General features: G+C 41.9%; 44 protein-coding genes and 1 pseudogene. 18 read left to right on the plus strand and 27 right to left on the minus strand.

Annotation, left to right across the window (positions count from 1 at the left end):
- From WKF69_RS03680 to WKF69_RS03700, 5 genes are all read right to left on the minus strand, one after another.
- On the minus strand, positions 1 to 1,062 hold a 1,062-nt coding region (locus WKF69_RS03680; protein ID WP_340379558.1), incomplete at its 3' end, for a mechanosensitive ion channel domain-containing protein.
- Positions 1,063 to 1,207: 145 nt separating this feature from the next.
- The gene (gene rplS / locus WKF69_RS03685) at positions 1,208 to 1,555 is read right to left on the minus strand and encodes a 50S ribosomal protein L19 (protein ID WP_340379559.1); all 348 of its coding nucleotides are present in this window, start codon (positions 1,553 to 1,555) and stop codon (positions 1,208 to 1,210) included.
- Between the two features lie 283 nt (positions 1,556 to 1,838).
- The gene (gene trmD, locus WKF69_RS03690; protein WP_340379560.1) at positions 1,839 to 2,513 is read right to left on the minus strand and encodes a tRNA (guanosine(37)-N1)-methyltransferase TrmD; all 675 of its coding nucleotides are present in this window, start codon (positions 2,511 to 2,513) and stop codon (positions 1,839 to 1,841) included.
- A gap of 82 nt (positions 2,514 to 2,595) precedes the next feature.
- The gene (gene rimM / locus WKF69_RS03695; protein WP_340379561.1) at positions 2,596 to 3,123 is read right to left on the minus strand and encodes a ribosome maturation factor RimM; all 528 of its coding nucleotides are present in this window, start codon (positions 3,121 to 3,123) and stop codon (positions 2,596 to 2,598) included.
- 94 nt (positions 3,124 to 3,217) lie between these two features.
- Positions 3,218 to 4,033, minus strand: a complete 816-nt coding sequence (locus WKF69_RS03700; RefSeq protein ID WP_340379562.1) for a 30S ribosomal protein S16 — start codon at positions 4,031 to 4,033, stop codon at positions 3,218 to 3,220.
- A gap of 104 nt (positions 4,034 to 4,137) precedes the next feature.
- Between WKF69_RS03700 and WKF69_RS03705 the strand changes: the two genes are divergently transcribed.
- Positions 4,138 to 4,671, plus strand: coding sequence for a 5'(3')-deoxyribonucleotidase (locus WKF69_RS03705; protein WP_340379563.1), 534 nt, complete (start codon positions 4,138 to 4,140; stop codon positions 4,669 to 4,671).
- 675 nt (positions 4,672 to 5,346) lie between these two features.
- On the plus strand, positions 5,347 to 5,682 hold the full coding sequence (locus tag WKF69_RS03710; protein ID WP_340379564.1) for a heavy metal-binding domain-containing protein: 336 nt from the start codon (positions 5,347 to 5,349) through the stop codon (positions 5,680 to 5,682).
- Between the two features lie 51 nt (positions 5,683 to 5,733).
- Here the strand turns inward: WKF69_RS03710 and lpcA are convergent, their stop codons facing one another.
- From lpcA to WKF69_RS03735, 5 genes are read right to left on the minus strand one after another with little or no spacing between them, the layout of a single operon-like run.
- Positions 5,734 to 6,309, minus strand: coding sequence for a D-sedoheptulose 7-phosphate isomerase (gene lpcA / locus WKF69_RS03715; RefSeq protein ID WP_340379565.1), 576 nt, complete (start codon positions 6,307 to 6,309; stop codon positions 5,734 to 5,736).
- Positions 6,310 to 6,318: 9 nt separating this feature from the next.
- Positions 6,319 to 8,118 carry a M2 family metallopeptidase gene (locus WKF69_RS03720; RefSeq protein ID WP_340379566.1) on the minus strand — a complete coding sequence of 600 codons (1,800 nt, stop codon included), beginning with the start codon at positions 8,116 to 8,118 and terminating at the stop codon, positions 6,319 to 6,321.
- An 11-nt stretch (positions 8,119 to 8,129) separates the two neighbouring features.
- Positions 8,130 to 9,113: a 6-phosphofructokinase gene (pfkA, locus tag WKF69_RS03725; protein WP_340379567.1), complete on the minus strand. Its 984-nt coding sequence runs from the start codon at positions 9,111 to 9,113 to the stop codon at positions 8,130 to 8,132.
- A 5-nt stretch (positions 9,114 to 9,118) separates the two neighbouring features.
- Positions 9,119 to 11,155 (minus strand): cytochrome c biogenesis protein CcdA, encoded by a 2,037-nt coding sequence (locus WKF69_RS03730; protein ID WP_340379568.1) that lies wholly within the window; start codon positions 11,153 to 11,155, stop codon positions 9,119 to 9,121.
- Position 11,156: 1 nt separating this feature from the next.
- On the minus strand, positions 11,157 to 11,927 hold the full coding sequence (locus WKF69_RS03735; RefSeq protein ID WP_340379569.1) for a biotin--[acetyl-CoA-carboxylase] ligase: 771 nt from the start codon (positions 11,925 to 11,927) through the stop codon (positions 11,157 to 11,159).
- Positions 11,928 to 11,969: 42 nt separating this feature from the next.
- Between WKF69_RS03735 and rsfS the strand changes: the two genes are divergently transcribed.
- The 3 genes from rsfS to WKF69_RS03750 all read left to right on the plus strand — a co-directional run bounded on the left by rsfS (position 11,970) and on the right by WKF69_RS03750 (position 15,184).
- Positions 11,970 to 12,344 (plus strand): ribosome silencing factor, encoded by a 375-nt coding sequence (rsfS, locus tag WKF69_RS03740; protein WP_340379570.1) that lies wholly within the window; start codon positions 11,970 to 11,972, stop codon positions 12,342 to 12,344.
- A 50-nt stretch (positions 12,345 to 12,394) separates the two neighbouring features.
- Entirely contained in the window at positions 12,395 to 14,485 is a 2,091-nt protein-coding gene (gene ftsH / locus WKF69_RS03745; RefSeq protein WP_340379571.1) for an ATP-dependent zinc metalloprotease FtsH, read from the plus strand.
- Between the two features lie 63 nt (positions 14,486 to 14,548).
- Entirely contained in the window at positions 14,549 to 15,184 is a 636-nt protein-coding gene (locus WKF69_RS03750) for a lactate utilization protein (protein WP_340379572.1), read from the plus strand.
- A 151-nt stretch (positions 15,185 to 15,335) separates the two neighbouring features.
- Here the strand turns inward: WKF69_RS03750 and WKF69_RS03755 are convergent, their stop codons facing one another.
- Positions 15,336 to 15,689, minus strand: coding sequence for a hypothetical protein (locus WKF69_RS03755; RefSeq protein WP_340379573.1), 354 nt, complete (start codon positions 15,687 to 15,689; stop codon positions 15,336 to 15,338).
- 273 nt (positions 15,690 to 15,962) lie between these two features.
- On the opposite strand from WKF69_RS03755, the gene WKF69_RS03760 reads away from it, so the two are divergent.
- The 6 genes from WKF69_RS03760 to WKF69_RS03785 all read left to right on the plus strand — a co-directional run bounded on the left by WKF69_RS03760 (position 15,963) and on the right by WKF69_RS03785 (position 20,786).
- Positions 15,963 to 16,346, plus strand: a complete 384-nt coding sequence (locus WKF69_RS03760) for a hypothetical protein (protein ID WP_340379574.1) — start codon at positions 15,963 to 15,965, stop codon at positions 16,344 to 16,346.
- Entirely contained in the window at positions 16,346 to 16,990 is a 645-nt protein-coding gene (locus WKF69_RS03765) for a hypothetical protein (RefSeq protein ID WP_340379575.1), read from the plus strand. Before WKF69_RS03760 ends, WKF69_RS03765 begins: the two co-directional genes overlap by 1 nt.
- Complete coding sequence (locus tag WKF69_RS03770) at positions 16,960 to 17,721, plus strand: sensor histidine kinase (RefSeq protein WP_340379576.1); 762 nt, start codon at positions 16,960 to 16,962, stop codon at positions 17,719 to 17,721. Before WKF69_RS03765 ends, WKF69_RS03770 begins: the two co-directional genes overlap by 31 nt.
- 7 nt (positions 17,722 to 17,728) lie before the next feature.
- Positions 17,729 to 18,376, plus strand: coding sequence for a response regulator transcription factor (locus tag WKF69_RS03775; protein ID WP_340379577.1), 648 nt, complete (start codon positions 17,729 to 17,731; stop codon positions 18,374 to 18,376).
- A 62-nt stretch (positions 18,377 to 18,438) separates the two neighbouring features.
- Positions 18,439 to 19,509 carry a PA0069 family radical SAM protein gene (locus tag WKF69_RS03780; protein WP_340379578.1) on the plus strand — a complete coding sequence of 357 codons (1,071 nt, stop codon included), beginning with the start codon at positions 18,439 to 18,441 and terminating at the stop codon, positions 19,507 to 19,509.
- A 200-nt stretch (positions 19,510 to 19,709) separates the two neighbouring features.
- Complete coding sequence (locus WKF69_RS03785) at positions 19,710 to 20,786, plus strand: ketoacyl-ACP synthase III (protein WP_340379579.1); 1,077 nt, start codon at positions 19,710 to 19,712, stop codon at positions 20,784 to 20,786.
- A 98-nt stretch (positions 20,787 to 20,884) separates the two neighbouring features.
- Here WKF69_RS03785 and WKF69_RS03790 read toward each other — a convergent pair whose 3' ends face one another.
- From WKF69_RS03790 to WKF69_RS03810, 5 genes are read right to left on the minus strand one after another with little or no spacing between them, the layout of a single operon-like run.
- Positions 20,885 to 21,631: a C4-type zinc ribbon domain-containing protein gene (locus WKF69_RS03790; protein ID WP_340379580.1), complete on the minus strand. Its 747-nt coding sequence runs from the start codon at positions 21,629 to 21,631 to the stop codon at positions 20,885 to 20,887.
- Positions 21,631 to 22,728, minus strand: coding sequence for a Nif3-like dinuclear metal center hexameric protein (locus WKF69_RS03795; protein ID WP_340379581.1), 1,098 nt, complete (start codon positions 22,726 to 22,728; stop codon positions 21,631 to 21,633). The genes WKF69_RS03790 and WKF69_RS03795 overlap by 1 nt, the downstream gene beginning before the upstream one ends.
- Positions 22,725 to 23,084 (minus strand): TM2 domain-containing protein, encoded by a 360-nt coding sequence (locus WKF69_RS03800; protein ID WP_340379582.1) that lies wholly within the window; start codon positions 23,082 to 23,084, stop codon positions 22,725 to 22,727. Before WKF69_RS03800 ends, WKF69_RS03795 begins: the two co-directional genes overlap by 4 nt.
- Entirely contained in the window at positions 23,062 to 23,382 is a 321-nt protein-coding gene (locus tag WKF69_RS03805) for a DUF2752 domain-containing protein (RefSeq protein WP_340379583.1), read from the minus strand. Before WKF69_RS03805 ends, WKF69_RS03800 begins: the two co-directional genes overlap by 23 nt.
- Entirely contained in the window at positions 23,382 to 23,798 is a 417-nt protein-coding gene (locus WKF69_RS03810) for a DUF4199 family protein (protein ID WP_340379585.1), read from the minus strand. The genes WKF69_RS03805 and WKF69_RS03810 overlap by 1 nt, the downstream gene beginning before the upstream one ends.
- Before the next feature lie 230 nt (positions 23,799 to 24,028).
- On the opposite strand from WKF69_RS03810, the gene mfd reads away from it, so the two are divergent.
- Positions 24,029 to 27,388, plus strand: coding sequence for a transcription-repair coupling factor (mfd, locus tag WKF69_RS03815; RefSeq protein ID WP_340379587.1), 3,360 nt, complete (start codon positions 24,029 to 24,031; stop codon positions 27,386 to 27,388).
- Here mfd and WKF69_RS03820 read toward each other — a convergent pair.
- Genes WKF69_RS03820 through WKF69_RS03835 form a run of 4 tightly spaced genes read right to left on the minus strand, consistent with a single transcriptional unit; the run spans position 27,378 to position 30,444 of the window.
- On the minus strand, positions 27,378 to 28,454 hold the full coding sequence (locus WKF69_RS03820) for an energy transducer TonB (protein ID WP_340379589.1): 1,077 nt from the start codon (positions 28,452 to 28,454) through the stop codon (positions 27,378 to 27,380). The two genes, mfd and WKF69_RS03820, sit on opposite strands and share 11 nt — an antisense overlap.
- Before the next feature lie 58 nt (positions 28,455 to 28,512).
- On the minus strand, positions 28,513 to 29,319 hold the full coding sequence (locus WKF69_RS03825) for a phosphatidate cytidylyltransferase (RefSeq protein WP_340379591.1): 807 nt from the start codon (positions 29,317 to 29,319) through the stop codon (positions 28,513 to 28,515).
- Complete coding sequence (locus WKF69_RS03830) at positions 29,319 to 29,522, minus strand: DUF2007 domain-containing protein (protein WP_340379593.1); 204 nt, start codon at positions 29,520 to 29,522, stop codon at positions 29,319 to 29,321. Before WKF69_RS03830 ends, WKF69_RS03825 begins: the two co-directional genes overlap by 1 nt.
- On the minus strand, positions 29,503 to 30,444 hold the full coding sequence (locus WKF69_RS03835) for a CPBP family intramembrane glutamic endopeptidase (protein WP_340379595.1): 942 nt from the start codon (positions 30,442 to 30,444) through the stop codon (positions 29,503 to 29,505). The genes WKF69_RS03830 and WKF69_RS03835 overlap by 20 nt, the downstream gene beginning before the upstream one ends.
- Before the next feature lie 62 nt (positions 30,445 to 30,506).
- Here WKF69_RS03835 and dusB point away from each other — a divergent pair, with 62 nt between their 5' ends.
- Positions 30,507 to 31,499 (plus strand): tRNA dihydrouridine synthase DusB, encoded by a 993-nt coding sequence (gene dusB, locus WKF69_RS03840; RefSeq protein WP_340379597.1) that lies wholly within the window; start codon positions 30,507 to 30,509, stop codon positions 31,497 to 31,499.
- Between the two features lie 45 nt (positions 31,500 to 31,544).
- Positions 31,545 to 31,931, plus strand: coding sequence for a Co2+/Mg2+ efflux protein ApaG (gene apaG / locus WKF69_RS03845; protein WP_340379599.1), 387 nt, complete (start codon positions 31,545 to 31,547; stop codon positions 31,929 to 31,931).
- Positions 31,932 to 31,946: 15 nt separating this feature from the next.
- On the opposite strand, the gene WKF69_RS03850 is transcribed toward apaG, so the two are convergent.
- Entirely contained in the window at positions 31,947 to 33,029 is a 1,083-nt protein-coding gene (locus WKF69_RS03850) for a hypothetical protein (protein ID WP_340379600.1), read from the minus strand.
- A 121-nt stretch (positions 33,030 to 33,150) separates the two neighbouring features.
- Positions 33,151 to 33,837, minus strand: coding sequence for a zinc metallopeptidase (locus tag WKF69_RS03855; RefSeq protein ID WP_340379602.1), 687 nt, complete (start codon positions 33,835 to 33,837; stop codon positions 33,151 to 33,153).
- A gap of 76 nt (positions 33,838 to 33,913) precedes the next feature.
- Here WKF69_RS03855 and WKF69_RS03860 point away from each other — a divergent pair, with 76 nt between their 5' ends.
- Entirely contained in the window at positions 33,914 to 35,050 is a 1,137-nt protein-coding gene (locus WKF69_RS03860; RefSeq protein ID WP_340379604.1) for an FAD-binding oxidoreductase, read from the plus strand.
- 41 nt (positions 35,051 to 35,091) lie between these two features.
- Positions 35,092 to 36,423 carry a DNA recombination protein RmuC gene (gene rmuC / locus WKF69_RS03865; protein ID WP_340379605.1) on the plus strand — a complete coding sequence of 444 codons (1,332 nt, stop codon included), beginning with the start codon at positions 35,092 to 35,094 and terminating at the stop codon, positions 36,421 to 36,423.
- Positions 36,424 to 36,629: 206 nt separating this feature from the next.
- Here rmuC and thiL read toward each other — a convergent pair whose 3' ends face one another.
- The 4 genes from thiL to nadA form a co-directional block, all read right to left on the minus strand.
- A complete protein-coding gene (gene thiL / locus WKF69_RS03870; protein ID WP_340379612.1) occupies positions 36,630 to 37,679 on the minus strand; it encodes a thiamine-phosphate kinase in 1,050 nt (349 codons plus the stop codon).
- Between the two features lie 56 nt (positions 37,680 to 37,735).
- Positions 37,736 to 38,380 carry a L,D-transpeptidase family protein gene (locus WKF69_RS03875; protein ID WP_340379614.1) on the minus strand — a complete coding sequence of 215 codons (645 nt, stop codon included), beginning with the start codon at positions 38,378 to 38,380 and terminating at the stop codon, positions 37,736 to 37,738.
- A 62-nt stretch (positions 38,381 to 38,442) separates the two neighbouring features.
- Positions 38,443 to 39,690 (minus strand): dicarboxylate/amino acid:cation symporter, encoded by a 1,248-nt coding sequence (locus tag WKF69_RS03880; RefSeq protein ID WP_340379616.1) that lies wholly within the window; start codon positions 39,688 to 39,690, stop codon positions 38,443 to 38,445.
- Positions 39,690 to 40,682 carry a quinolinate synthase NadA gene (gene nadA / locus WKF69_RS03885; RefSeq protein WP_340379618.1) on the minus strand — a complete coding sequence of 331 codons (993 nt, stop codon included), beginning with the start codon at positions 40,680 to 40,682 and terminating at the stop codon, positions 39,690 to 39,692. The genes WKF69_RS03880 and nadA overlap by 1 nt, the downstream gene beginning before the upstream one ends.
- Positions 40,683 to 41,090: 408 nt before the next feature.
- Between nadA and nadB the strand changes: the two genes are divergently transcribed.
- Positions 41,091 to 42,680, plus strand: a complete 1,590-nt coding sequence (nadB, locus tag WKF69_RS03890; protein WP_340379620.1) for an L-aspartate oxidase — start codon at positions 41,091 to 41,093, stop codon at positions 42,678 to 42,680.
- Positions 42,681 to 42,689: 9 nt separating this feature from the next.
- Positions 42,690 to 43,205 (plus strand): gamma carbonic anhydrase family protein, encoded by a 516-nt coding sequence (locus WKF69_RS03895; RefSeq protein WP_340379622.1) that lies wholly within the window; start codon positions 42,690 to 42,692, stop codon positions 43,203 to 43,205.
- Here the strand turns inward: WKF69_RS03895 and WKF69_RS03900 are convergent.
- Positions 43,192 to 43,921, minus strand: a pseudogene (locus tag WKF69_RS03900) (hypothetical protein); the annotation flags it as partial. The gene WKF69_RS03895 and the pseudogene WKF69_RS03900 sit on opposite strands and share 14 nt — an antisense overlap.

Raw genomic sequence — 43,921 nt, forward strand, 5'->3', positions numbered from 1 at the left:
TTTTATGATCTGGTAATTTATCTCTTCTTTAATCCTGGCTAAATCTGCCTCTTCCGAATTATTGATAAAGTATTGAACCTGGATATTTAAGGCCGACTCTGCAAGGGTATCAAATGTTACTACGGTTTCGCCGCTGATCAAAGGGCGGGAGTTAATAAATTTCTTAATCTCTTCAGCGATCTTCATCATCACATCTGAAGGTGTATCGTACTTCAGACCTATATTAAACTTCATCCGGTGTGAATTTCTGAGGCTAAGATTTTCAAGTGGACTATCTACCATTTTTTTGTTGGGGATAACTACCAGAGTTTTATCAACCGTGCGCAGCAAAGTGCTTCTGAAGCCAACCTTTTCGATTGTGCCTTCATACTTATCAATCCGTACAGTATCGCCCACAACGAAGGGCCTATCTGCGAAAATGGTAAACGATCCCAACAGGTTCTGTAAGGTATCCTGCGCCGCAAGTGCAACCGCAATACCGCCAATCCCCAAGCCAGCAATAATGGTTGCGACATTAAGATTGAACACAGTACCTAACACCACAAACACTGCAAAAATTATTGTGACGATCTTTGACAGCTCCTTTATAAACGGAACCATCTGGTCATCCGATTTTGACTCGGTAAGAGAAGCTTTGTAAAGGAAGATGTGCGCTATGAAATCGATTATTCTAAACAGGATTCTGAAAAACGATATAATGAACAGAAGTAAAAATAATTTGTCAATTACCTGGATAAGCTTGATCTCATAGACAACCGGCACCTTGCCAGCCCAAGAAGTCCTTCGGAAAATCACTTCATTGAGTGGGTAGTCGAGCTGGTTGATCGCCAGATAAATGGTTATGGATAGGATCAGCAGCTCAATTGGTCTAAGGAGTAAACCCACAAAAACATTTGAATCAGTTCCAGTATGGACACTCTTGAACATTTTGTAAAGTAACCGGCTCAGGAGTCTCGAGAAAATACGCTTGAATAACAATCCGAATAACAGGATGCCTGCAAATAGCAGGTAGTTTCTGACACTATTTCCAAGAACGATATTATTTAAGAAGCCGGTTTCCATAAAGACAATTAGCAAATGAGGTAATTAGTAAATAAGCAAATCCAGGGCAGATACTTATTCACGGTGCTGTAAATACTATGCTAAACCAGTAAAAAATAAAAAACCTCCCCGATATAATCGGGGAGGCTAAATCTGTATGATTAAATTATACTCTTTTAGATTTAATACGAGCTGCTTTACCAGTTAACTCGCGTAAGTAGAATAGTTTCGCTCTGCGAACTTTTCCGTGATTGTTAACATCAATTTTATCGATGTTAGGAGAATTAACAGGGAAGATACGCTCTACACCTACTCCATTTGACATTTTGCGTACAGTGAACGTTTCGTTAACACCTACACTATTGCGCTGGATAACCACACCCTGATAAATCTGGATACGTTCTTTATTTCCTTCGCGAATTTTATAGTGAACGCTAACCGTATCACCGGCCTTGAATGAGGGAACTTCTTTTTTACCTGCTACCTGCTCTTCAACAAATTTTACTAAATCCATGGTTTTAAGCTCTTAAAGTCGATTTTTAGCCCGTAAAAATCGGATTGCAATATTACGAATAATTATTAACATTTAAAAAGAAGTGGGGATATTTTTAGGAGTTGTACGTAATACGTTGTACGTAATACGTTTTTGGTCGTGTACTTAGAAAACCCAATTCGATTGAAATCCTCCTAACTGCCGCTCATAGCAGATATTTTTCTAGAAAAAATACTGATCATTAAATTGAAGTTTAAATGTTGTTGAGTCTTTCGCAAACGTAAAACGTATTACGTACAACGTATTACTTCAAAAGATCCGGTCTTCTCTTCTGCGTTCTTTCCAGCGCCTGATCATGCCTCCACTCATTGATCTTTGCTTCATTGCCGCTTAATAGTATATCCGGCACTTTGTGGCCGTTCCAGTCAGCAGGTCTTGTATATACCGGGGCGTCCAGAAGCTCCCCTTGGAACGAATCCGACAAGGCAGAAGTTTCATCATTTAACACACCAGGCAAAAGCCGTACTATGCTGTCGACAAGCACTGCAGCAGGCAATTCACCGCCAGAGAGAACGTAATCACCTATCGAAATCTCCCGTGTTACAAAAACATCGCGGATCCGCTGATCAATCCCTTTGTAGTGTCCGCAAAGAATAATGATGTTCTTCCTACCAGAAAGCTCATTCGCCATTGTCTGGTTTAAAGTCGCTCCATCTGGTGTCATAAAGATCACCTCATCGTATTCCCTCTCCGCTTTTAGTCTTTCTATACAGCTGGCAAAAGGTTGGATAGTCATTACCATTCCGCTTCCTCCGCCGTATTGATAATCATCCACAGACTTTTGCCTGTGCGTGGAGTAATCCCTCAAATTATGCACAACGATCTCCGAAAGTCCCTTCGATTGGGCGCGCTGTAAAATGGAGTGGGCAAAGGGGCTTTCAAGCAAGCCGGGGAGAACGGTTATAATGTCGAAACGCATGGGAGTTGTAAGTTATACCTGCCTACCGTCAGGCAGGGGATGTAAGTTATAAGTCTGGACGGAGAAAAATTGTGCTAGAGTTTTATTCTCCCACGTAAAGATCGATCAAACCTTCCGGAAGATCAACCTTTAAGATACCATTCTTTTCATCAATCTCTACTATTAGGTCATCATTCAAAGGAAACATCACCTCATTAAATTTATACGGCACTACAGCAATATATTGCTGCGGATATTCATGGATCTCTATAATCTCTCCCAGCTCACCAACGGTCTTGTCGTGTACGATAAACCCTTTAAGATCTGTAATGAGAAACTCATCATCATCCCGTACCGGTTTCAATTTCTCAGGTAAATAAAGCTTTTTTCGAATAAGTGTTTGAGCCTTTTCGATAGTATCAATATCATCGAAATAGAAATTGCCTGTTTGATTGTTTTGGAGCTTATATGAGGAAATGAAATAAGGAACAAGCTTCCCGTTTATTTCAGCGAAGACCGATTCGAGAACAAGGTCCCCGGGTTCTTCATATTCGAAATAGATCTGAATCTCACCTTTCAAACCTTTGGTTTTAGTAATATAACCAATGTAAAAACAATCTTCGATCTTCATGCCTGTAAAACAGTAACGCCATTACAATGAGCCTATTCTAACCGGGGTTAGTGTCGACGCATTTGCAATGGCGTTAATTAAACTTTTAAAAGAATTATGCTTTTTCTTCGTCAGCAGCTTCTTCTGTTGCGTCGGCAGCAGGTGCTTCTTCTTCCACAGCAGGAGTTTCAGCAACTTCTTCAGTAGCAGGTGCTTCTTCAGCAGATGCTTCTTCAGCTGGAGTTTCAGCAACTTCCTCAGTAGCAGGTGCTTCTTCAGCTGGAGTTTCAGCAACTTCTTCAGTAGCAGGTGCTTCTTCAGCAACAGGCTCTTCAGCAAGTGCCTCTTCAGCAGCAGCTTCTGCTACAGGGGCTTCTTCAATTTCTTCAGCTGCCGGTGCTTGAGTTTCCTCAGCAGTAGTTTCTTCAACTTCGTTAGCTTCTGTTTCTTCAGCAACTTCTTCTTCAGCAGGCGGAGTGTTTTTTGCTGCAACTGCAGCTGCAATTTCCTCTTTCTTCTTAGCTTCAGCGGCTAAAACAGTTTTCTTAGTTTCTTCTTTAGATTTAGTCAGGCTATCTTTTTTGCCAGCTATTTTACCTTCTTTGCTGTCTAACCATTCAGCAAATTTAGTTTCAGCTTGTTCAGCAGTTAAAGCGCCTTTTTTAACGCCACCTTCAAGATGTTTTTTGTACATCACACCTTTGTAAGAAAGAATAGCGCGACAAGTATCTGTAGGCTGAGCTCCTTTGTTAACCCAATCCAACGCTTTGTCGAAATTGATGTCAATAGTAGCCGGGTTTGTGTTTGGATTATAAGAACCGATGCGTTCTATGAATTTACCATCTCTTGGAGCACGTGCGTCTGCTACCACCACATGATAGAAAGGTTTTCCCTTTTTACCAAATCTTTGCAATCTGATTTTAGTTGCCATTTTTCAAGTTTTATGTATTCAACATATTCCCGGAGTCTATTCTGCGGGGTTGCAAAGATACAAATAAATCGGATTTAAAAAACTCAATTTGCTATTTTTGAGCCATGTCTGAGAGAAAACCGCGCATTGCAGTGGATATGGACGAAGTTATAGCCGATCCACTTGCTAAATTTATCAAACTTTATAACCGGGATTACGATGTTCCGCTGGATCTGAAGATCGAACCAGGAAATGAGATCGCCATGCATGTTCCTGAACACGCGCGACTGAAAATACGCGAATACATTAATGAGAAAGGTTTTTTTCGCGATCTTGATGTAATTCCCGATAGTATAGAAGTCATGAAAGAGCTCCAGAAAAAATATGAAGTGTTCATCGTATCGGCGGCAATGGAATTTCCTAATTCATTACAGGATAAACACGAGTGGCTGGCCGATCATTTTCCATTCATTGGCTGGCAGCACATTATGTTTTGCGGATACAAGATTGTAAATACGGACATAATGATAGACGACCGGATCAAGAACTTTGTGGATTATGATGGGAGAAAGCTTTTATTCACATCGCCTCACAACATGCTGCTGACTGATTACGAGAGGGTGGATACGTGGAGGGACGTAGCGGATAAGTTGTTATAGTGGGGATTTTAGTGATATACAGGAAAGAGGCTCATATTTGTCTGCACGATTAGAAGTGCTATTGAAGCTTAAGAAGAACTTCTGGCGGCTTAAGGCTTAAATTGATAAGATGTTTGATTCTCATTATGATTTTTGGGAAAGCAAGACTTGTGCTTTTTCGGTTAATTCAGTCCGGCTCTCCGCTTTAGTTTTTGCCGGGAAATATTGTTTATCCGTTGAATTCTCTTTCGGCAAAAAGCTGCCGCTTCGATCCGGCTTATTTTACTTAGGCCGGAAGTGCTTTGGAACCGCCAGCTGCACAACTAAGATAATAATATCTCAGGTACTGAAATCCAGCAAACATTAATAGCTGCACTACCCCTGCCATCTAAACGGGATCGAAGCGGCAGCCTTTTGCCCAAGGTCAATATTATTATATAGTTCAAATTATAAGGGCAAAAGCTACAGCGCAGAGCCCGGCTGCAGCTTCCGATTATTACTGACCCTGCTTTTCCAAAAAATAATATTGTCGAAAGTTAATCAACAAAGAGATTCACCCGACTTTTGAAGACCTCACACCACATTTCCCTCCAATCTATACCCGATCTGCCAAGCAGACTATTGAATTCCAAATCCAGGCCTGTAACTTTTCCTTCTTCGTATAATCTAACAACAAACCATTTAACCTCTATTGCCATGATCGTAACAACCACTAATAACATCGAAGGAAAAAATGTAGTAAAATATCTTGGGATAGTTTCGGGCGAAGCTATTATAGGTGCCAATATTGTTAAAGATTTTTTCGCCGGCATTCGGGACATCGTAGGCGGGCGCTCAGGATCATATGAAGAAGGTCTTCGCGAAGCAAAAGATATTGCACTGCGTGAAATGCAGGAACAGGCTTTCCGGATTGGAGCTACTGCTGTTCTTGCTGTGGATCTTGACTATGAAGCCCTTGGAAGCAACGGCAGTATGCTGATGGTTAGTGCATCCGGAACTGCGGTTGTTTTGGAAGACGTGGTACCTGTCTGACCTGTCATTTAAACCGACAAAACACACACTTACATAGAGCTTGCCATATCGTCAACGTGTAGCAAGCTTTCTCTCGACATAATCGATAAGGCTATGAATCACCTTAATGTGTATTTCCTGAGCCCTATCTGCGTATTCAGAGGCGGGGGCACGAATCTCCGCATCACATAAAGAAGCCATCTGCCCGCCATCTTTTCCTGTAAGTCCAATTACCAGCATGCCTCTCTTTTGTGCTGCATTGATCGCATTCAGAATATTTGCAGAATTCCCACTGGTACTTATTGCAAAAAGAATATCGCCCTTTTTACCTATGGCTTCAACCATTCTGGAAAAAACAAACTCGTAACCATAGTCATTAGCCACACAAGAGATATATGCGGGATCGGAGATTGATATCGCCGGATAAGCCGGCCGGTCATTCCTGTATTTTCCGGAAAGCTCTTCCGCAAAATGCATTGCATCGCACATCGAACCCCCGTTTCCACAGGAGATTATCTGATTTCCATTTTTAATAGCCTTAACGAGAATCTGGCCGGTCGCTTCAATATTTTTAAAAGAAGCCGGGTTGCTGATAAATTGCGCCAATACATCCTGTGCCTCTGTGAAATGTTTTTGAATGTTGTCCATGGGCCGCTATCAGAATCTTTCAGCAAGAGTATATGTTCTGCCGTTATTTTGGTCCTTCAGCCATTTCATAAGCGGCTCAAAATAGTCCAGCATTGGCTTTGCACTCAGATCTGAACCGGTTTTATCCCTTAAGACTGCCTTCCAGTCTTTACTAGCCCCTGGTGTCATTATTTCCTTCAGGAATTTTCCTACCTCTTTATTACCGTAGTAGTTTGTTGCACGCGGATCTTCCTTCAGAATTTTCTTTGCGATGTGATCATGAAGCTGGAACAGAATTACGAACGACAAAGCATAATCATAATATTGTGCCGCATCGTTGTTGATGTGTGTTTTTGAGGCAGCATCTGCGAAGTTTTCGCCGCGGACTGTAGGGGGGACAATACCCTGGTATTTCTTGGCAAGCTCCCACCACTTAGCGTTGATCTGGTCCGCTGGAAGGTTATCCGCATACAGCGCTTTTTCAAACTCCGGCATGGTACCAGCAGAGAATGGGATAAAGACGGCATAATTTAAGGCTTCTTTTAAGAGTGCCTGAATGTCGTCAGACTGAGCTCCAGCAGGAATAATGCCCTTGTTTTCAAGAAAAGGCTTCTGAACAGACGCAAGTCCCATTAAGCTTCCCATAGCCTCATGATAGGCGCGGTTTGCACCTTTACGAAGTAATGGCGGAACGTCTTTATTGGTGTAACTCATGTAATAATAAATGTGTCCAAGTTCATGATTGGCTGTTTCATACCATTCAGCATTTGGCTCAACGCTCATAAGGCTGCGAACATCTGCATTGAGGTCCATGTGCCAGGCTGAAGCATGATTATTCTTTTTGTAATTGGCGCCGGCTGGTGCCGGATATAAACTTGATTTCTGCCAGAAAGAAGCTGGCAGGGCATTGAATCCCAAACTTTTATAAAAGTCCTCACCGTCTTTAACAATATATTCTGCAGATTTCGTCTTTAACACGGAATCGAGGTTCATACCTTTTACAGTAACCATCGAACTCCAATCCTGTCCCCAACGATTTGGAAGCCAATGCGCAGGTAAATATTCAGGAACCTCTTTGACATTATACTTTTTAGCCAGCTCATAGCGGGCATAAGTATGCAGCTCGCGATACAGTGGCCGAAGCTCCAAATTGATCTTTTGGATGAGATCCATCATCTCCCCGGTCGACATTCCATAATCGGAGACCTGGTAATCAAAATAGTTTTTGTAGCCAAGAGCCTGAACGGTTTCATTGCGAAGTCTACGCAGATTAAGAAGCCCGGGCTTCAATCCGATCCCCACTTCCTTGCTCGCTTCCCAAATTTTTAACCTTTTTGCCAGATCAGTTTCGTCCTTAAGGGCGTTATCAATCTCATTAGCTGAAACAGACTTTCCATCTACCTGAAAGTCGAATCCAAAGAGTTTTTCTGTCTGAGCATTCTCCGCTTTAATCCGCTCTTTTACGACATCAGCTACGGTTTGAGGATTGTTGGCTGCAAAGTAAAGGATCTTATCAAGTTGTTTTTCCTGAAGATCGTTCAGGCTTGTCCGGTCTTTAAGAAATCCCTGAGCTTTCTCGATGTTTTCCTTACTTCCCGTAAACACGGCGTAGGCCTCTCCTGTGCTTTCAACCAGCTTTGCATTGGTAGTATCACCCTCTACAATCCTGGTATTCGCAGCCCATTGGGCCTCTGCTGAAGCTGTAGAAAGCTTCACGTAATCTGCGGTATAGGCATCAATGAACGCCTGTGCTTCAGCGTTATTAACAGGTTTACTGGTATTACATGAAATAATTACCAACACAGCAAAAAGGAAAACGACGTTTTTCATACGATGAAAGTTTAAAGTGACAGAATCTCAACTATCTTTAACAACTCCTTATTTACATCAACATTGTGTTTTATGGCCCGTCCGAAAGGGGTAAAATGAATTTTACCATTTACAATACCTGCCATTTCGCCCGTTTTTCCTTCCATTAAAGATTCGACTGCTGCCACGCCCAATCTTGAAGCCAGAACCCGGTCCATACATGTTGGTGCTCCACCGCGCTGAATATGCCCAAGAACCGATACCCGGGTATCAATTAAGGGGAACTTTTCTTTTACATTCCTAGCTATCTCAAAAGCTCCGCCAGCGTCATCGCCTTCAGCTACAATAATTATCTTTGACGACTTATCTTTTCTGCTGACTTCCAAACGGGCGAGCAGCGCTTTGATATCGGTTTTTGTTTCGGGAATAAGGATAGCTTCAGCACCTGTACCAATACCACTTCGCAACGCTATCAAACCCGAATCTCTACCCATTACCTCAACAATAAATAACCTGTCATGTGATTCTGCAGTGTCGCGAATTTTATCTACCGCATCAATAACGGTGTTTATCGCTGTGTCATATCCTATTGTGAAGTCAGTACCGAGCAGGTCATTATCAATAGTTCCCGGCAATCCGATAACCGGAATTTTGTACTCTTCATAAAATATTTTGGCCCCAGTAAAGGTTCCGTCTCCTCCAATAGCAACAAGGGCGTCTATTTCCTGTGACTTTAATTGGCCGTAAGCCTTTTTTCTGCCCTCTTTTGTTCTGAATTCGTCACTCCGGGCTGTTTTTAATACTGTACCGCCGCGTTGAATAATATTGGCAACCGATTTTCTTTCCATACTTAGAAAATCACCGCCTATCATCCCATCATAACCTCGCAAAATGCCGGTCACCTTTATATCATAGTACAATGCTGTACGAACAACGGCACGAATTGCCGCGTTCATTCCGGGGGAATCGCCTCCGGATGTAAAAACTCCAAGATTTTTAATCGTTCTGTTAGTCATGTTTATTATTTGCGGCCAAAAGCAAGTATGCCGCTGTTTAAAAAATCAATGTAATTATTAATGTCAAGATTAAAAGCCTGAGGCGTTACCAATGGCTTTCCGTCATGCCCGGATATCACATAATAAGGCTGCGAATTAGTTCCATATGTTGAAGCCTGAAAATCACTCCACTTCTGACCAATAGATTTAATATTCTTTCCGCTGAAAGATGAATTGTATTTTTCATTCTCTGCCAGCTCAGTCTTATCGTCGACGTACAAAGATATCAAAACGTAATCTTCTTTAAGTTTCTTTAAAACCTCTTTGTCCGCCCAAACGCTTGCTTCCATTTTTCGGCAATTTACGCAGCTCCATCCTGTGAAATCAATTAAGATGGGCTTGTTAACACTTTTTGCGTAGGCGAGGCCCTCCTCATAGTCGTAAAAGGCATCTAAGCCATGCGGGGCATGAAACAGTCCGGCGTATTTCTTTCCTGATGTTTCTGTTTCAACTGCAGCTGATGTTTTATTGGAATAAAGGTCGAAATCCTGAGTAGTTTGAGGTGGAAGCCATGCACTAAGCGGTTTTAATGGTGCTCCCCACAAGCCAGGGATCATGTAAATGGTGAATCCCAGGATGATCATGGAAAAGAATAATCTCGGCAAGGATAAAAACCCTACTTCATTATCGTATGCCAGCCTGATCTTACCCAAAAGGTAAAGTCCCCAAAATCCAAATATCACGATCCAGATAATCAGGAAAATATCACGATCCAGAATATTCCAGTGGTAAGCCAGATCTACATTTGAAAGGAATTTAAAAGCCAGTGCAATCTCCAGGAAGCCCAGAGAAACTTTTACCGTATTTAACCAGCCTCCGGATTTCGGCATCTCCTTTAACCACGAAGGGAAAATTGCAAAAAGAGTGAACGGGATTGCCAGGGCCGATGAGAATCCAAGCATTCCAATCGCGGGCCCCAGGTAAGATCCTTTTGACACTGCATCTACCAACAAAGTTCCGATAATTGGCCCGGTACACGAAAATGAAACCAAAGCAAGGGTAAAGGCCATGAAAAACAGGCCTATAAATCCGTTTTGATTAGATTTCTCATCCATTTTATTCACTAACGACGTGGGAAGTGTGATCTCAAATGCTCCGAGAAAAGAAATACCAAAAATGATTAAAGCAACAAAGAACAGAAGGTTGAATGTTGCACTGCTTGCAGCTTCGTTTAGCGCTGAGGCCCCGAATATCAGTGTTATCAATAGACCCAAAGCAACATATACAACAACTATAGAACAACCATAAATTATTGCACTCTGAATTCCTTTAGCTCTTGAGCCCGATTTTTTTGTAAAGAAAGAAACGGTTAGCGGGATCATTGGATAAATGCAGGGCATAAAAAAAGCGGCAAGACCACCAATGAAACCTGCCAGAAAAATGCCCCATAAAGATCCTTCACTGCTACTGGCAGCGGGTACCGGTTTTTCCATTAATGTAGTATCGTTCGCAATCACCGGTGTACTCGCGATCGTAGTATCAGCAGGTAACACGGTATCAGGATTGGCTGCGATTCCTGATGCTGTCACGACACCTGCGTTAACAGGGATCTTAAATTCAACTTCTGCTGGCGGAAGACATTTACTATCGTTACACACCATAAACTCCAGCATACCATCCACAGCCTTTGTAAAACCTGTTAAGACGATACGCTGTCTGAAATCAACCTTGTCTTTATGCCATGCAATCTGCAGGTCAAAGTTTTTATCAAATGCCGATACGGCCTTAGGCAGTTCAGTCACCGCTCCTTTAAGCTTGTAATTAGATGAAGGGGTAAATTTGAAAGAAGTGGGTATTGGCCCACCATCTCCAATAAATTGTGAGTATACGTGCCAGCCCTTATCAATCTTTGCAGTAATGATAAGATCGTATTCCGTGTCACTTATTTTTTCTGATCTGTAGCTCCAGCGAACCGGATCTTCGATTTTTGCATTCGGGTCGGTGAACTGCGCATGTGCAGTAAAACCAATAAACAGGGTGATTAATGCCAGTAACTTCTTCATACTACTCGTTAATAAACTCAACTTCTTTGTTATTAAAAAATACGGTTCCGTCTGGGGTTTCCATCTCCAGCTGCCCCGAACTGCTAACCCCTATAATCTTGCCGGTCAAAACACCATTCGCTGTTTTGAATGCCGCCCATTGATTTATGAGATATAATCTATCCATATAGTCAGAAGTGATCTTCTCCTGACGGCCTGCTTTCAATTGGAGGTACCTTGCCTCAATCGCGCCGCAAAGTTCGCCTAACAAAACAGATAAGTCGTAATCCTTATGTAATCCTTGTTTGAGGGATGTAACATTCTTAAGGGAGATTGGAAAATCAGTCTGGTTTACATTCAACCCGATTCCAACTATGGCATGCCGGATCTTATTACCAGTGACAATATTCTCGATCAGCATTCCGCCGACTTTCTTATTACCAATGTAACTGTCGTTTGGCCATTTTATAAGCGCATCGTTGCCCGCGTACATCTTCAATACATCATTTAACGCAACGCTGATGGCTTTATTTAGTTCAAATTGTTGATCGACGCGCAAAAAAGATGGATTCAGCAATACGCTAAAAGTTAAATTTTTTCGTTCTTCACTAAGCCAGATATTGTTGGTTTGTCCCCTGCCAGCAAACTGCTTCTCTGCCATAATTACAGTGCCTTCTAAGAATGGCGTAGATTTTGACAAAGCATCCTTTAGAAAGGTATTTGTTGAGGCTACCTCTTTTAAAGTAATAAGATTTTGTCCTACAAATAGTCCTGAAAAAGTATTATTTTGCAATTAAGATTTGCTTTATATAATTATCAAAACTAATTTTTTTTAATGGTAAAAAATAAAATAGCTCAAGAATCAACATCAATCTCAGAACTCGTCATCTACGGGATCCAGGAAAAAAAAGGAAATGATATCGTCCGTTTGGACCTCAGAAATATACATAGCTCAGTGTCCGACTATTTTGTGATCTGCCACGCCGAGTCCTCTACCCAGATAAAGGCTATTGCACAAAGTGTCGAAGAAGAAGTTTTTAAAGCTCTCAAATTAGATCCATGGAGAAAAGAAGGCCTGCAAAATGCGGACTGGATCATTCTTGATTATGTCGATGTTGTAGTGCACATTTTCAAAACAGATAAACGTGAGTTTTATGGTATTGAAGATCTTTGGGGCGATGCAGAAATGCAGTCTTTTAAAAGCGCATAAACCATATCGGTTTACGTTTTGTTGATATTACTACACAACCTTGCACAGAAATGAAAGAAGATAAATCAGATACCAAGAAGCCTTTGAAAAAAATCCCCGGTAAAAAGATAGTTCCAAAAACTCCAAAATTCAATATAATGTGGCTTTACGCCATAATAATTCTTGGTCTTTTCGTGGTTCAATATATGTTTAGCGGCAATAGTGCCCAGTTAATTAACTTCCAGAAATTCGAGAATGATATGCTCAAAACTGGAGATGTCGAAAAGCTTGTCGCTTATAAAAATGGAGACCTGTACAACGTGGACGTTTATATTAAAAAAGATCGTCTGGATCAGCCAAAATATAAAGATCTAAAAAATAAGAATAGCCTTACAGGAGCATCAACCGGCCCACAATACTACTTCACACAGGCCACTTTTGAGAGTTTTGAAACCAAAATCAAAGAAGCAGAAAAGGATCTTCCCGTAGATCAGCATGTCTCTATCGTAACCGAATCTCGCGAAAGCCCCTGGGCTGGCTGGCTAATGTCGTTTATTTTGCCAGTTCTTCTTTTGGTTGGGTTTTGGGTTTTCATCATGAAACGCATGGGTGGCGGCGCTGGCGGTGGCGCAGGCGGACAGATTTTTAACATTGGCAAGTCTAAGGCTACACTGTTTGACAAAGAATCTCAGGTAACGATCACATTTAATGACGTTGCAGGTCTTGAAGAAGCCAAGCAGGAAGTAATGGAGATTGTGGATTTCCTTAAGAATCCTAAAAAATATACTAATCTGGGCGGTAAGATCCCCAAAGGAGCATTATTGATAGGTGCACCAGGTACCGGTAAAACCCTTATGGCAAAGGCTGTGGCGGGGGAAGCTCAGGTTCCTTTCTTTTCACTGTCCGGGTCTGATTTCGTCGAAATGTTTGTAGGTGTGGGTGCTTCACGTGTGCGTGATTTGTTCAAACAAGCGAAAGATAAAGCTCCGTGTATCATTTTTATTGATGAGATTGATGCGATTGGCCGTGCACGCGGAAAAAATAATATCGTAGGCGGTAATGATGAGCGTGAGAATACGCTTAATCAATTGCTGGTAGAGATGGATGGTTTTGGAACTGACTCGGGGATTATTATCCTCGCGGCAACCAACAGGCCGGATGTACTGGATACAGCTCTTTTAAGGCCGGGTCGTTTTGACCGTCAGATCTCTATCGATAAACCAGATCTGGTGGGCCGTGAGCAGATCTTCAAAGTTCACCTTAAGCCGCTAAAATTAGCAGAAGGTGTTGATGCTAAAAAACTTTCAGCGCAAACTCCGGGTTTCGCCGGTGCGGAAATTGCGAACGTTTGTAATGAGGCTGCATTAATTGCCGCACGTCGCAACAAAGAGGCCGTTGATATGCAGGATTTTCAGGATGCGGTTGACCGTGTGATTGGAGGCCTTGAGAAAAAGAACAAGATTATCTCACCTGAGGAAAAACGGATTGTCGCATACCACGAAGCTGGCCATGCAATTGCCGGATGGTTCCTTGAGCACGCAGATCCTTTGGTTAAAGTATCAATTGTTCCCCGGGGTGTGGCTGCATTAGGATATGCCCAATATCTTCCTAAAGAGCAGTTCCTCTATACCACAGAGCAGCTGCTTGATGGTATGTGTATGACACTTGGCGGACGTGTTGCTGAAGATATTGTGTTTAATAAGATCTCTACCGGCGCACAGAACGACCTTGAACGGATCACCAAGTTGTCTTATGCCATGGTAACAATCTACGGTATGAATGAGAAAGTGGGTAATGTGTCTTTTAACGACACACAAGGCGAATACCAGTTCAACAAACCATATTCTGAAAAGACCTCTGAAATGATTGATATTGAAGTACGTAAGCAGATTGATCTTTCATATCAGCGTACAAAACAGTTATTGACTGATAAACGTGCCGGGCTGGAGAAATTGGCTGAGAAACTATTGGAAAAAGAAATTCTGTTTCAGTCTGATCTTGAGGAAATCCTTGGCAAACGTCCTTTTGATAATCGCACCACTTACGACGAGTTTGTAAACGGAATCGAACCTTCAAATGATATCCCTAAAGAAGCTCTTCAACACGAAGGTGTTGTAGACCATAATATTGATCTACCCGAAAACAGATCAACACAAGACTGATATTTAATACCATAAAAGAGGGGGTTTGACCAAATTGAGCGTCCTCTTTTAAATCCGGTATTCATGAAAGACACTACTTCTAAAGAAAAAATGCTCAAGAAGATCCGTAAGGCGCTTCTTGATAAGAGAGATAATCCATATCCCAATTTGGAAGATACTCCTCTCTACGAACCCTTCACAGACCATATTGACCTTCTTTTTGCCGAACAACTAACGGCAGTAGCAGGAAATTTCGTTTTCTGCGAGGATGATATTCAACTGATAGAAAACCTGCTTCTTCTTGCTGAAGAAAAGAATTGGCGGAAAATTTATTGCTGGGAACCTAAAATGCAGGCTCTCCTAACCAATTATGAATTCCCCCATTACAGTACCGATACAGATTTTTTGAACGCAGAAGTCGGAATAACCGCATGCGAGGCCATTATTGCACGCAATGGTAGTGTGTTAATTTCCAATGGGAATTCGGCAGGAAGGCGTTTAAGTATCTATCCGCATGTGCATATTGTTATAGCGTATACATCACAGCTTGTGTTAGACCTTAAGGATGGCTTTCAAATTCTAAAACAAAAATATCCGGAATCAATCCCTACAATGATCTCCAATATTACCGGTCCAAGTCGAACAGCAGATATTGAAAAAACGCTGGTCTTGGGCGCTCACGGGCCAAAGGAGCTGTATGTTTTTCTTTTAGAAGGATAAAGAAGTTTTCCCGAATCTCTTCATCTTTCCTTCATGTTCAGAATATAGATTTGGTAGATATATTCACCAGAAAATGAAAAAGCTTACGTTAATCAATTACCTGCTATTGAGGTTTGGTATCTCGATGTTCAGATTGTAAGTACTCAAGGTGTTAGCAATTGCTAACCATGTTTATTGTCAGTTTGGCGTGCTGCCGAGCTGAGAGTTGGATCGTTGTGCTGTTGGCGATATACCCTGGAACGATCACATCCAAAACAAAGTTTCCTGAAAAAACTTTTGTTAGCATAACTTTTCCGGCCGCGTCACAAACCGCGGTCCGGCCCAGCGCATCAATACTTATCATCGCTTTAGAGATTGGCTTTCCTGTCTCACTGTCGATCACAGACAGTTCAAGGTCGGCTAAGCCTAAAACCTCTTCTTTTTTTTCTTCCCGAAAAAACCTGGTTTGGGGTATCGTGTAATGTTCAGAATATTCCTCCTGCAGAACTGCACTTGTGCCAATCATATTGCCTAATTTTTTTGACTTAATTACTTAAATCATTGCTAAACATTGTGTGGGGACAAGTTAAGGTGAGAACCATCAATAGTCCATCCGTTATTTAACTATTTCTATATCCGTCAAATAACGGGTATAAAACTAGCAAAATAATCTCGAAGATAACAACATATCTGCTTTTAAACGAATCTCAGGCATTATTTACAAAATAATTTAAGATTACATGAAAAAAATAGGGAGTTTGAAATTATATTGTTTTCCTAATAAACCTAATTAATTATCATGGAAACAACAACAGAAAGTCTGGACCCTAAATGGGAGAAAGCCGTTAAACAGTGCAAAAAATTCAGGGATGAGATCAGATCTTACCCAATTCCGAAAAATAAAATGACAATCTCCTATCTCTTCACACAGGAGGATTTGGATATTTTGTTAAATCAGGGTGGGGCAAAACTAAACGGCATAAGAGCCTACATTGGTTTTGAAGAAATATCGGGCAAACTGTTACCCAGGCTCCATGTCGTTGGATGTGTTAAAGATGGCACCCGTTACAACGATGTAGTTCCATCACAAATTGCTACAAATTCACAGTTTTTAGGTGATTCACTTGAGGAAGGCAGACCGTGTCCAGAAGATTGTGGCACTGAAAACGAACTCAATAACTGATGATTAGGCGGCTACTACAGCTTTCTGATACCTTCATGCCTTTACTGGCGCTTCTCGCTTACGCGCCGGTAATTCGTAAAATACAGGGGAGAGATAAAATCATTCCCTTGTATTTGCTGATCACATTTTTTATAATGCTCCTGTCGAACTTCATGGCTGACAGGTACGTAAACAACAGCTATTTGTACCATGCTTACTCGTTAATAGAGATTGCTCTCTTTTCATATTATATCCGCAAACTGACCGATGACTCGAGTTCCCTAATTAAGTTAATTCTCCCCCTTTACACCGTTTTCTGGATCATAAATCTACTATTCTTCGAAAGCTATTTAAAATTCAACAGCAATTCTTCAGGTATCGCATATCTCCTGCTTATCATTTATTCGCTAAACTATTTTTTATTCCTTTCCAGAAGCGAAGAAATAATGAGTTTTCAAAAAAGTCCTGCGTTCTGGATAGTATCAGGCTTTTTATTTTATTCTGTTCTTAATGTGCTGATAGCAACTATCTACAAATACACCTTCGAGCTGAGCCCGAGCGATAAAAATCTGGTTTTTAATTTTAGTTATGTCTCAAACATCATTAAATTCATCCTGATTATTATCGGAGTTTTATGGTACCCTCACAAATATCGATCTCATTAATATTTATAGGGACTGCCAGTTTAAGCGTACTGCTTATCTTTTTCTACCTTTTATTCATTCAGTATAGCCGAAGAAAGATCGAGCATCTCAAACAAATGAAAGATCTTCAGTTTGAGTATGGACAAACCTTGCTGAAATCACAGCTCGAGATACAGGAGCAGACACTCCGGCACATAAGCCGTGAGATCCACGATAATATAGGCCAGGTGCTTAGCCTGGTATCACTCAATCTGAACACTATCACCGCTCCTGATAAAGAAAAGCTTGTCTTCACCAACGAACTTGTTACTAAAGCTATTGATGACCTGCGCGGGCTTAGCAAGAGCCTTAATCCTGACCGTGTACAGATGATAGGGATAACAGAATCCATCAAGACTGAACTTGATCAGCTTGAGCGCACCGGAATATTTCAAACCAGTCTCGATATAAAGCAAGATCTGAAGGAAATATCACCTGAAAAAACGATCATCTTATATAGAATGGTACAGGAGGTCTTGAACAATATCATAAAACATTCCCGGGCTGATCAGATAGTCGTATCCTTTGAGAGTAACGAAGAAAGCGATCAGATATCTATTGAAGATAATGGCTGCGGCTTTGATCTTGGAAATAATTCTCCGGGCATAGGTCTGCAGAACTTAAGGCAGCGCGCTTCCATGATCAATGCCGAATTAAATATTACAAGCACAATCAACGAAGGAACAACCGTATCTTTCAGCTTAAAATCATAAGTCCCCTATGTATTACGTTACCCTTATTGACGACCATGAACTAATACGACAGGGCCTTTCTTCGCTGATCAATAGTTTTTCAAATTTCCGGGTTCTTTTCGAAGCGGGAAATGGCCATGACTTCATTCAAAAGCTAAAACCTTCTGCTTTGCCTGATCTGGTATTGATGGATGTAACTATGCCCGATATGGATGGCTATGAGACGTGCAATTGGCTTCGGGTTAATCACCCCGGGGTGAAAGTAATAGCCTTAAGTGTCATGGACGATGAAGACGCCATCATCAAAATGTTAAAATCTGGTGCAAAAGGATATCTTCTTAAAAATACGAACCCTGCTGAATTACAATCTGCAATGGAATCAGTTGTAGAGCGGGGCTATCACTTCAATGACCTGGTAAGCAACAAGGTTATAAAGTCCATTAATGATGCAGGGAAGCCTGAACACGAGAAATCAGATATTCATTTGACCGAGCGCGAAATTACTTTCCTCAAGCTTGCCTGTACCGAAATGTCGTACAAAGAAATAGGCCTTGAAATGAATGTGAGCTCCCGGACAGTGGAAACCTTTCGGGATAATCTTTTCGCCAAACTCGATCTAAAAACACGTATCGGGCTTGTTCTATATGCTATTAAAAAGAAGATCTTCGAGCTTTAATTTAATTTCAATCGATCATAAGGCAGAGCAAAAGTACTAATATTTTTAGTATTTTTGCTCTTATGACCCATGTAGAAAATAACAAATTTTTTAAAGGGCGTGGTGCGCAAGTCAACACCCACAATAAGTTTCTTAAAAGCAAATATGTATCTGATCACGAAGAGGGGATCGACGAGCTTATGCTGGAAGATACCGCGACTCAGCTCTTTGAAGAACATCCGAAAAACATAGTTAGTAAATCGAACAGCCCGGATCTGCCTTTCATGCTTTCAATAAATCCATATCAAGGTTGCGAACACGGCTGCCTGTATTGCTATGCAAGAAATGCGCATGAGTACTATGGTTTTAGCCCGGGCCTGGATTTCGAGCGCAAAATAGTTGTCAAAAGAAATGCTGCGGCTCTTCTTGAGAAATTTTTTAACAAAAAGGGCTATGTTCCGGATACCATAATGATGTCAGGAAATACCGATTGTTACCAGCCTATCGAAAGAAAGCTGAAGATCACGAGGTCGCTACTTGAAGTGTTTTTAAAGTATAAACACCCGGTAAGCCTGATTAGCAAGAATAATCTAATCATGCGGGACACGGACATACTTTCTGAATTAGCTAAACTCGATCTCGTCCACGTAGCAGTTACTCTGAACTCCTTAAATGAATCTCTGCGCCTAAAGCTCGAACCCCGAACCGTGACCGGTCAAAGTCGAATAAAGCTAATTTCAAAATTAACAGACCTGAATATACCTGTCAGGCTAATGTGTGCGCCAATAATTCCAGGCCTGAATAGCGACGAAATACCTGTTATTGTTAAAGCTGCTGCCGACGCAGGGGCCTCTGGAGCAAACTTTACACTTGTAAGGTTAAATGGGGCGATTGCTGAGATCTTTACAGACTGGATCCACAAAGCTTTTCCCGACAGGGCAGACAAAGTCCTGCATATGATAGCTAGCTGCCATGAAGGGAAACTGAACGACAGCCGCTGGGGAAAAAGAATGGGTGGCGATGGAAAAGTTGCGGAAAGCATCCATCAGCTGTTCCATATTTCGGTGAACAGATTTATGAAAGGCCGCTTTTTGAAACCTCTTAATATGACTCATTTCAGTCCCGCCGGAGGCAAACAACTCGATTTATTTTAGAGGCAAATATTTATATTAAACGAAACCATCATGAGCATGCCCTTGCATGTGGTGAATACTATGCCTGCCTGCGGTAGGCAGGCTCCTGATAGCCCTGCCTACCCAGGCGGGTTCATAGCCGAAAAAACCATTTATATTAAATGAAAATAGCTTACCTTTAATACACTAAACCATTATAGTCTTCAGTATAGAAACCCTTAATGAGCACTAATATCAAGTCAGTTATTACTGGAACCGGTAGTTATACTCCGGTTAATATCGTATCAAACAATCACTTTTTAGAACATAATTTCTTTGAAAAAAATGGAGAAGCTATCTTGCGGGACAACAGCGAGATAATATCCAAATTTCAGGATATCACCGAGATAGAAGAGCGCCGATATGCAAGCCCTGACCACAATGCATCCGACCTTGGATACTTGGCTGCACTAGATGCGATCGCATCTTCAGGTATCGATCCGGAAACTCTGGATTATGTGATAGTGGCTCATAATTTTGGCGATATCGCCCCCGGAAGCACCCGTCCCAACGTGATTCCAACTTTAGGATCCAGGATTAAACACAGGCTCGGTATAAAAAATCCAGATTGCGTTGCCTATGATCTGCCTTTCGGATGCCCGGGCTGGCTCCAGGGAATGATCCAGGCTGATTATTTTATCCGCTCCGGCGACGCAAAGCGAATTCTTATTGTTGGTACTGAAACTCTGTCACGAGTAACTGACCCTCATGATCGTGACAGCATGATATTCGCCGATGGCGCCGGTGCTACTATCCTCGAAGGCAGGGAAAATACTGAGGCAGGCATTCTGACTCACAAAACCCAAACCCATACATCAGAGGAAGCGTATTATCTGTATTCCGGCAAATCAAGTAATCCCGAATTTGTTTCTGAAGAACAGTATATTAAAATGGATGGGCGAAAGATATATGAATACGCACTGAAGAACGTGCCCCTCGTTATTCAGCAGGCTCTTCAAAAATCAGGCACCGAAATCACAGAGATAAAGAAAGTGCTCGTTCACCAGGCGAATGGTAAAATGGATGAGGCTATTTTAAAAAGGCTTTTTAAACTTTACGGAATTCGTGACGCACCGCACGACGTAATGCCGATGACCATCAGCACATTCGGCAATAGCTCAGTAGCTACCATTCCAACTTTATTAGATGTGATCATGAAAAAGGAAATGAAGGGTCATGAATTTAATCCGGGAGACAGAGTAGTTCTAGCATCGGTTGGTGCGGGAATGAATATCAACGCGATGGTGTATCAATTTTAAGATCCAAAGCTTTACAGACCACCCTTACTAAACCGGCCCAAGCAGGCAAAAAAAAAGCGATTAGAATTCTGATCGCCTTAATTACATTAAATTTTATCTTATGCGCTTGGAGCTTCTTCCAAAGCAAAACCCTCATCAACGATTATCCTTCCGCAATGCTCGCAAACGATAATTCTCTTGCGTTGACGGATATCTAATTGTCTTTGTGGCGGAATCTGGTTGAAACAACCTGAGCAGGAATCACGCTGAATAGTTACAACTGCCAGGCCGTTCTTTGCGTTGTTACGCAGACGGTTGTAGGCAATTAACAAGCGTTCTTCAATATGTTTCTCAGCATCATCAGCTTTATGAATAATGCTTACTTCTTCTTTTTCAGTCTCAGCTGTGATCGTATCTAATTCAGCTTTCTTGACCTCAAGATCCTTTTTTCGTTCTGTGATATTGGCTAAAGCTTTTTCGTAAACTTCAGTCTTATTCTGGATCTCAAATGTGTGCTCCTTGATCTTCTTCTCAGACACCTGAACCTCTAAGCCCTGGATTTCAATTTCTTTTGAAATCGCATCATACTCACGGTTATTCTTAACATCACCGAGCTGAACTTCATATTTCTTGGTTGCAGCAAGCGCTTCCTTGATCATGTTCTTGCGGGTTACAATTGAATCCTCAAGTTCATCAAGCTCCGCTTTTATCTTTTGTATCCGGGTCTCTAAACCAGCAACTTCATCTTCAAGATCAGCAACTTCCATCGGAAGCTCGCCACGTGTTTGACGAATCTTGTCGATTTGGGTATGAAGGGTTTGAAGTTCGAATAGGGTCTTTAATTTCTCTTCTACTGTTTGTTCCATTAAATCAAATAATTTATGGGGTTTGTATTTTGTACTGTTAAACGGAGTGCAAAGTTAGGAAAATTTTCTGTAATTAATTCCAACAATAATTCCTGCGTAAACTGCTCACTTTCAAAATGTCCGACATCCGCAATGACGAGTTTTCCTTCTACATCAAAAAACTCGTGATATTTGAAATCTGCTGTGATAAAAATATCAGCACCGGCACTTATCGAGTTGCTCAAAAGAAAGCTGCCAGCACCGCCGCAAACTGCAACTCTTCGAATCTTTTTTCCCCGAAGGGCAGAGTGTCTGATTACTTTAGCATTAAGCTGCTCTTTGACATGTTTCAAAAAATCAGCTTCGTCCTGGTCTGTCTCAAGGTTTCCTATCATTCCAGATCCCACCTGCAGATAGGGATTGCTTACTGGATAAAGATCATAAGACACCTCTTCGTACGGATGTGCCTCGACTAACCCAGCAATAAGCCGGCGCTCGATGTTTGCCGGGTAAATCGTTTCTATCCTGACTTCCGGTTCCTGATGCCGCTTGTCAATCTCCCCAACATGCGGATCTGTTCCTTCGCCTGCTTTAAATGTTCCCAAGCCTTTGGTGTTATAACTGCACTCTGAATAATTCCCGATCCATCCCGCCCCAGCGTCAAACATGGCTTTGCGTACTTTTTCAGCATCGGTTTCAGGGCAGAAAGTAACCAGTTTCTTTAGAGAGCCTTCTTTGGGTTTCAAGATGGCAGGATCCTTCACTCCGAGCTTATCACAAATCTTCCTGTTTACTCCGACGAGAACATTATCAAAGTTTGTGTGGATCGCATACAAAGCAATATCATTCTTAATAGCTTTCATCACCACCCGCTCCACATAATTTTTTCCATTGAACTTCTTCAAGCCGCGGAAAACAATAGGATGATGTGAAATGATCAGGTTTAATCCGTCGGCTATTGCTTCGTCAACAACTGCCTCTGTGCAATCTAATGAAATAAGGACGCCATTAATTTCTTTGCCAGGGTCACCCACTATCAGGCCTGAATTATCATAATCCTCCTGATATGCAAGAGGGGCAATTGTTTCGAGAAAGGTGGTGAGTTCCCGGAGTTTCACGCCGCCATCATCTTAACCATCTGCAAACTTTCATAAGCAGCCTTTTGGTTATAGTCTGTGGCAATAGATTTATGATTTATAACATCTACTATAGTTCCTATGAAACACAGGCCCATAGTTAAGATATAGAGGATTCCCATTCCCATCTGCCCAACAACAAAACGCTGGATACCAGCAATACCCAGGAAACCCACTATTGTAAATAGCAAAATGTCCTGGGGGCTCTTACGCTTTCCGGAATAAAACATGACAAAGTTTTGAGCCTGACGTTCATCCATACCGGTCATCACCTGTTGAAGGTATGAGTATTCCTCCGGGTTCATGCCACTTAGGTTAATGAGCAGATCTTTTTCCATAATAGAATTTATTTGTGCTCATTAAATTTAAAGCGAATTTTTTAAATAATTGCACTATCCGGAAAATTAGAATGCAAAGGGCGGGAATACCAAACCAATGGTGCTGAAGAGATAGCTTGAATTCACCATGAAGGAAATAACTAATTGACCGCCCCAGTCCGCATCCGGGGCACCAGGAAAATCCAAGATTTTCAATCGGGCAAAAAGTAAAATGGTTTAAAGTTCTGGGGTATGAAATACTAAGCATTAAAATGGCTCCAGACCAAATAATAAGTTCTAAGGGCCATTTTCTAAGCATTACAAATGTTTTTGTTTATTCATTAATATCAGCGAAATCGCCAGATTGAAAAGAATACCGATAAGTACGGCTGCGCTGATTCTGTACATGTAATCAGTGTTCATTACACTAATATTCAATTGCACATAGACAATCGCGAAGAATGCTGCTATCACACCACCGATGATTATAATTTTAAAGCCTTCAAAAAGTCCCTCGAAGAACTCCATCTTTCCCCCCGAGATATGATCGCGATAGCTTTTAATACCAAGATAAAGCCCGATGGCCGGGATTAACATAGATGCCCATTCCATCCATTCCATATTACTGGTTTCTGTCGCTGCGTCTTTTGCATAAACCCCGGCGAAGTGCATGATCAGGATCCAGATACCGCTTAGAACGCCTATAATTATACCGTATTTTGCTGCATTTCCCATTGCGTCGTGTATTTAGATTAATATATGTTTAACTGCATATCTAACACCAAAATCTTACAACTGTTTTGGACAACCCCGCTCTCTCAAATTATTTTTTAACTTTAAAGAACAATGAAATTCTATTAAATATAGTTTATTTAATAGAAACGTAAAGTAAATAATGCCGGGGAATTAACCTGATCCGCCGTTTTATTTAGTTTACTCGTATATTTGCGTTCGAAATTCAGCGTGTGACTATCCGGGATATTTTAAATCAGTATAAGGCGGATCCCCGTGTAGCCAGTATGGCAGAAGCCCTTAAAGCCGGCGGAAATCAGCGGGTTCATCTTAGAGGTCTCATCGGATCAAGCGATTCGGTGCTGGCGACAGCCTTGTACTTCCTGCAGCATAGGCACATGATTTTTGTGCTTCCAGAGCGTGAAGAAGCAGCATATTTTCTAAGCGATCTTGAAAATCTTCTTGAAAAAGAGATCCTGCTTTTTCCCTCATCTTTTCGCAAATCATTTGAATTCACGCAAGTGGACAGCAGTAATGTGCTGCAGCGAGCTGAGGTTTTGAACGAGCTTATTCACTTAAGTGAGTTTGGGAAAATAATAGTTACCTATCCCGAAGCCTTAGCAGAAAAGGTAATAGATCGCGATGCACTTGAAAAAAATACGCTGGAGATCGCAACTGGAAATAAGCTGAGCATTGATTTTATAAACGAGTTTCTGGTAGAGTATGATTTCAATCGTGTCGATTTTGTTTATGAGCCCGGTCAGTTTTCCGTTCGCGGGGGAATCGTTGATATATTTTCATTCTCACATGATCTCCCGTATCGCGTGGAATTCTTCGGCGATTTCATCGAAAGTATCCGGACTTTCGAGATTGAAGATCAGCTTTCTGTTGAGCAGGTTAAAAGTATTACTATCGTTCCAAACGTCCAGTCAAAATTCCTCACCGAACATAATATTTCACTCCTAGAATATATAGAGAAAGATACCCTGGTTTGGTTTAAGGATGTTCAGTTTACGCTGGACGTGGTAAGAACCGGTTTCAAAAAAGCGGTGGAGTTCTGGAAGGCTCTATCGGCTGAAGATAAAAACCAGAATCCTCAGTGGATAGATCCTAAGTTTAATTTCACAGATGAAAAATTGCTGGCAGATCAGCTTCGGGATTTTGCAATAGTAGAGTTTGGGAAGCAGTTTTTTTATGAGCCGACTTCCACAATATCGCTTGACATTAAGCCGCAGCCATCCTTCAATAAGGATTTTAGCCTTCTTATCCACAACTTCAAAGAGAACGAAAAAGCCGGTTTGGAAAACCTGATCTTCACGGACTCGTCAAAACAGATTGAACGGCTTTACAGTATTTTCGAGGATATAGATCCTTCTGTGAAGTTTAAGCCGGTGCATCTCTCACTCAGGGAGGGCTTTATAGACCTTGGGCAAAAGCTCGCCTGCTATACCGATCACCAGATCTTCGACAGGTACTACAAGTACAAACTAAAAAAAGGATATACGCGCTCGCAGGCGATCACGCTTAAAGAACTTCGCGAATTAAAACCCGGAGATTATATCACCCATATCGATCACGGTATCGGAAAGTACGCCGGCCTTGAGAAAGTTGACGTCAACGGGCGTTCCCAGGAAATGATCCGGCTGGTTTATGCTGATAACGATCTTCTTTATGTGAACATCAACTCCCTCAACCGGATCTCTAAATATTCCGGAAAGGATGGGACCATCCCAAAAATGAATAAGCTCGGCACGGATGTATGGGATAAATTAAAAAAAACCACTAAAAAAAAAGTTAAAGACATAGCCCGGGACCTGATCAAGCTTTACGCGATAAGAAAAGCGCAAACAGGAACGGCGTTTTTGCCTGACACCTACCTGCAGACGGAGCTTGAAGCTTCTTTTATTTATGAGGATACTCCGGACCAGGTAAAAGCGACAGCCGATGTTAAAAAGGATATGGAATCTCCGCATCCTATGGACAGGCTTGTATGCGGTGATGTGGGTTTTGGGAAAACGGAGATAGCTATCCGGGCTGCGTTTAAAGCTGTTGCCGATAGCAAGCAGGTTGCCATTCTCGTTCCAACAACAATACTTGCTTTACAGCACTTTAAAACTTTCACATCGCGTTTAGCTGATTTTCCATGCAACATTGATTATATCAATCGCTTTAAATCTGCCAGGCAGATCAAAGAAACGCTTCAAAAACTTGCTGACGGAAAAGTTGATATTATAATCGGCACACATCGCATCGTCAGCAAGGATGTTAAGTTCAAGGATCTGGGCTTGTTGATCATTGATGAAGAACAAAAGTTTGGTGTTGGTGTCAAAGAAAAACTCAAACAGTTCCGGGCTAATGTAGATACGCTGACACTGACCGCCACCCCAATCCCGCGAACGCTTCACTTCTCTTTAATGGGCGCCCGGGATTTAAGCATTATTAGTACTCCTCCGCCTAACAGGCAGCCTGTTGTTACGGAATTGCATGTGTTCAATGAAAAGCTTATTAAAGAGTCGGTGGAGTACGAAATTGACCGCGGCGGCCAGATCTTCTTCATTCATAACAGGGTTCAGGATCTAATGCAGCTAGGGGGCCTAATAAACACGCTTGTTCCGAAAGCACGAATTGGTATTGCTCATGGGCAGCTTGAGGGCGATGCCCTTGAAGACGTCATGCTTAAATTTGTTTCTGGTGAGTACGATGTTCTTGTTGCTACTACCATCATCGAAGCCGGTCTCGACATTGCCAACGCAAATACTATCCTGATCAACCATGCCCACATGTTTGGTCTGAGCGATCTGCATCAAATGCGGGGTCGCGTGGGACGCTCAAATAAAAAGGCTTTCTGTTATTTGTTAAGCCCGCCCTTATCTACCCTGACCAATGAAGCACGAAAGCGGCTTAGCGCGATAGAAGAGTTCTCCGACCTTGGCAGCGGCTTTAATGTGGCGATGCGGGACCTGGATATCCGCGGAAGCGGGAACTTGCTTGGAGCTGAACAAAGCGGATTCATAGCTGAAATAGGTTTTGAGATGTATCATAAGATACTGGACGAAGCGATCCAGGAATTAAAGGATGATGAATTTAAAAATCTTTTCACTGAAGAAAAGCCAAGGCCATTCATTTCCTTCACACATGTCGATACGGATCTCGAAGTAATGATCCCTGATGAATATGTGACCAACATTGCAGAGCGTTATAACCTGTATACTGAGCTTTCAAACATTGAGAGTGAGACAGCTTTAGATGAATTCAGGCAAAAGCTCGTCGATCGTTTTGGCCCGGTGCCTCAGCAAGTGGATGAGCTGATAAATACCTGGCGCTTACAGTGGTTCGGAAAAATGATCGGGTTTGAAAAGATAACCTTTAAGAAAGGAGTGCTGCGGGGTTATTTTATAAGCAACCAGCAATCTGCTTATTACGAAACCGAACAGTTTGGCCGCGTTTTACAATTTGTTCAGGCACATCCCCGGATCTGCAATCTGAAAGAGGTTAAAAGCTCATTGCGATTAGCTATTGACCATGTTGGCACTTTGGACATGGCTATTGAAATGCTGCAGGAAATTGCCCTATCGGAACCGGTTACTCATTAATCTGGTAGGTGATTGGCTGAACATAAGACGTTCTTACAGGCTTACCCTCCGCCATTCCAGGCTTCCATGCGGGAGATAGTTTCAACACTCGTATTGCTTCTTCATCGCAGCCGTTGCCAATTCCCTTAATAATTTTAAAGTCCGTAAGGGATCCGTTTTTTTCAACAACAAATCCAATGTAAACCTTGCCCTGGGTTTTACTCTCGCGGGCTTTAGCCGGATATCGTATAGCCGAACCCAAAAATTTGCCAAGACCCCTTGATCCGCCCTGAAATTCCGGGGCTGTCTCAACACTGCCCAAATCATATAGCTTTCCTTCGTAACGGGAGTCGGGAGTCACGGTTTCTGCCGGTGTCGAAGTGGCAGGGGTTAATGGTTTCTCCGCAGCATCAACAGGTTCCGGTTCCCATCCAGTTTCTTCACCGACCACGCTATCCTGAAGACCAAGATCAAAGGAAACGAGGTTTTTAATTTCCACTTCCCGTAGGGAGCTAATCTTTCCTTCTTCATTAATGACCATCTCGTACTTTACGTCAGCAGTCTCCTCTTTGTTCACGGAGCTCTTTACATAATTCACCCTCGCCCAATATGTTGCTATTAAGTCGGCACCGCTTCGATCATAATCTAATGAAGAAACTATCCACTGAAGATTCAGGTTCTTCATTTCGCTGCTCCGTTTATAATACAGATCCTTTAAACGCTTATATGTGAGATTATGATAGTTAAAATAGGTTTGTGTAATCGGCGAAAAATAACTTGGCGGATCAAAATAGCCTCGTCGCTGATCAGTATAGAATGCTTCAATAAATTTTATGAGGGAAGTTCTGACCTCCGTGTCGGTCATACTTGCATTTTCGTTTAGAGCATCCGAATTGTCATCATCAATAACAGTTACAACTTCCTGTTTCTTAGAAAAGAGTCCGTTTAGATTATCAACGAACAAGGTGAGATATCCCATAACAAGGATGATAACACCCAAACCAATACCCATATACAGCAGCGATTTATCTTTTTTGATATCTCCTTCAATACTTTCCTGTTGGGAATCAACCGGTTTTTTCATCATACAGATTTGGTCTGAAAAATTCGATTATGAACCCTCCTGTCATGCTACGTTATTTCGATCAGAAGGTTTGTACGAATTGCAAATATACAAATACGAGAGGTGCGGCTAGTAATAATCCATCAAAACGATCCAATAATCCACCATGCCCGGGAAGTAAAGAACCCGAATCTTTGGTAGACAAACTTCTTTTAAGCATAGATTCGGATAGATCGCCAAGTGTTCCGGCTGTCATAATGATAATCGCCATGCCGATCCATTGAATCAGGGAAAGCTCATCAAAATAAATAGAAATAATGAAAGCTGCAACCAGGCTCGTAAACATTCCGCCGGCAAAACCTTCCCATGATTTTTTTGGCGAATGCCGCTCGAACAACTTATGTTTACCAAGGTTAACCCCAAAAAGATATGCACCCGTATCGCTGGACCATAACAGAATCAGAAAAGCCAGCGGATAATGGAACGAATAAGAGCCATCTACAAAGGCCGTAGCATAAAAAAAGCAAAAAGGTACAGCTGAAAAAAGCACTCCGAAAATGGTATAAGAAATGTTGTGAAATGGATTTGAATGCTTTCTGTAAAGCTCTGCGACGATGATCATGATGGTTACCGGAACACAAATAAGCATGTTGATTAACGGTTCGCCCTGGAAAAGATACATGCTGAGCGGCAGATAGATACTGATCACGAGTGCGAGCCCCCAGCGCTTCTGTGGTTTTACTTCCTCTGTAGTTACCAGCTTGTAAAATTCTTCCGTGCAAAGCGTACTTAATATTAAAAAAAACAGTGTGAATGCGTACGCGCCAAGAAGCACCGAGGCAAGCATTACACCTACAAAGAAAAATCCCGTTACAGCCCTGGTCTTCATTAAAGCTCGTTTTTAATAATTATTTCAAGCGCCTTTTGAAAATTGGCTTCATGGATATAAACCTCAACTTCACCCAGGCGGTATGGAAAGCCCTGTTTATTCATTATTATCGCCTCAATTTCATTGTCTATTAAAACCTGCCTCACAAGCTCCGACTTAAAAAAATCTGCCGAGGTATAAATTTTAATCCAGCCTGCTTCCATCCGTTCGTTTATATAAACTTACACCATATTTCAAGGAAGTGCTATAAAAAGTCCACAGTAATGCACTGCAGGCCAGAGAGCTAATTATATAAACATAAAAAGCTACAGGATCGGGCTGATCAAGTTTATCTAAGGAAATACCCTGTCTCTGGTAAACATAAGCTGTTATAATAGCTACCGCATTGTTCATGAAGTGAGCCAAAATGGGGATCCAGATAGTGCCACTCCAGACCAGGAGGTATCCAAAAAGTGCACCTAATAACATCCGCGGAAGAAATCCATAGAACTGTATATGTATTGCGCTAAAGATTATTGCTGTTAGCCATATAGCAACATGCTTATTGTCCGTCCACTTCCCAAAGATCTTTTGAAGACACCCCCGGAAAATTAATTCTTCACCTATTGCCGGGATTATTGCAAGCATTAAAATATTGAATAGTAATACTCCGGGAGAATTCATTTTCAACAACTGCTTCGTCATTTCAGCCATCTCCAGTTCCTTATTAAGCATCCACAGTTCAATGCCTTTTAAGAAACCTGGTAGTTTCATACTTTTGTTAATCTGGGCGCTAAGCTCCAGCATGGGGCCGGAAGTAAGCATGATCAGCACCGCAAGTATTATAAGTATATATGGAAAGCCTCTGAACTGCAAATAATCCGTCCAATTCTTACTCTCAAGCCTTGCAAAAAATAGCGCTGGTACGACAAACATACCCGTAGAAATGAACAGCTGAAGAAGTTTGATAATCTCAATAGAGGACGCCGCACCGGTCGAAGCATTGAGCATTTCTTTCATCCCATAAATAGCTATTACAGCGATAAAGGCAAGGATCGTAAACACTAAAGCTCCTGCAAACATGAGCAGCACAAGTAAAAGCAACGAGAGAAAAGGATGACGCTGTGTTGACGCGGGTTTTAGCATACTGGTTAATTATTTGTAATTTTGCGTTTTAAACGCTGATTACAAAGGCTGAAAGATAGTTAATGTCTGTTAAGATTGGAAATATAGATTTAGGTGAGTTCCCGCTTTTGCTGGCTCCCATGGAGGATGTTAGCGATCCGCCCTTCCGTTTTGTTTGTAAACAGAATGGGGTGGATATGATGTACACCGAGTTTATTTCCTCTGAAGGCTTGATCCGGGATGCCGCTAAAAGCGTAGCGAAGCTTGATATTTTCGAATACGAGCGTCCTATTGGGATCCAGATATTTGGAAGTGAGATTGAATCAATGCGCGAAGCAACTAAAATTGCATCAGCTGCTCGTCCAGACCTTATTGACATAAATTACGGCTGCCCGGTTAAAAACGTAGCATGCCGTGGTGCTGGTGCAAGCCTTCTGCAGGATATCGACAGAATGGTGCTAATGACTAAGGCTGTTGTTGAATCTACCCATCTTCCGGTGACCGTTAAAACCAGACTCGGCTGGGACGATAATACTAAAAACGTTTACGAAGTGGCCGAACGCTTACAGGATGTTGGCATCCAGGCTCTTACTATTCACGGCCGTACAAGGGCGCAGATGTACAAAGGAGAGGCTGACTGGTCGCTCATTCGCGAGATAAAAAGAAACCCAAGGATCAAGATCCCAATTTTCGGCAATGGTGATGTGAATTCTATTGAGAAAGCTGCCGACTGGCGAATGGAATATGAAATAGATGGTATCATGATAGGCAGAGCTGCCATTGGGTACCCCTGGATATTCCGCGAAATAAAACACTTCTTCAAAACCGGGGAGTATCTGCCGGAACCAACCATATCAGAAAGAGTGGAAGTCTGCCGGACACACTTCGAAAAATCTATTCTCTGGAAAGGCGAAAAAACAGGCATTTTTGAGATGAGACGCCATTATTCTAATTACTTCAAAGGAATACCAGATTTCAAAGAGTACCGGATGAAATTAGTGTCCCTGGAAAGCATTCCTGATATTCACTCAACGCTCGAAGAAATAAACGAACGTTTCCAAATAGAAATGGCCTAATTATTGGGTTTATTTTTATATTGCCCTTATCAAAACTCTTTTAATATGGTAACCAAAATTACTGATGGCGTTAAAATATCGGTAGAAACTATTTACCAGCCTGAATATTCAAACCCGGCTAATGAGCATTTCATGTTTGCTTATCGGGTTAATATTGAAAATCTCACCGAAAACAGTGTGCAGCTGCTTAACCGCCACTGGTATATTTTTGATTCAAACGGAACAAAGCGCGAAGTGGACGGGGAGGGTGTCGTTGGCCAGCAGCCTGTCATCGAACCAGGCGATAATCATGAGTATGTTTCCGGGTGCAATCTCAAGACTGACATGGGCAGCATGAAGGGATCCTACGAAATGGAAAGGATAGTCGACGGGGCGAAGTTCAGCGTCAACATTCCTGAATTCTATCTTGTAGCACCTTACAAGCTTAATTAACACCGCTTCTTCATATTACAGGATTTTATACAAAGGGAGACCCGTGGTTGGGTTTTGTCCGTACTTTTCGCAAAGCTCTGCCAGAATATCTTCATGTGAGACTGCCACGTTCATAACCGTATCATTTCCTCCGTAATAGATATATATCTCCCCATTTTCCCTACGGATAGCACCGCAGCAGAATACAACGTTTGGGACATGGACATACGCATCGTCCGGAACTTTGCAATCCGATTTTGAGGGAAACAGAATGGGAATATTTGAAACTTTTACCTGCGCTGGATCATCCAATTGATGCAGCGCCACACCAAGAACATAAGGGTTTCCATCCATCGTACTTCTTACACCGTGAAAGATATTGATCCATCCATGTTTTGTCTTTATTGGCGGAGCGCCAGGGCCGATCTTATCGGAAAAACTGCCAGGGCCGTCACTTTGCAGCATAACCGGCTCTTTTCTGATTTCCCAGACTGACCTTTCCCAGTTGTCAATAGACCCGATTTGGATTTGTTTAAAGATGCCTCCAACATGTTGCTTCGTGTGATCGTTAGGCCTAAAAAGCCCGTAATATTTACCCTTTATTTTTTCCGGAAAGATAACGACGTTCCTCATGTCTGTCTGAAGAAGGGGCCCATGCCTTAAAAAAGTTTTAAAGTCTTTTGTACTAATCAACGAAACCCGGACCCGATGGGCTATCGAGGCATGATATGCGCTATAGGTGATTAAATACGTATCGTCGATCTTCGTTATCCGGCCATCTTCCAGGCCGCCCTGCTCATTCTCTATTAATTCATCAACAGCTGCTCCCTGAGCAAACTTATCCACCCTTGAGCACGGAACCAGGGCCGGCTTCAGATCTATCCGCCAGTTGTCAAGGCCGTTCTTACTTCGCGCGATACCAAGCACCGAAATTCCGCTCCTCAAATGCGACCTGAAAAGCATCAGGACTTCCCCGCCATATTCCGTAATACCTGCATTATGGACTGTTATAGTTTGCAACTGAGGCTCGGCCCATATCTTGTTTACTTGGGCGCTGGTAACGATCGGATTATTTTCATACCTGATCGCTGGCTTTAATAAACTGGGTTTTCTGCTCATACTCACGAATTAATAGGTACATCTGCCTAACAAACTACCCAGAGCCTGGTTTTTAATAAAATAAAAAAGCCAGGTTGTTGGCCTGGCTTAATTGTCTTATATTATTTGTTCTGAGCAGATATTAGTCTCTTCTGCCTACCAACATACTTGCGTAATAAACCAGGGTTGCAAGTGAACCAAGAGCTGCAACTACATAGGTCATTGCCGCCCACCAAAGTGCATCTTTTGCCTGATCATGCTCGAGAGTCGTCTGCATAATGCCTCTGTTACTCTGCAGCCACGCTAACGCCCTGTTACTTGCGTCAAATTCAACCGGAAGCGTAATGAAAGCAAATAGAGTTACAAAAGCCAGTGCGGCTACACCAATTGCGAGAACCATGATATTACCTGAAAAAATAAGGAGCATAACACCAATCATTAAGGTCCATTGAGTGATTTTCGAAGCAACATTAACCGCCGGAACTACAGCCGATCTAAACTTCAGCCAGTTATAAGCCGTAGCGTGCTGAACCGCGTGGCCGCATTCGTGAGCAGCAACCGCAGCTGCCGCAACACTCCGCCCGTGATAAACTTCGGGGCTAAGATTTACAGTCCGGTCCGCCGGATTGTAGTGGTCTGTTAACTGGCCCTCGACAGAGATCACCTTTACATTGGAGATCCCATTGTCGTTGAGCATTTTTTCTGCTATATCTTTTCCGCTCATGCCCGATCCAAGGGGCATTTCGGAGTATTGCTTAAACTTGCTTTTGAATCTCCATTGAACTCCAAAGCTGATCACAGCAATAACAATCATTAATATAAGTCCCATAATCTTGTTTTTTGTAAAGTATATTCAATAACTATTCCGAATAAAATTAATCACAAATAATTTACCTTTAACATACATGGGGCATAATTTTTCATACTGGGAGAAGGAATCATTTCTCACTGGTTTTGATGTGATCATAATTGGCAGTGGCATCGTTGGCCTGAGTGCCGCGCTCCATTTAAAAACAAAAAGCCCGGCGCTTCGCATCTGTATCCTTGAAGCAGACTTCCTCCCATCGGGCGCCAGTACCAAAAATGCCGGTTTCGCATGCTTTGGAAGCATTTCTGAGGCACTTGATGAGATAAATTCCGGTGGTGAAGACAACTTTCTGCAACTAGTTGAGATGCGTTGGAAAGGCCTTTTGAAACTCCGCAGAAATTTGGGTGATGCTTCCATTAGTTTCAAACAGTACGGCGGATATGAGATCTTTAAAGAGTCGGAAGAAACCTTTGCCCAAGATTGTATTGAAGAGATAGATCACCTGAACAAGCTCATACAACCTATTGTTGGAAAGCATGACATTTATGCAGTGTCTAATGCTAAAATAGCAGAGTTTGGCTTTTCCGGAATAACGCAGCTGATTGAAAACAGGTACGAAGGCCAGATCGATACGGGTAAGATGATGAGCTCCCTTATCGCTAAAGTTGCTGGTATTGGGGTACAGATCTTTAACTCATGCCGGGTCGATAGTGTCGAGAACGAAGGTGTGCGTCATACCGTGAAAACGAATCATGGAGATTTCGATGCTAAATCGGTTATAATAGCCACAAATGCTTTTGCAAAAGAGCTGCTTCCAGAACTCGATGTCGTTCCAGGCAGGGGTCAGGTATTAGTTACGGCGCCAATCGATAATTTGAAAGTAAAAGGTGCCTTTCATTATAACCGGGGCTATACCTATTTCCGAAATATTGACAACCGCATATTGCTTGGGGGGTTTCGTAACCTCAATTACGATGTGGAGCAAACCAGCGAGCCAGGAGTTACAGATGTGATTCAAACAGCACTCGAAAATCTTCTCAGAGACACTATTCTCCCGGGACAAAATCCTATGATTGAACATCGCTGGAGTGGCGTAATGGGTTTTGGTCCGGAGCTGAGTCCCGTAGTAAAAGAGATTCGCGCCGGATTATATTGTGCTGTCCGCTGCAGCGGGATGGGGATTTCAATGGGCAGCCTTCTTGGTGAGCAAGTTGGCGAGCTTGTAGCTCTGTAATTCCGCATCCAAAATTTGTATTTTTGATAAAATTTTTAGCAATGGATATTTCTATTATTCTTGGAGCGGCGCTTATTTTGATGATCATCCTGTTCTTTTTCTCAAAGAATTCGGGCAGATCGGGGATACCGGGAGAGCTGGCCGGGATAAAAGCCGATAATGATGAATTAAAGATAGGCCGTGCAAAAGCTGAGGAACGTGCGGAATATCTAAAGACAGAAGTGGAGTATCTAAAGTCGCAGCTGATTTTGGAAAGAGAGAAACTATCTGATGCGATGCAGTCGCTGGAAAGTTCGCGATCTTATTTTAAAGCCCAACAGGAGAAAATTGAAGAGCAAAAATCGGAGATAAAAAACAATCAGGAGAAATTCAACAAGGACTTTGAGCTGATAGCTTCACGGATCCTGGAGGAAAAGACAAATAAGTTCACCGAACAGAACCGCGCCAATCTTGACATCCTGTTAAATCCGCTTAAAGAAAATATCAAGGCCTTTGAAGAAAAAGTTGAGCGGGTTTACAAGGCAGAATCTGATGAACGCAATGTTTTAAAAGGCCACATCGGCCAGCTCATTGAGCAATCTAATCTGATGAGCCTTGAAACCCAAAATCTCACCAAAGCATTGAAGGGAGATAACAAGAAACAGGGCAACTGGGGAGAGATTATCCTGGAAAGGGTACTTGAGCGGTCAGGCCTTGTTAAGGATCAGGAGTACCGTATTCAGGCTAGCCTCCAGACTGGTGAGGGTGTCCGGTTTCAGCCGGATGTGGTTATTGACCTGCCAGATGATAAACACCTCATTATTGATGCAAAGGTCTCATTGATCGCTTATGAGCGCCTGGTAAACTGTGAAAATGATGAAGAGACCGAGCTGTTCCTTCGTCAGCACATCGCATCTATCAGAAGTCATGTAAACGATCTTTCATCAAAAAATTACAGCGAGCTGTATAAGATCAACTCACCCGATTTCGTCATGCTTTTCATCCCAATTGAATCCTGCTTCAGCATAGCGGTACAAAAGGATGCGGAATTGTTTAACTATGCCTGGGACAAACGGGTGGTTATTGTAAGTCCTTCGACCTTGCTGGCCACACTGCGCACGATAGCAAGCATGTGGAAACAGGAAAGGCAGAACCGTAATGTCATGGAAATAGCCCGTTTAAGCGGCGAGATGTATGACAAATTCGTCGGCTTCATCGGCGATATGGACAGTATCGGAAAAAACATAAAACAAAGCCAGGATGCCTATGACCGGGCGGTGAACAAATTATCAAGCGGCCGCGGTAATCTGTCGATCACTGCCGAAAAAATTAAGAAACTTGGCGCCAAAACGAGTAAGCAATTGGATCAACAGATAATTGGGGAGGATGAATAGGGGAAACATCTCCTGCTTAAGGTGAGGCGATCCTTAGTAACATCTCAGAATAACCACCGCAACCTCACCGTGATCCTTGTACGGTTGGAAGGGGATAAACCGGCTTGGGAGCCGTCATATCTTTCTTTTGCGCTATCGCCAACGTAGATAGTGCAGCGAGAATAAAAGCGCTTATGATTTGATATTTCACGACTTTATATTTTAGCTTACTCTGCGGAATGTTTTAATGAATTCCAGCCCTGAGCCTTTATAGGGTGTACTTTCTCCGATTTAGAAATGAGGTTGCATCCGGCAGAAGCCTCAGTTATATGGCCGATGATAGAAATATCGGGGTTATTTTTAATCTTTTCAAAATCCGACTGCTTAATTGTGAATAGCAGCTCATAATCCTCACCCCCGTTCAAAGCACAAACAGTAGGATCAATACCAAAATCACGGGCGGTATCGTAAGTCATTGGATCAATAGGGATTTTCTCCTCGTATAAGTTACAGCCCTTGTCAGATTGCTTACAGATGTGAAGGATCTCGGATGCCAGGCCGTCTGATACATCTATCATTGAAGTCGGTTTAATCTTCATTGATTTTAAAGCTTCTACGATATCCTTACGGGATTCTGGTTTAAGTTGACGTTCAACGATATAATCTTTTCCTTCAAGATCTGGCTGAATATTCGGATTATCCAGGAAAATACCTTTCTCCCTCTCCAGCAGCTGCAGGCCGATATAAGCTCCGCCTAAATCGCCCGAAACACATATCAGATCACCCTCGTTTGCCCCATTCCGATAACAGATATCCTTTTCATCAGCATATCCAATACTGGTTACACTAATAACAAGTCCTTGTTTTGATGCAGTAGTATCGCCGCCAACAAGATCCACTTCATATTTTTCACAGGCTACGCTGATGCCCTGATATAACTCTTCAACGGCTTCCAGTGGAAACTTGCTTGATAGTCCAATAGATACGGTCACTTGTGTCGCCGTACCGTTCATTGCATAAATATCGCTAAGGTTGGCCTGAACTGCTTTATATCCCAGATGCTTTAGCGGGGTGTACGCCAGATCGAAGTGAATACCTTCCAGCAAAAGATCGGTTGAAATTAGCGCCTTTTTGCCTTCAAAATTCAATACTGCTGCATCGTCGCCTATCCCTTTGACAGATGATTTATTCCTTATTTCGAAGTTTTTCGTCAGATGATCAATAAGGCCGAACTCGCCTAATTGCCCAATCTCTGTAATTCCCTTATTTTCAAACATGATAATCCTTACTAAAATACAAAGGTGCTAAAATTTAAAGGAAGAGCTATCGGGGCCTAGGGCAATTTATACAGCAGCTTCATTTTATGATATTCAGATTGAGGAACCTGAACCAGTACCGGATTTTTAGATTTATCGAGAAAACTGATCAGCTTTAATATGTTAGCTTCAGTCATAGCTGTGCAGCCGGCAGTTGGTGCCGTGCTTTTACTCCAGATATGCATAAAAATACAAGATCCTTCGCCGGGTGTTGCTGGCTTAACATTATAGTCAACAAAGATTCCGTATTTATATACATCGCTTTTCATACGCATAGTTTCTGCAGAACTCCAGTCCTTTTTGATTGTATCCGACTTAACAATCTGATTGTAATACGCTGATTTAACATCATCCACGCAAAACGTCCTTTGATCAACTTTTAGCGAATTCATCTTAGATGAGATATCCTGGTATCCGAATAAGCCCGTTAAATAAAAAATTCCCGCGGGTGCGTTTCCGTCACCTTCCTTCTTGAGCTTGCCTTTGTTTAAAAAATTATCGTGCAGGCCCCGGCCCCAGGCTAATCCGCTTCTGCCGGTAACGATTGGAATATCTTTTAAAACCGCTTCCCATTTATTGTTTTTCCACTGGTAGCTGGTCATTTTACCGTCGATCTTATTCCAGCCAGTGGTTGTTACCACGACGAGCTGAGAGGTTTTCATACGCTGATGAATACCCGGGGTTTGATCAAAAAGAAGTGTAAATAATATGAGGGGCAAAAATCTCATGCTGCTGCGGCACTAGCTTTTTTAAGCCAGTTCTTTCCTTCCGTAAAGCGGGTAACCATCATGGCGCAGACCGTATCGCCGCATGCATTTAACAATGTGGCCATCGGGTCGACGAGCGTTCCAATGATCATAACAACCGGTAGCATCTCCACAGGAAAATCATAAACTGTCATCACGAGGATCTCTCCTATATAACCTCCATTTGGTATCCCGCCTTCTACAGTGCTTACTATTATTGTAATTCCAAGGGCAACCAGGATTGTATACGGGTCTGTAAAATCCCTGCCCATGATTGCGAAAACAGCCGCAATTTTAACAATTGATGATATGCTCGACCCGTCTTTATGAAGGGGTGCACCCAGAGGAATGGCGAGGTTCGCGATATGATCCGGCACCTTCATCGCTTTTACCGCTGCTAGATTTGCAGGAATTGTGGCAACACTGCTGCAAGTACTTAATGCGGTAAAAGACGGGATAATATTATTTTTCCAGTAGATATTAACACCGGGAATTCCGGCGGCAATAAAGGCATAAAGGCTGAAAAACACTATAAAATACAATGTGCAAAGCCCGTAATAAATTGCCATAGAGTGGGCATAGGTTCCAAACAACTGTGGTCCAAATACCCCTATTTGATAGGCAAAATATGCACCCAAGCCTATTGGCGCAAGCTTCATAATGAGCATCAGCAATTGCTTCATCACCTCATCTCCACCCGTAAGAAACTTTTTAAACGGCTCTCCAGCTTCTCCTGAACGCGACGCTGCAAAACCCACAAGGAATGAAAATATAATGAATGCCAGCATGCTCTTACGGGATAAAAGTTCGTAAAATTCATTAACTGTTAACAAACTGGCAGCCTGGTCCCCAAAGCTTTGCGGTTTTATTTGCTCAGTTACTGTGGCAACTGTTTCAATATTCTGAGGGAGCGGGAACATCCATACGGCAAGCACTGTAAGAATCGCTGATATTAGTACCGTGCCAACAAAAACGGCGAACATAATGACCATAACCTTGCCCATTTTTTTTGTTCGGTCGATGTTCGCAATCGAAGAAGATATAGCGAAAAATATAAGCGGAATAACAGCTGTAAAGAGCAGGTTTAAGAAAATATCCCCTATGGGTTTTAATACTTCAACCTGCTTACCTAATAATAAACCTAAAATAGTTCCGGAAATAATTCCAATCAGCAATAAAATTATACTGCTGTAATTATTCAAAAAATACGATCGCTTAAATATCATTACAAGCCGAGTTTAGCAGATATTTCAAGCATACGTTCTATTGGTTTTTTAGCCTTAATAATTACATCCATCGGAACAGTTACTTCTGGTAGTCCATTTTTAAGACACAGGTAAAGCTTTTCCAAGGTATTTCTTTTCATATGCGGACAGTCATTGCAAGCACAAGCGTTATTTGGCGGCGCCGGGATAAATATTTTTCCGGGATTCGCCTTTTCCATTTGGTGTATTATTCCACTTTCCGTCGCTACTATAAATTCCTTTGCGGGATCATTAATTGTGTATTTTAATAATCCTGTGGTTGATCCTATGTAATCGGCCATTTGCAAAACAACTTCCTCACACTCCGGATGTGCTATAAACTTCGCCTCCGGATGCCGTGATTTTAGCTTCATTATCCGTTGCTGAGAGAAAATTTCATGCACCATGCATGCACCATTCCATAACACCAGATCTCTGCCGGTTTTTTTAGCCACCCATGCACCTAAATTTCGATCAGGTCCAAAAATTATCCTCTGTTCTTTAGGCAGGCTTTCAACTATCTGTACGGCATTGGAAGAAGTACAAACAATATCACTCAAAGCTTTCAACTCTGCAGTACAATTTACATAAGTTATAACCAGATGATCCGGATATTTCTCTTTAAATTTTGCAAATAGCTTTGGAGGACAACTATCTGATAAAGAACAACCTGCTTTTAAATCTGGCAGTAAAACTTTTTTCTCAGGAGATAATATTTTGGCTGTTTCGGCCATAAAATGAACTCCTGCAAATACAATAATTTCAGCATCTGTTTTTGCTGCTTCCTGTGATAAACCCAGGCTATCACCGATGTAGTCGGCTATATCCTGAATATCCGGTTCCTGGTAATAATGAGCCAGGATAACGGCATTCTTCTCTTTTTTTAATCGGTCTATTTCCTCAAAAAGATCCAGCGCCGGATCAATTGGCTCATCAATAAAACCTTTTATATTTAGTTCTTCTAAGGTATTCATTTATCAACTATTCAATAAATACAATTTAATATTTAAAATAAATACTATTGTTTATTAGGGTGTTGGTTATGTTAGAAAGTATTTATACATTTTGGTGAAATTATTGTTTTTGATTAATTATAAACAATATTTCCACATTATCTGATAGCTATCTATCTCATTACTAAATAGTTTATTTATCCTAATCTTTTTTTAAAACATTATATGTGCAGTTTTTGCTATTAGTAAAAAGTGGAATACTTTGGTTATTAGTCTCAAAAATAAATCAAAAATAAGGTAAAATCAGATCAAACGCTTTACTTATTAGTCTGTTTATAAAATAGTCAACCATAATTACCACTAAATTAACATCTTTGATGCGGTTGTTAACAATATGTAGTATTAAGCACTTTATTTAATATTTAATAAATGAAAAATGTTGATTTCCTTGTTATAGGATCAGGGATTGCCGGGCTTAGTTTTGCCCTGAAGGCTGCCAAATATGGTAAGGTTCTTATAGTTACCAAGGCTAATGAAGATGAGTCGAACACTAAGTATGCTCAGGGTGGTGTGGCAGTAGTTGTTGATAAGGAAGAGGATTCGTTTGATAAACATATAGAAGACACCCTTATTGCAGGAGATGGCTTGTGCGATAAACATATTGTTGAGATCGTAGTTACGGAAGGACCTGCGAGAATTGAAGAAATTATTAAGTATGGTACTAGTTTTGACAAGACACAGCAAGGAATTTTCGATCTTGCTAAAGAAGGCGGTCACTCCGAAAGCCGTGTATTACATTATAAGGATATTACCGGATTTGAGATTGAACGCGCTCTGCTTGAAAAGATACATAAGGATCCAAACATTGAGATATTAACTCATTACTTTGCGGTTGAACTTATAACGCAGCACCATATGGGTGATTTTGTTGATAAACGTTCCGAGGATATTCAGTGCTATGGCATCTATGCATTAGATACAGCTTCTGGGAAGGTAGAGAAGTTTTTGTCAAGAGTTACCCTTATGGCGTCAGGCGGCGCCGGCCATATATATTCTACAACAACTAATCCGGTTATTGCCACAGGCGATGGCATTGCAATGGTATACAGGGCGAAAGGAAAGGTTCGGAACATGGAGTTTATTCAGTTTCATCCGACAGCTTTATATAATCCAGGTGAGTATCCATCCTTTTTAATATCTGAGGCTGTCAGAGGTTTCGGAGGCGTGTTGAAAACCAAAAGTGGTGAGGAGTTTATGCAAAACTACGATGAGAGAGGCTCTCTGGCACCCCGTGATATCGTTGCGAGAGCAATAGATGCGGAGATGAAAAAATCAGGCGACGATTTTGTATATCTGGATATCAGGCACAGGAATAAAGCTGATATACTTTCCCATTTCCCTAACATTTATGCAAAGTGTTTAAGTATAGGGTTGGACATGACAAAGGACATGGTCCCGGTAACTCCCGCCGCTCATTATATGTGCGGAGGTATACTGGTTGATGAATGTGGGAGATCTTCCATTCACAGGCTATATGCTTGCGGAGAATGCTCATCTACGGGTCTCCACGGTGCGAACAGGTTAGCGTCAAACTCTCTTTTAGAAGCCCCGGTGTTCGCTCACCGGATCTATGAGGATGCTATCAAACATTTCGAAAATAATGAGATTCCGGGCAACATTCCTGAATGGGATGAAACCGATACAAGATTGTCTAATGAGGACATTCTGGTGACCCACAATTTACGTGAAACACAGAAAGTCATGAGCGACTATGTTGGGATCGTTCGATCTGATTTCAGGCTTGATCGCGCGCTTAGGAGGTTGGGGCTTCTGCATGAGGAAACAGAAAGCTTTTACAAAAAGACTACCCTTTCTGTTCAGTTGTGTGAGTTAAGAAATATTATTCAAAATGCTTACCTCGTGATTAAGTCCGCTATGCTGCGGAAGGAAAGCAGGGGGCTTCACTATACTACTGATTATAAGCCACATGCCCAGGAGCCGCATGACACAGTTTTGTAGATCTTAATTATGCCAGTTATACTTCCCGTTAAGAATGTTTATCCCAGTATGGGGGAAAAATGTTTCATTGCTGAGAACGCTACGTTAGTTGGCGATGTAGTAATGGGAGATAATTGTTCGGTGTGGTTTAATGCCGTCATTCGCGGCGACGTAAACTATGTCAAAATCGGCAACAATACGAATATCCAGGATGGTGCTGTAATCCATTGTACGTATTTAAAGGCTGGGACAGACATTGGCAATAGTGTATCGATCGGACATAATGCGCTCGTTCATGGTTGCAGGCTGGAGGATCATGTGCTTATCGGCATGGGTGCAATTGTTATGGATAATGCTGTGGTTGAAGAGTTTTGCATCATCGGCGCAGGCGCTATAGTTCTTGAGAATACCATTTGTGAATCGGGCTTTCTTTACGCTGGTATCCCCGCCAGGAAGATAAAGCCACTTACCGATGAGCAGAAACAAATGTTGAAGAAGCTTCCCGAGAATTACATTATGTACTCGGGCTGGTTTACTCAGGGCTAGGTTTTGGAATTACCATAACCTCTTCGAGATCCCAGTTTGGCCGGAGGGATATTATTTTATCGAAGGTCCACGTTTTTTCCGGTTGCTGCTTTGTAAATACATTTCCGGTATCCCAAATTCCATTTTTATTCGAATCGTAAATAACCCTTACACTGTATTTTGATGTTGGGTAGGTAAGATAATTGAGGGTTGTATTTTTAGTGATAACATCCTGTCGATATATCAACTCTTTTTCTCCCATCCATTGAACTATATAGCTTCCTAATGTGTCGGGGACAGTCACCTTTATGGAAATATTGCCATAGTTATCTTCAGTATCGAGATTAAATCGTTTGATGTAGAGCTTAGATTTATTTCCATAAATATCCGTAAAGGCATTTTCGTTAAACCTCAGGATATATTCCTTCTTTAACTTCCATGGATATTTAAGATTATATGTTCGGCTAGAGGCAGCGGGTTTTATGAGCTGGAATTTAACCACTACGGAATCCTCGAGTAAGCTGATATTTGACTCTTGAGCTGATGCTATGGGTGATGACATCCGCAGCACCACATCCGATCTGGGCCGTAATTTTGGACCCGCTATATTGTCAGTGACCAGCACAACCCGGTTGTACGTGTCTCTCTTATTTCGGCGAAGGGTTATTGTGTCGAGAGGTGTTCCGGAATCAGATACCGAAACCTTGATGGAATCAAATGTAAGATCCGGAAGCCAG

The sequence above is a fragment of the Daejeonella sp. genome (genome assembly GCF_037719425.1).
Classification (GTDB): Bacteria; Bacteroidota; Bacteroidia; order Sphingobacteriales; family Sphingobacteriaceae; genus Daejeonella.

What these genes read in the sequence shown, in the direction of transcription:
- rplS (WP_340379559.1), bottom strand. Translation starts at nt 1,555, where the DNA reads ATGGATTTAGTAAAATTTGTTGAAGAGCAGGTAGCAGGTAAAAAAGAA.
- trmD (WP_340379560.1), bottom strand. Translation starts at nt 2,513, where the DNA reads ATGCGTTTCGACATTATAACCGTTCTCCCCGGCTTGCTTGAAAGCCCC.
- rimM (WP_340379561.1), bottom strand. Translation starts at nt 3,123, where the DNA reads ATGAAGATCGAAGATTGTTTTTACATTGGTTATATTACTAAAACCAAA.
- WKF69_RS03700 (WP_340379562.1), bottom strand. Translation starts at nt 4,033, where the DNA reads ATGGCAACTAAAATCAGATTGCAAAGATTTGGTAAAAAGGGAAAACCT.
- WKF69_RS03705 (WP_340379563.1), top strand. Translation starts at nt 4,138, where the DNA reads ATGTCTGAGAGAAAACCGCGCATTGCAGTGGATATGGACGAAGTTATA.
- WKF69_RS03710 (WP_340379564.1), top strand. Translation starts at nt 5,347, where the DNA reads ATGATCGTAACAACCACTAATAACATCGAAGGAAAAAATGTAGTAAAA.
- lpcA (WP_340379565.1), bottom strand. Translation starts at nt 6,309, where the DNA reads ATGGACAACATTCAAAAACATTTCACAGAGGCACAGGATGTATTGGCG.
- WKF69_RS03720 (WP_340379566.1), bottom strand. Translation starts at nt 8,118, where the DNA reads ATGAAAAACGTCGTTTTCCTTTTTGCTGTGTTGGTAATTATTTCATGT.
- pfkA (WP_340379567.1), bottom strand. Translation starts at nt 9,113, where the DNA reads ATGACTAACAGAACGATTAAAAATCTTGGAGTTTTTACATCCGGAGGC.
- WKF69_RS03730 (WP_340379568.1), bottom strand. Translation starts at nt 11,155, where the DNA reads ATGAAGAAGTTACTGGCATTAATCACCCTGTTTATTGGTTTTACTGCA.
- rsfS (WP_340379570.1), top strand. Translation starts at nt 11,970, where the DNA reads ATGGTAAAAAATAAAATAGCTCAAGAATCAACATCAATCTCAGAACTC.
- ftsH (WP_340379571.1), top strand. Translation starts at nt 12,395, where the DNA reads ATGAAAGAAGATAAATCAGATACCAAGAAGCCTTTGAAAAAAATCCCC.
- WKF69_RS03750 (WP_340379572.1), top strand. Translation starts at nt 14,549, where the DNA reads ATGAAAGACACTACTTCTAAAGAAAAAATGCTCAAGAAGATCCGTAAG.
- WKF69_RS03755 (WP_340379573.1), bottom strand. Translation starts at nt 15,689, where the DNA reads ATGATTGGCACAAGTGCAGTTCTGCAGGAGGAATATTCTGAACATTAC.
- WKF69_RS03760 (WP_340379574.1), top strand. Translation starts at nt 15,963, where the DNA reads ATGGAAACAACAACAGAAAGTCTGGACCCTAAATGGGAGAAAGCCGTT.
- WKF69_RS03765 (WP_340379575.1), top strand. Translation starts at nt 16,346, where the DNA reads ATGATTAGGCGGCTACTACAGCTTTCTGATACCTTCATGCCTTTACTG.
- WKF69_RS03770 (WP_340379576.1), top strand. Translation starts at nt 16,960, where the DNA reads ATGGTACCCTCACAAATATCGATCTCATTAATATTTATAGGGACTGCC.
- WKF69_RS03775 (WP_340379577.1), top strand. Translation starts at nt 17,729, where the DNA reads ATGTATTACGTTACCCTTATTGACGACCATGAACTAATACGACAGGGC.
- WKF69_RS03780 (WP_340379578.1), top strand. Translation starts at nt 18,439, where the DNA reads ATGACCCATGTAGAAAATAACAAATTTTTTAAAGGGCGTGGTGCGCAA.
- WKF69_RS03785 (WP_340379579.1), top strand. Translation starts at nt 19,710, where the DNA reads ATGAGCACTAATATCAAGTCAGTTATTACTGGAACCGGTAGTTATACT.
- WKF69_RS03790 (WP_340379580.1), bottom strand. Translation starts at nt 21,631, where the DNA reads ATGGAACAAACAGTAGAAGAGAAATTAAAGACCCTATTCGAACTTCAA.
- WKF69_RS03800 (WP_340379582.1), bottom strand. Translation starts at nt 23,084, where the DNA reads ATGGAAAAAGATCTGCTCATTAACCTAAGTGGCATGAACCCGGAGGAA.
- WKF69_RS03805 (WP_340379583.1), bottom strand. Translation starts at nt 23,382, where the DNA reads ATGCTTAGAAAATGGCCCTTAGAACTTATTATTTGGTCTGGAGCCATT.
- WKF69_RS03810 (WP_340379585.1), bottom strand. Translation starts at nt 23,798, where the DNA reads ATGGGAAATGCAGCAAAATACGGTATAATTATAGGCGTTCTAAGCGGT.
- WKF69_RS03820 (WP_340379589.1), bottom strand. Translation starts at nt 28,454, where the DNA reads ATGATGAAAAAACCGGTTGATTCCCAACAGGAAAGTATTGAAGGAGAT.
- WKF69_RS03825 (WP_340379591.1), bottom strand. Translation starts at nt 29,319, where the DNA reads ATGAAGACCAGGGCTGTAACGGGATTTTTCTTTGTAGGTGTAATGCTT.
- WKF69_RS03830 (WP_340379593.1), bottom strand. Translation starts at nt 29,522, where the DNA reads ATGGAAGCAGGCTGGATTAAAATTTATACCTCGGCAGATTTTTTTAAG.
- WKF69_RS03835 (WP_340379595.1), bottom strand. Translation starts at nt 30,444, where the DNA reads ATGCTAAAACCCGCGTCAACACAGCGTCATCCTTTTCTCTCGTTGCTT.
- dusB (WP_340379597.1), top strand. Translation starts at nt 30,507, where the DNA reads ATGTCTGTTAAGATTGGAAATATAGATTTAGGTGAGTTCCCGCTTTTG.
- apaG (WP_340379599.1), top strand. Translation starts at nt 31,545, where the DNA reads ATGGTAACCAAAATTACTGATGGCGTTAAAATATCGGTAGAAACTATT.
- WKF69_RS03850 (WP_340379600.1), bottom strand. Translation starts at nt 33,029, where the DNA reads ATGAGCAGAAAACCCAGTTTATTAAAGCCAGCGATCAGGTATGAAAAT.
- WKF69_RS03855 (WP_340379602.1), bottom strand. Translation starts at nt 33,837, where the DNA reads ATGGGACTTATATTAATGATTGTTATTGCTGTGATCAGCTTTGGAGTT.
- WKF69_RS03860 (WP_340379604.1), top strand. Translation starts at nt 33,914, where the DNA reads ATGGGGCATAATTTTTCATACTGGGAGAAGGAATCATTTCTCACTGGT.
- rmuC (WP_340379605.1), top strand. Translation starts at nt 35,092, where the DNA reads ATGGATATTTCTATTATTCTTGGAGCGGCGCTTATTTTGATGATCATC.
- thiL (WP_340379612.1), bottom strand. Translation starts at nt 37,679, where the DNA reads ATGTTTGAAAATAAGGGAATTACAGAGATTGGGCAATTAGGCGAGTTC.
- WKF69_RS03875 (WP_340379614.1), bottom strand. Translation starts at nt 38,380, where the DNA reads ATGAAAACCTCTCAGCTCGTCGTGGTAACAACCACTGGCTGGAATAAG.
- WKF69_RS03880 (WP_340379616.1), bottom strand. Translation starts at nt 39,690, where the DNA reads ATGATATTTAAGCGATCGTATTTTTTGAATAATTACAGCAGTATAATT.
- nadA (WP_340379618.1), bottom strand. Translation starts at nt 40,682, where the DNA reads ATGAATACCTTAGAAGAACTAAATATAAAAGGTTTTATTGATGAGCCA.
- nadB (WP_340379620.1), top strand. Translation starts at nt 41,091, where the DNA reads ATGAAAAATGTTGATTTCCTTGTTATAGGATCAGGGATTGCCGGGCTT.
- WKF69_RS03895 (WP_340379622.1), top strand. Translation starts at nt 42,690, where the DNA reads ATGCCAGTTATACTTCCCGTTAAGAATGTTTATCCCAGTATGGGGGAA.